This window comes from Paenibacillus sp. Z3-2 (genome assembly GCF_054161325.1).
This window is the reverse complement of sequence record NZ_CP096397.1, coordinates 3,459,239-3,516,909: the sequence shown is the minus strand read 5'-3', so window position 1 is coordinate 3,516,909 and position 57,671 is coordinate 3,459,239. Positions and strand designations below refer to the sequence as shown.

The window sequence follows — 57,671 nt, the reverse complement described above, 5'->3', positions numbered from 1 at the left end:
GATTCGCACCAACCACCGACTCTCTGATCCAGGGAGATAACAACTACTGGATTCCCATCATAGCATTGGTTATTTCGTTTTTTTTAAAAGTGATTAGTCTTAATAACTTTTCTTAAAATTTCTGCTAAAAACTGTTGTTCGTTAGAGGTTAGAGAAGAGACTATTTCAATTTCTTTTTGATGAAATTTTGGGTAGAGTGCCTCCATGACTTGCTTTCCTTTTTCAGTTAAAACTACAGACGTTAATCTTCTGTCTTTTGCTTCACTTTTTCGAAAGCACAGTTCTTTGCGCTCAAGTGTTGTGGTGATATTACTTACTGTTGCTTTGGATACACCTAACGACTCAGCAATTTTTCTAGTCTCAATAGCTTCCCAAATCCACAAATCATATAGCATGGAGAAAGCAGTCCATGATAGGCCGTGCTCTGATAATACTTCTTGTTCCATTTTATTCTTAAGTCCTTGAGCAGAGCGATACAAATTGGTCACGGCTGCGATGGCTTCAAGATTTAGTGCACCGATAGGAAGCTTTGTGAAATGGTTAATGGTATCTACCTCTTCAGGAAGCAACTCACCTTTATCATTAAATGAATGGATTGCACTCATCTCCTCACAGAATATATCGTTAGATAGCTAACGTTAGTTATCTAACGATAATACCATAAAAAAATTGCTGCTGCAATCTTCATCAGCAAAGCAACCTGACTTCGATTTGAACGTTTCAACGCTCAATTTTAAGAAATCAATTTCAGTCCTACTGCCGAGCATAGTATCATTGCGATAAACAGTACTCGTAGCCAGTTTTTAGATTCCCCAAAGAAGATCATACCAACTAAAGCTCCTCCAGAAGTACCAATACCTGTCCAAATCGCATACGCTGTGCCCATAGGCAGTTCTCTCATGGCTAAACTAAGAAATACGAAACTTAGGACAATCCCAACAACAAAAATCATATATGCTTTTAAATCCTTGTCACGCTTAATACGATTCATTCCTAGTACGCCTACAATTTCTAAAAGACCAGCGATAATCAAAAATATCCAAGCCATTATTTGCTTACCTCCGTGGACGGTGAAGAACTACCTACCAGTTTTAGGCCAATTACACCACATAATAATAAAACGATGAATAATAATTTCAGAATTTGGACTGGTTCTTCAAAAATAATCATTCCAGTAAATACAGTCCCTACGGTACCAAGACCAGTAAATACTGCGTACACCGTACCAACTGGAAGTTTAGCCGATGCAATAATAACCAAAGTAAATGATATGATCAGTGATAAGACAGTTATGGTCCAATCAATCCAGTTTTCTGAATGCTTAAATCCAATCACCCAAATCACTTCAAACACGACACCAATAATGATAAGTAACCAACTTCGATTCATTTTTTCTGATTCTCCTCTATGATTTAATTCCTCGCCAAAAGACGTACCATGATGCATCCAGCCTTTTTATGGAGCTTTCCATCCCGCTATATAACATCTCAACAAACATCGCATCCAGCACTGCTTCAAAAGCTCTAGTTGCGTGTTTCACAGAAACATCTTTACTGATCTGTCCTGTACTTGCTCCTTTATTGAACACGTCTTCTAACAAATGTGCAATTCGGTTTAGATATTGTCCGCTGTACTCAACAATGGTGTCATGTAGATGTTCTGGTGGAAAAAATGCTATTTTAAAAAAGAATTTTGTATCTGCAACCTCTGTATACCGTTGTTTATAATCGTTTAAAAAACCGTACAGTACATTTTCTAAAGAAAAGTCTTCCTCTCCTGACAAATAATTTTCAACGAATTGTAATTCTTTCTGAGCTGCAAGGAGGAACATTGAAATAAATAAATCATCCTTGCTTTTGAAATAGTGATAAATGGACTGCTTCTTAATTCCCACTTCAGATGAAATATCTGCAAGTGATGTACCTCTATACCCATTTAGTGTGAAACTACGAAGTGCTACTTCCCTTATTCTGTCTTCTGTTATCATCTAACCCCTCCTACCGAACGTTCGTCAGTCTATCATGAATCTACTGTATTGTAAATAACTTTATTTGTTTTAGTTGTCCAATTGGTGATTAGGTAAGTACCAATAACAGTTGAACTTGTTGTACATATTTGGCTCTTCTCGTCCGTAGCTTATCTTCCGCTTTGATTCACCGACGTATATTTTCTCATCAATTTCCTGAAACAAGTGGACATCAAAGATAGATGATATAGAAGCAAATTTTTAGAACTCATGAGAGAAAATGTTTTTTTTGAAAGCATGGGGGGAGTTCAATCAAAAAAAAGCAGCCGTTCTGCTGGAAGGCTGCTTAGTTACAGTTTAAAACTAACGTTTCCCGTTAGTTTAATCAATCGACCTGACCGTTATAATCTTCATCACGCTCTGGATGCTAACCTTTTAGCGAATGTTACGCACAATACGACACCAATGTTTACAACAAAGTTGGGCCATCCAACTGACTCATGTAAAATAAGAGCTGAGAGTAACAAGCCAAAGAATGGCTGGAGAAGTTGTAACTGTCCAACTCCTACTATTCCCCCTTGTGCAAGGCCACGATACCAGAATACGAAGCCAATATACATACTAAAAAGCGATACATATGCAAGACTTATGAATGAAGAAACGCGGATATTCCCCCAAGATTGCGGTATATAAAGAAATGAGAGTAACAACATGACTGGGAGCGATATGGTCAATGCCCAGGAAATGACTTTCCAGCCCCCTAAACTCCTAGAAAGACGTGCGCCTTCCGCATAACCGTAACCACACACAACAATTGATGCCAACATAAGTCCATCCCCTACTGGAGAAGAGGCTTCCCCGCCTAACAAAGCAAACCCTACTACCAAAAAACTCCCTAAAGCTGATAACACCCAAAAAATTGGCCGCGGATGTTCTCCCCCTCGTAATACTCCAAAAATAGCTGTAGAGAGAGGCAATAGACCAACATAGATAATGGCATGAGCGGATGTGACATATTGTAGAGCTAGTCCTGTCAGCATCGGGAACCCCACTACAACACAAAGAGCTACAAGAATGAGTGGGAGAATATCTCTTCGAACAGGAACTTTTTGCTTGAATAAGAGAAGGCATATAGCAGCCAAAATCCCAGCAATTGCTGCACGAGAAACGGTGAGAAATAAAGGATCAAAATCCGTAACGGCTAAACGTGTTGCCGGTAGAGAACCACTGAATATCAGCACACCTAAGAATCCATTGATCCAACCACTTGTTGTTTTTTTCATTCTGTTCTCCTCGAATTGACTGATATTTTGAATTATAATAGGTACAAAACATGGTGTATATTGTGATAATCCTTATCTGTAAGGGTACAGATTATCAGAACAAAGAGAGGTACTGGTATGACAACTAAAAAAGATATCATTAAACAAGATATACGATCGAATATCGTCAATGGGCTTTTAAAACCTGGTCAGCGATTACCTTCTATCCGGAAACAGAGCCAAAAATATGAATGCAGTCTTAACACCATAATCAGTGTGTACCAAGAACTTGAAAAGGAATTTCTGATTTATTCAAGACCTAAGAGTGGTTACTTTGTTGTCGCGCAAGAAGTGCTATTACCCTTAATAGAGAAAAAGCGAATAGATTTTGCTGCTGCAGCACCTGACCCTACATCTGTACCTCAAATGGACCTTCGACAATGTTTAAACAAAGCCATGGAACTATTCGAAGTATCTATTTTTACTTATACCGATCCGCAGGGACTGCTTTCTCTACGTCAAGAAATTGTAAGACTGTTTCACCAGCAACAAGTCTTTACTTCGGAACAGCACTTATTTGTATTCTCTGGAGCTCAACAAGCACTTCATCTTCTGGCTGGGATGCCTTTCCCCAACGGGAAGGCAAACATTTTGGTTGAACAACCAACCTACTGGGGAATGCTCTCTGCCTTAAAGGCACAAAACCAAAACGTAATCGGAATTGAAAGAACGCCTAAGGGAATTGATTGGGCAGCTTTGGAACGCTATTTTCAAAGTAATATGATCAAGTTTTTTTATACCATTCCACGTTTCCATAATCCGTTAGGTACATCATATACAGCCGAAGAAAAGCAGCGACTAGCGGAACTGGCGAAAGCTTATGACGTCTATATCGTGGAGGATGACTATCTAGCTGATTTGGAAACCAACTCAAAAGAAGATCCTATCTGGTCGTATGGTTGTGCCAGCCATGTTATCTACCTTCGGAGTTTTTCCAAAGTCATGCTGCCTGGATTACGACTTGCTGCTGCAACAATACCGCATGCTTTAATACCACTGCTTCGGTTGCACAAGCAAACGGCGGATCTAAGTACCTCTGTACTATCTCAAGGTGTACTTGAGATTTATATCAAGTCCGGAATGTATGACCACCATGCCAAGCAAATGAAAGCCATGTAATCAACGAATGAATCAGTTAAGAGAATCTGTACGAAGTTTACTCCCTGTAGAATATCGCTGTTCAATTGAATTTGCTGGAGGGGTATTCGCGGCAATTGCTGTTCCGGATTTCAATACAAGGGAACTGATTAATCGATTAGCCAGTCGAGGTGTGGATGTCTTCTCCACAGAAGAACAATTCCTTCCTCATTTCCCTAAAAAAAACCTTTTGCGTCTTGGCATCATGCGCACATCGGAACAAGAAATTGAAGAAGGTATTGGAATTATAGCCGAAGAATTAGAACATGCTAAACAGCAAGTAAAAAGTACTACAACACCATTAATTTGGGTTTAAAGCATTCGTACAAAGCTGTTGGTGAAAATCTTTATAAAAGGACTGAATAACTTGGAAAATCTGTTGCAGAGTCTGATCTCTAAAGTAGAACAACTTCCTTTGTCTGAGGGTGGAAATACGAAACTAACCTCCCCGTTAGTTGAACAAAAGCAGCCGATCATATTGATCAGCTGCTTCCTTGGTTTTATGAGCTCTCGTTTTTAAGTTAGTTTAATGATGGTCTGCATAATTTACTCTTGTTTTGAAGCATGGTCATTGCGTCCTTATCTTCAAGTAATATTCTGTAATTTCATTATTTTACTTTTACCTGCCTGTTCCCTACAGCCCAACGAATCGTTTTACTATCCTTCTGAATCGTTACCTCTTTGGTGCTCTGGTTCCAATTCACGGTTGCCCCAAGCTTCTCGGAGATGAAACGGATCGGCACATAGGTACGTCCTGTCTGGATAAATGGCGCTGCGGTAATACGATATGCACTTTCTCCCACATAAGCTGTCGTGCTGCCGATCACTAAGCGCTGTGTCTTACGCTGACGGCTAGGCAACTCATTTCCTGCCAGTTTCACAAATAATTTATATGTTTTCGATCCCTTGCTTAAATCTAAATAGTTATTTTGCAGCGCAAGTGGTTCAATGAATGCACCCGTTTCATAATACGGAAAAAAACTACGTTGTTGAATCGGCTCTAAATCCCAGACTCGTTTGTTGTTCAAATAGAGGTAAGCCAAACTTTGAAGATTTCTCAATGGCTCCAAATCATAGATCTGGTTAGTTGATAAATCCAGAGAAAGTAAGTTAGTTAATTTTAGATAACGGAGCAAGATCTTTGATGTTATTATTCGCAGCATTGAGTCTCCAAAGATTAACCAATCCTGCTAGCGTCTCGCTAGCGCGGAAAGATCATTGAATTGGTTGCTAGATACCGATAAATCTGTCAACTTCGTTAACTTCCTGAGCGGCTTAATATCCTCAATTTGATTGCCACTCAAATCCAAAGTCGTCAAATTTACAGCATCGGATAGAGGTGAAATATCAGCAATTTGATTTCTGCTTAAAGAGAGCTTCGTCACATTGACTGCATACTCCAAACCCTGCAAACTCTTAATTCCTTTACCCGATAAAGGAACGTCGGTCAGTGACTCTAAATCCTCTTTTGTTAGGGATTCATCGTCGTTTTTATTCAATAATGACTTAAGCGCTTTTCAGTGTACACTGGCTCCGTTTGTTGTCCCTCGACACTTAATTCCCTTAAAAACAGAAATGACTCATCGTCTATGATGAAGGCGTAGAAATAATGCACATCTCCTACGTATTTCTCATTACAATAAAATTCGCAATTTCACTCAAAAGAATTGTGTCTTCTTCATTTGCGCCAAGGCTTCTAATGCTAATCCATAATGTTCAAGCAACTTATCTTTAACAACTTCCAATGTGAGTAAAAAGATGGATACGTGTTTTTAAATCTTACAATATCCTTCCCAGCTGTTTTTCCAAGTTCTTCTGTACTACCAGCTGATTTATATTGTTTATTAAAAATCTATATGCTACGATTTAGAACAGATGTTCAGTTTGAATTGAATATATTGAGTACAACTTGTTAAATGAAACAATAACATTTAAGGTATCATCATCTTAATATGGAGTGATAAAATATGAATAAGAAGCAACTACAAACCAACCAAACGAAGAGGCGGATAATTGAAGCATCAAAGGAACTGTTTATTCAAAAGGGTTATTCTGCAACTTCGATCGAGGACATATCTAGAGCAACTGGAAATAGCAAGGGTAATATATATTATCATTTTAAAAGTAAAGAAGGATTATTTCTAGAGATTCTAAAAGATTGGCAATTAGAGTCAGAACATGAATGGGAACAAAAGAAATTTCAATTCCATTCGGTTACTGAGAATTTATATGGACTTGCAGAACACATGGTTATTAGCGAATTAAATCATCCGCTTACTAGTATTTTCAATGAATTTTATAGTTCAGAATCTTACGATAAGGGAGTATTAGAACAGCTTAACGAATCATTAAATTTCCAAATGGAATCAGCAAAAAAAATAATTATTGAAGGTATTGAGTCAAAGGAATTAATTAATGCTGATAGTTCGGATATGGCTAAAATACTAAGTGGCTTACTGTATGGACTCAGTGAAACATGTAGGGAGCTTAACTTAGAAGAAACACTACTTCTGTATAAGAAGGCAATAGATATTTTTCTTTTTGGCACAACCACACTTAAAAAGTAACCTATTACCCCTATATTCTGGCCATTCCCCCTCGTTTCTAGTATCTTCCTTGGTTCAAGCATAATATATTATTTATTTTGGCAATTCACCATTCATCGTATTATAAAAATGACCTTCAAAACCAATAGGACGAAAATAGCATCCTATTGGTTTTGAAGGATTTTTAAGCTTTTCGAAGAGACTAACAATATTTGAAGTCATTAATTGCTTCAATAAATGATCTAATTATAACTTAGACCGAACGTCCAGTATATTAATGTATTCCCATATCCTCGCGAACAACAAACTTAAAAGGTCGTTACTGTTTCAGGAGATAAGTTAGATGAAGCAAAAAAATCAATTTATTTTTTTACCCGTTGCACGGTATCGGAACTATTGAAAATAAAAAGACGTATCTATTTACTACCCAAACAAAAGAATATCAAAATAACAATTGAGAGAACTGAAGTGGTCATCTATGTTCCGGAGGAAATAATAGATAAGAAAGGTGGGAGCGTCAAGATTTTTAGTGCGCATATTTAAACATTAATTAATAGTAAGTTGGATATCAGTTTCACCTCCTCCTTCACAAAAACAATAGAAGTTAATATTTTTCCTCCACTATGGATAAACAATTCTTGGGTTCCATCTAGAAACTTAACCAAGACCAGTGTATCTCCATACACCGTCTCAATTTGATAGTATTCACCTATTCCCTCGAGTTTTTTCTTGTAAGTGTGCATTTAAAAACCCTCCAATTTATACTTTTGTACAATAAAATTATCACCTGAGTGAGTTTGTTGTATTGAAAGCCGATTCAAAGTTACAAATTTATGAAAACTAGATCAATTTAACAAGAAGGATCCGTAAATAATTGTTTTTTTACCGAAAGATTAACTTTTTCAGAGAATTAGCTGATCTTCAAATGAAGCCCAGTATATAAGAAAGAATTTATGAATTGACGTTCTTATTAGCTCATTTATTGCATTTAAATCTTCAACCTAATAAGGAACTCCTAACATTATTGCAGCAACCCCTCTTGCTTCTTTCTCGGAAAATTCAAATAAAAATGTTGCAGCTTTTTTAACAGGATCAATCTTGTACAGTTCAACAGTCCCATCATTTAGATGTGTGATAATCAATTTCGCACCAGCGGATGTAAGGAAAGTGAATTTCACTCCTATATTCGGCAAATGAGTTTTATTTGTATCCATTTGTTACTCACCTCTTAATTTATTAGACTGAATGTTCATTCTGTATTATGAAATTGAAATACGTAACTACTTCTGAAGTTGGTTTCCTGAACCTACAACGTGCAATGTGCGTTTGTTTTTTATAATACTGAACATTCGTTCTATATAAAATATCATATTTTACTCCACCACTCAACTATTATTATCGACTTGATTGTCAAACCAAGTGCGAGAGTTCCTCTGTGAATGATTCGTGAGCAGTTCTCAACCCAACCGCTTCTACTGGTTATGCCCTCCGTATTTTCTAAAAGGAATTTCATATTTTCAACACTCCTACATTGCTCCTAATAGGAGACAAAGAGGTAATATATCCAGCTAATAAGGCAATAGCAAACGCGAAAAGCTTAATTCCCAATCTTGAGGTCCATATAATCGCCGGTGCAAGCCATGCACTGACTATGGAACATGCGGATATTGTGAACGAATTAACGCATCATTTTCTACAGAAATGAAACATAGTCAATTAAACTTGCCGTTACAGACAGTGCGCTGAACCGTATCGTGTATGACGTAACATCCAAAACACCTGCAACAATAAAAGATCCCCAAACACTCTCTTTTATCTGCGTTGTTCCCAAATAGAAGGGAGTATTTTTTATAACTAAAAATAAGAGTACATTGATCTTTGTATACTTCGACTGAATAGATGAGAAAAAATAATTGTAATCATGCTAGGTGCTCCCGAGGCTGAACAAGTACCATATTTACATATCAAACGAACTCTGTTTTCATCAATTTGTAGGTTGCTTCAGCTACGGCGTTGTTATAAGGACAGCCTATTATACTCAAAGACCGATTAATGTTAAACGCCTCTAATAACTCATCCATCGTCTGGTTAATAAATTCACCTCCACGATCCGTATGAAACCACTGAATTTCGCTTAAGTCGCCTTCTACCTTAGCAAAGGCCCCAATAAAGACGCTATACTTTTGGTCCCCAATATTGATCATCGTTTTATCAAAAAAACGACCAGTAGCCGTATGAAAAGCTGTTGCAATAGAAATTATCTTCATCATAGTAAATTGCCGTTAATTGATTATCCCTTGTTTTGATTGTCAGTGATGCATGTACACCGTTCTTTACCAAATAATAAATCCAATCAACTCCACCCTGTATCTTGTCTATGTATTCATGTGGTTTCTCAGTTAAACGTAAGATATACAACTGATCACCTTTGTAAACTGATACACCAGCTTAATCAGTATTCTTCGCCTTACCATATGTTCATGATACACCTCTTCGCTCTACCTATAGACAAGTGATAGGGCCCTCCTTTTGGGACGGCCCTATCGCTTTATTCTACTATCAGGACCATCGTAACTTTTTCTACCCGGCAATGTTATAGGACCATTCAGTTCATCTTCAGTTACATAGAGAAATATTTTTCCAAGCGTTGGCTGGAACCCAGGTAAAATATGCGTCTCTGTAGATCAAGCAAAGAAATTACTAACTGTGGTTGATCTAGCAAATAATAAACTAGAGGGTGCGAGTTCCGCTCGATAAAAATAGATTGAAGATGGCCCTCTTTTGCGGGTAAAAGCCCTAGTTGCACCTTTTAATCCAGATGATCCAGTACAATGATACATACAAACCGATAACTCATTGTATTTTTAGGGTTACAGTAACTGTAGTTGAAGTGGATTGTTGTAAGGTCCACATTATTCGATCAATCTAGAAAAAAAACAAAAAAGCCGGGAATACCGGGTTTCTCTTCAGTCATTCCCCAAAACTTGTTCGAGGGAACAAAGTATGGCGATCAAAATATTGTGTTGATTTAGGTACATCCATAACTGATTTATTTTTATCTGTTCCCCTCAAAGTTAAACTTCCATTTCTCAACTTTAACATTGTAATCATCTTCTGCAGTGACTCGTTGAACTATTCGGACAGTGATGCTTGTATCGTTACGATCTATAGGCCCTAGTCGGTGCCTGGCATAAGTAACCGGTGGTAGGTTTCGTCGAGTGTATAAAAAAGTTATTGTTTGTACTGTTTAATTAGGTGAAAGATCTGAAAATTTTTATTCTTTCGATATTCTATTTACCCACCAGAATATCAGGCTAATTCCCGTAATTAAAACAACGCTAAAACCGATTATTATTAACATCGAAACGCTCCTATAATATGTTATGGTCTAATAAGTGCTATTTCTTCATTGGAACACTGTGTTTTGGAAGCCGAGGCTTCATAGCAGATTACTGTAAAGTACACAGAATATAAAGACATTTATCAATACATACTGAATATTCAGTTTGTTATGACTCGCGTCGGCGACAGATGGTTTTAATAGAAACTGATGCATCTGGGGACTCATGTGACTTGAAGATTTTATTCACGGAACTATATTTCACCGGGAGACACGGAAATTGACGGATTGTGCCGGAACTGTTTTTTTGTCCACTCCGCATAGGAGGAATGTGTTTCAAGAAGTTCATGGTGACGTCCCGTGCCGGTAATCTGTCCGAATTCAAGAACAACGATCTGATCGGCGTTCGTTATTGTCGAGAGCCGGTGTGCAATAACCACCGTCGTGCAATCACTCATCAAATGCTGCAATGCCTTCTGAACTTCATGTTCAGAATCGCTGTCCAGGCTGGCAGTCGCTTCGTCCAGCAACAAAATGTCTGGATTGCGAAGCAGAGCACGGGCTATGGCAATACGCTGCTTTTGGCCGCCCGACAGCCGAATCCCTCTTTCGCCGACCTCTGTATCGTATCCTTTCGGTAACGAACTGATGAAGTGATGGGCATAGGCCAATTTGCTTGCTTCAATCATTTCTTCTTCCGTTACAGGATCCGTTCGGCCGTAGACAATGTTGTCCCGGATCGTTCCATGAACGAGAGGGCTTTCCTGAGAGACGTAACCGATCTTACTCCGAAAAGATACGATATCGAAGTCATCGATCGGTTGGTTGCCGTAAGTAATCAATCCTTTGGAGGGTGGGTAAAACCGTTCAATTAACGAGAAAACAGTCGTCTTACCGCTCCCACTCGGGCCGACAAGCGCAGTGACCTGTCCGGCACGCAGAGATAGTTCGATTTGCTTAAGTATCGGCTGTTCATAAGAATAAGCGAAACTCACATCGCGAAACACGAGGTCGTGCTTGTCGTCAGGCATTGTGAGACCTTTCGCTTCTTGTTCGACTTCCGCTTCGAGAATAGGCTTCAACCTATCGGCTGCTCCTGACACCTTCTGCAGATGAGAATAGAAAGTAGCAAATGTGTTAATTGGAAGTATAACTTGGAACATAAGTAATACAAATGAAACGAGAACGCCCGTGCTTAATGCACCAGAAGAAACGCGCATGCCTCCGTAAGCCACGACAGCAGTGAGAAGCACGACCATGATCATAGACATAAGCGGGGAAAGAACCGCATAAATCTTCGATTCCTTCATACTGAGCCGGAAAAGATTATCCACTTTTTCGAATCCGCTTGTTTCCTCGCGCTTTTCGGCATTCGAATACTTCACCAATCGGATTTCCCCAATAACCTGAGTTAGAACGGAGGCAAACTGTGCCAATTGGTCATACATTTTCATGGAAATGTCATACATTTTGCTTCCGATCGGCATAATGATGGCCGCACCGAGCGGGGCGGCAAGCAGAACCACTAGGGTTAATCGCCAATCCAACCACAACAGAATAGCCAGTGCACCGATGACCGTTAACAAGTTGGAGAAAAAAGAGATCAAATGTTCGGTAATCAGTGTCCGGATCTCGTCGGTATCGTTGCTAATCCGGCTCATCACATCCGCTGACCGATACCGATCAAAGAAATGGATCGGCAAAGATAGTGTCTTACTCCACAGCCGTTTTCGCAGCATTGTAACCGTTCGATTTCCAGCGTAAGCCAACATGTAGTAAGATACACCCGAAGTCAGGGCTTCCATGAGGAAAATACCTATCAAAAGGGCGATCAGCCCTCCTTTAACTCCTCCAGTGGTAAATTGATCAATGAAGTTTCCCGTCATGACCGGCCAAACTAGACCGGTTAGCGAAGAAACAATGCTCAGCAGCGCGGCTGTGCCCAGCATCTTTTTTGGCATACCGGTCGCGCTCAGCAGCCTGTATAAATAGCGAATCGTCGATTTGTTCACACGACCGACGGTTTCTTTTTCAAATTGAACTTCCATTAAATTAATTCCTCCAAGAATCTATTTGCTTATTTAACGAATTTCATACCATGGAGCAAAATATGGATAGCTTTGCGATAGAGTGTTAAAGTTGCTCCGGGGCAATACCTCGACATATTGCCTAATCCCTCGAATAAGGCTTCCAAAATGATGGCCAGCATATGCGAGTCGTCCGGCGCCAATTCTCCCTTTTCCATGGACTTCTCCAGTATACTTCGGCTGAACGCAATATGATTGGTGACATGAGCCTCAATCATTCTTTTTACTTCGCTGTTGTTCCATTCATCGTCAAAAAACTCCTCCGCTGACTTTGTCACGGGGTGAATCAAATCGCTATCGAGCAGACGCTCAGCCAGGGCATACAAAGTATCTTCAATATTTGTATACTGGTTCGCTTTTTCTTCCCATTGCAAATTGAATTCCTGGTTCAATTCCTCCAACAAGTATATTAACAGGCCTTCTTTATTGGTGAAATGATAATAAAGATTGCCTTTGCTTCCTCCTGCAAGCCTCACGATGTCTTCAATCGTTGTGCCCTTATAACCCTTTTGAGCAAAGAGAACCCTTGCCGCTTCGGCAAACCTCTTTTTGGACTCTTCGCTCTGAATCTGCTTTTTTGTCACTTGGACAACTCCTTTGTTATCTCCCCTGTACCAAATCTTTTATGAACAAAGTATTTTTTATAGTAAAAATAGATCGTAAGCAGCACGATACCTTCCGACAGAGGAACAGCGATCCATACTCCATGAATCCCAAAGAACGGTGGCAGTACGACAAGGAAAATCAGCATCAGGATAATCTCCCTGGCTGCCGTAGCCCAAATTGCCATCTTGACATGATTGATCGATTGTAAGTAAGTCATCATCACGAAGTTAATGCCTACAAACAAGTATGCGATCGAAAAGACTTTAAGCCCGTTTACGGCAAGATCCGTTACTTCCTGCGGGAAGTCACCGAAAATGCTGACGATTGGCGCTGCCCAAAGCTGAGTAATGAGCAGCAGTCCGACTCCGATCCCCAAAGCGGTCTTGGTGGCAATCCGTACCGTATGGCGTTTTCGCTCTTCCTGCTTTGCCCCGTGATAATAACTGATTATAGGCTGAATAGCTGAACCCAGTCCCAGAAAAGCCATCAGCATTACACCGTGCAGATAACTTAATGTGGAAAAGGCCGCGACTCCCGTTGTGCCGACCAATCCTTCCAATACGACGTTATGAGCTACCGTAAATACAGACATGCCCACTTCGGCAATAAAGCTCGGGAAGCCGATAAGGAAAATGATCCAAAGCATTTTTTTATTCCACTTGAATTTCTGGAATCTCAGATTCGTATCTTTTTTAAAGAAATGTGCGGAGAGAACCAGCAGTCCCACAAAAGCGGCAGCCATCGTTCCGATCGCTACTCCCTGTACCCCCATATCCAGTACATACAGGGCAATAGAGTTGAACAAAACATTGGACAGGGCAAAAGTGACCTGAGCGGCCATGGCAAGATTCGGATTTCCGTCGTTCCGGACAAAAACGCTAAGTGCACTCTCAACAGTGAAAATAAATCCGAATAGCAGCATGATCTGCAGATAAGCAAAGGCGTGTGGATAAGTCTCCTGGTTGGCTCCAAGCGAATAGACCAAAGGCTCCTTAAATATATAGGCTACAACTCCAATGATAAGGGTCGCTATAAAAAAAGACAGCCAACGACTGGGAAAAGACCTGCTTTGCCTTCGAATAATTTTTTTCACCTATCGCCTGGGAATAGATGGTTGCTCCACCGATCCCAATCCATAAGGACATCGCAGCAAACAGGGTATACGCCGGACCTGCAATTCCAACCCCCGCCAATGCGACAGCTCCCAGTTTATTGCCTACCATGATGCCATCGATGATAAAGTTGGCTCCCATTATAAGCATTCCTAGCAGGGAAGGAATCAAGTATTTCAGAAAAGCACGACCTACGGACAAGTTCTCCAGTGGGTTTACAGAATGGGTTTCTCTCATGACAATTTTCCAATCTCCTTTAAGTGACTTGATTTTTTATTTTTATACAGAATGAACGTTCAGTATAAATGATAGCAGATTATTTTTCTTTTTGCTATATGTATGTCTAATGATTTGAGTATTGAAACAAGAAGGCGTTTACTCGACACTTGAATGGGCCCTCAATTTCTTATAACCTGCTGTGACTTGAGTGTATAGATCACAATAATCCTGACGGGTGTTATCGACTAAAGTAAATAATGAAATTTCTAAATAAATACAGCTTCCTTCCTTTACTCTCCCCTTCTCAAAAATCTCTCATAAAGGCAACGATGTCAATAATATCACTCCTATAGTCAGGAGTATTAACTCTACCGTAACGTATCCTTCCCGGAAATTGTTGTCATGGTTTAACCAAAATGACATGATGAGAGGACCAGTCACTGCTCCAATACCCAGAAACAATGCAACCAGCTCATATGCGTGGCTTTATAATCCAAACCTACATAGTTACCTAATGCTGCATCCATTGAACCTACAGCTAAGCCCAGATGGATAGCTAGAAGAAATACAAAATGAAATTTTCTGGGATGGAGAATCCAAGTAAAGCAATTGCTGTAATTGCCGTGAAGAATGAAACGATTAACGAAATATAACGGGCATTTCAGTTGTAGCACCAATATCGTGTGGGAAGTTCTCTAAATTATTCATTAAAAATCCAATACATCTCCCCTCCTTTATAACTTAGATAGAACACGCTTTCCAACTGTTCTCCTCGATTATGTACCTCACTTATGATCCATGTACGGCTTAATTCCATAGCTTCTATATTTTCATTCTGTATAACACCATTTTGTATTAATGGCAATGAGAATTGGCCTTTATCTGGAGTCTTTAAGACGGATAATGTCCCCTCAGGTTCGAGTATTGCGCAATAAACATCCCGAAGATCCCAGATATCCTTCTGGCGCAATTGAGCCATCAGCTCATCCAAATTTAAACTTTGTTCAATCATATTTTTTTTTAGCAGCTCACTATCCTTAATTATGTAAACAGGTTTTCCCTCAATAACATGTCTGACTTTCTGATTTTTAAGTTTTACATAGGAGATAATCAGCTGCAGTAGGGTTAAAATAAATAAGGGCAATATTAATACCCAGATTGGCGTATGTTCTTGGTCAATAATCCTTACTGCCAAATCCGCTACCATCACTGAGACTATAACTTCTAATACTCCTAGTTCCCCTACCTCCTTTTTCCCTGTTATTCGAAAGAAAAGTAAAACTACTACTAACGCACATATTACCCGAATAGTTAGTTCGTAAATATTTTCCATTTTTTACCCTCCGTTTAACGTTTTGTATCTATCCTAGGCTATGCCTTTTATCAATCAGTCCTAATAACAGTTAATATTAAGCCACATTCCAATTAATAAAACTGAACGTTCAGTCTGTATTTTGTTTTATTTGATTTTGTGTACGTTGAATACCCGTTGTCCCCTATGAGCAGTGTTTTCTCGTAATTACGTTACCGGCACCTCGCTCGCTAGTTAAAAAATCCCGGCATCATTTAAAAAAGGGCCGTAGAAAGCACATGAACTGTGACCCGTAAGATGGACACTTTGAAAAAAGTGCCCTCTTACGGGTCTTTTGTGTTTTAATCAGATTATAAAAGTTTGTGGGGATGTAGATTATGGGGAAAATCAGACGGGTTTTTACGGAGAAAGAGATCAAGGTACTGGAGTCGAATCCATCCATTCTTCGCGTATCAGAGAAGAATATCACGTATTCCCCTGCCTTTAAGATTGCGGCTGTACAAGCCAATCAGGCGGGGCATACACCTATGGAAATCTTCGTACAGGCAGGATTTAACGTTGAACTGATCGGACAGGAGACGCCAAAAAGATGTCTGGAGCGTTGGAGGAAAACCTATACTTCTTCAGGTGAAGCTGGGCTGCTGGAAGAGCGTAGGGGGAAGGGAAGCTCAGGAAGACCGGTTAGTCGTGAGCTATCGGCTGAGGAAAAGCTCCGTCTTGCCGAGGCACGTATCAAGCTTTTGGAAGCCGAGAATGAACTCTTAAAAAAGCTAGAAGCGCTCGAAAGGCACAAAGGCAACAATGAATTACTAGCGTCTTCCGAGCGCTTTCAGCTCATCAATCAGGTCGTTCGTAAACATCGACTGAGACGCGTGACTCGCTATCTTTGTAAGCTTGCTGAAGTAAGCACAAGCGGGTATTATCGCTGGTGTGCGGCGGAAGAACACCGCCAGCTTCGAGAGGCTGCCGATGAACGAGACTTTTTACTTCTGAAGTCGCACTTTGATGCACTTAGAGGGAAGGCTGGCGCGCTGGTCATAAAAATGAGGTTAGAACGGCTTCATGGAATCGTTATGAATCACAAGAAAATTCGGCGTTTGATGCGGAAATTCAGACTCGTTGCTGTAATTCGTCAAGCGAATCCCTATCGTAAAATGGCTAAAGCGACGCAAGAGCACCGCACCTGCCCGAACCTCCTGAAGCGTCGGTTTGACCGGGGAGAGCCTGAAATGGTATTGCTAACCGACATTACTTATATGCATTATGGAAATGGCCAACGGGCTTATTTGTCCTGTGTAAAAGATGGTGCAACAAAAGAAATCTTAGCCCACTACCTGTCCTCTTCTTTGGAATTGTCTCTTGTTCAACGAACACTGAAGCGACTGCTTAACCGTTTAGATGGGGAAGTACATCCGGAGGCTATCTTTCACTCTGATCAGGGTTTCCATTACACACATCCTGAAGTTCGTTCCAGGATTGCTAAAGCTGGGTTCAAACAATCGATGTCACGAAAAGGAAACTGTTGGGATAATGCTTCAATGGAGACGTTCTTCGGGCATATGAAGGATGAATTAGAGTTCAAGGATTGCTCGTCCCTACAAGACCTTCGAGTTCGTGTCAACGAATACATCACTTATTACAATACCGAACGGTTCCAATGGACATTAAAAAAGATGACTCCTGATGAATACAGAAGTCATCTCATTGCTGCTTAATGAATAGGGACCCTTTTTAAAAGGATCCACAAATGGGGTCACAGTTCAACATTGCAGATTGCGGTATCATTTAAAGTATTCGTGTAGAGTTTACACTAAAGAGGAAATAATCATACATATTAAGCAAGCCATTCAGGTTTTAAGGCTTTAACTTTCGCCTTACAAGGGAAAGTTTTTTCTAAATTAGCTACTTAAAGGGGACTATGTTCTTGGGCCCTAACATACCTTGCATGTAAAGTCGAGGTAACTCTTAACCAGTGCTACCACCTTGTTTCGTGAACTGATCAAATCCGTGGATAGTTAGCAGAATGCTTGATATTGGCGTAAGTGCTATTCTACTACCTGATATTGTTCACAGCTATCAGATGAAAAGCCACCCCCTATTTACCTGGGATAGTTGTTGTTAATTATTCCTCCACATCTAACATTGGATTTAACCCAGCTAGTACGTCATCCCTTTATCTGCCATTTAATGCTTATGACGAATTCTTACGAGTATTAGAGTTATTGTTCTCAAATTCATGCATAAGTTGAAATTTGCGCTCAGATAAGGCGTGAGATATTCGATTATCTTTGATAGATTGGTCAACAAATTCATTACACATATTGTTATTTTTTAATGCTTTACGAATATACTGACGAGTAACACCCAAATACTGTGATACTTCTGTCAATGTAAGATTCATAGAAGAATCATAGTTCTGTAAAAACCTTAATACTCTAAGTTCTTTTTCTAATTGATATTTGTTCATTAGTACCTAGAACCTCCATGCTAAATTTGTATACCTGGCTCATGTTCTAATAAAAGTATTTACGATCCTAGTGACGAAAATAAAATCCAGAATTTTTTCAATCAATTCTTACTGGTATAATTCGCTTAGATATCAATTTTACTTTCAAGGAGAACCCAGTTAAATTACACTTCATAAATTTGATCCCTGGGTACCCTTTTGGATTAACTTATAATGCAAGATTAATTTAGTGCAGTATATTGAGAATCGTACTGTATTAAAAACTTGATACAAATTACGTCTCTTTAGAAATAACCTAACTACCCTTTCCTATCTTTGGAAATTGCGCGAAGGATGATAACCCCCCCGCAAACACCAAGCCATAAAATAATCAACACAGTTGCCAATTTTTTTTCTTCCTCATCATATGTTGCTGATTCTATGTTTTCATTCTCTGATTGAAGCATTGTATAAGGAGCACTTGTTTCAATCGCATGAGTGACTTTAGTTTTTACTCCTATATCCTCTGTTGTAGTTAAAATAAGTAACACAATGAATAATTCAATTAACCTCATACATACCTCCATTAATGTTTAGGTAGAACCAAGCATACTGAACGTTCGTTCTCCATTATGTTAACATAGATCTTTTCACTGTTCAAATTCAGGATGTAGCGATTTGTGGCTTTGATGTTGATGGTAACTTTATATGGTTGCCGATTTCTCCTGGTACTCCGGTAGTTCCGGTAGGTCCAGCTCGCCGGTTGCACCAGTAACACCAGTTGCACCATTAATACTGTCGGAATTTCAGTAATTCTGACGATACGAACCGGTGGACAGCTAAGATTGGATAGAATAAATTTTTTCCTCATACAGATACTTGTACCAACTCTTCTTCTACACCATTTACTAAACATATAAATTCATAACCATCTAGATCTGCAAAATATTCTCTGGTTACCACTTCGTTCGGCTGTATAGTGATTACCTCTTGAACATATAAAGTCCGGGTATCACTTAAATCATATGCTTGGATTTCAATAGTGAGGCTACTCATGATGCTTTGATTGTCTATTTTGATAGTGATCCGTTGTGTAACTCTTTCATTTGTAACTAGGGACATCTTAATTTCAATTGGCCTCGTTGCCCACCGAACATAATTTAAGTTCACACCTTTTAAGTTGTTTTATTAATGTATATATCTGCCCAATATAGTGTGAAAAATATAGGTTAGTGCCGATAACAGTTGTAATTGTTGTACTGATTTGGCTCTTCTTGTCTGTAGCTTATCTTCCGCTTTGATTCACCGACGTGTATTTTCTCATCAATTTCCTGAAACAAGTGGACATCGAAGATGGATGATATAGCAGCAAAATTGTTTTTAGAACTCATGAGAGAAAATGTTTTTTTGAAAGCCAATCTAGAAAAAAGCAACCGTTCCTGTTGGAAGGCTGCTTAGTTCCATAACAATGTGAACAATTTTCATGTATTATGGTACTTTATTGAAGATTTTAGTGCACTTCATCAATCTTTAGATACACATCTAATCGGTAATCGGACCATGTTCTCCATTCCGGCAATCGGTACAAGTTCTTGTCCTTGGCTCAGGACAAGAACTTGTACCGATAAAACAAAAAAGCCGCTATAATAGCGACTTTAATGGGAATATGTTCTTGTCCCTCGACACTTGATCTAATAACTGCCGGATCTCTGTTCCTACCTGTGCATCTGTGCGCCCTGACAGTTTCAACTCTGCCGCCTTCTCCCGCAAGTCCCTTGCCCGTTGCCAATAACCCCGAATCTCGTCCATAAGCTCTTCATAGTCTGCTTCCGCCTGGGCAATCGAGCGCACCGTTTCCGTTTCCTCTACTACTTCCGTTACTACCTGTTCACGTTTTGCCATTGTTTGTTCATCTCCTTAGTGTTTTCTGCATGCAAAAAAGGCTCACTCCATCTTCAACAAGTGGAATAAGCCTTCTAAGTGGGGTCAAGTTTATGTAATCAAGTTTGTAAAGTGTGTTCGTTGTAATGTGTACAGTGTACGACCCTTCTGGCAAGAAGTAAACCCAGCAAATTTCACATTCGTCTTAATCTGCTGACATAGATGCTATCAAGTACGATTTCTTTCCTAATGGTGATCGTGTGTACCATCACTTGTGGTACTGTTCCCCGTAATTATTTACACACAAAAGCCTCATTGCTATCACCTTCATCGACCTATATTCAGGTATTGCTTTTTTCGTTTCACTGCAATAAGGAGGAAGGTTAAGAGACCGTGAATTGCCAATATCGCGATCAGACATTGAATGAGAAATTCGATGTCTGGAAGGAAAAGACCAACCGTCCTCCAGGAAACACCCATACTATATGTGAATAATGGAATCAGTCCGACAGCGAAAATGACGGATAAGATTCCCGTAGAAACCCATAACTTTTTATTTATCCTGGTTCTACGTTTTAAACGGATTAAACTAATAAAAGATATAATAGCCAACAATAATACAACACCAAGCGTAATCCATTGCGTACTAACGTCTAATTGTGCCAAACCCGGATTTTTCCCGTTCATAATGGACCGAATTCCCTCCATTATACTTAAATACGAAACAGCTTCCAATTCATGGTATTTATTCGTCAAAAGAACGGCGCCCAGATCTTGTCCGGGTATAAAGAATATTTCCGATTTATATTCAGGCGTTGCACCCGTATGGTAAGGATAGTTATTGCCCGTTCTTGGGAAATGCCATCCCAAACCATATCGTTTACCATTTTGTGGTGGAGTTTGTAATTGTTTTAGACTTTGTTCTGTTAATAATTCTCCGCCGTTTAACATGAATTTTATAAATTTGGTAAGGTCACTGGCGGTTGAAGTCATATAACCATAAGGCGCTCCCGATTGATCATACAACCCATCGCCTTTAACAGGTTTGCCGACCCATGAATGAAAGCCGGGCACAAATCCTTTGTCTACCGCACTTTTGTAATTGGCAGTAGTGTTGTTCATGCCAAGAGGAGAGAAAATATGAGTATCCATAAATGCTGAGAATGACTGGTTGGACACCGCTTCAATAATAGCTCCTAGGAGCAAATAGTTGGCTGAATTATATTCATATGCCTCACCCGGAACACGGCTTAACTTTACCCCACTCAGTTCTGTAACGGCTTGAGTTATACCTTTCTCCTTATCACGACCTTGCTGATCTGTCACTTTCATTCCATCATAAGCGCTAATCCCGCTTGTTTGTTCTAATAGATGACGAACAGTTATCGATTTTGTTCCATCTGTTTGATACTTAAACCACGGGATGTAAGCTTCTATCGGTTCATCTAGCTTTATTTTTCCATCTTCTACTAACGTCATTATAGCAAGAGATGTCAAAGGCTTACTTACTGAACCTATAAGAAAAGTCGTGTCTTCCGCTACTGCTGACCCGTCACTCATTGTCCCCCAGCTATCTTGAAAGATGGTCTGACCATTATGTACGACTGTTAACGAAGCCCCAGGAATATGATATTCTTCCAGCGCTTCTTTCATAAATGTTTCGATTTGTTGAGCCGTATCTCGATCTTGAGCGGCTAGAGAAAGGGAAGGGGCGACGAGTAGAAAGATGAATAAACTGATTACTAATTTTTTCATATGATCACCTTGCGTGTTAGTTTAGTTGTATATTCAAGTAAACATATAAACATTTATTCAGAATGAGACTTGCTTAAATAAAGCTCAAGGAGCTCGATCAAAAATCTATACGAGTGGTCAATATCAAATTCATCGTCGACAATTTTCTGAAGCGCTAGCCCGTCGAAGCAAGCCAATAGTATACTGGCAAGCGCAGAAGCATTATGGGAATCGCCTAATAAGTGCTGCAACGGTGTGGAAAGACTATCTCTCCCATTCTTGAGAATAGATGCTACTTGCTGTTCAAGATGCCCACTTTCGTTTTTTATCCCCAAAGAATAAATTTCATATCTCCAACGATACCAGTCGGGATTTTTCTCTACTCTGGATTTGATTTCAAGCAAAAGTCCCTCGTGGCTTACAGAGTCTTCCGGCTGTCTGTCATATTGCCTTTGGTAAAGCTTTTGGACTTCATCTTGTACGGAAAGCAACAGTTCTTCTTTATTTTTAAAATAATAATGAACAAGTCCCGATGTCATATCGGCTTCGTTTGCGATATCTTTTATCGAAGAGTTAACATATCCTTTTTTTACAAATACTTTGTAAGCCGCCGCGATTAATCGTTTCCTTTTATCCTGTGTGCTCATATAATCCCACCTTTTTGGTTGGTTGACCAACAAAATTATACTAATCTTATAGAATAAAGTCAATAAATGCACGGTTGGATTGCTTCACATAAGCCTATCTATATATGTTCTATCTAACACAATTTCTTTCCTTATCCTGTGTACCATCACTTGTGATACGGTTCACTGTGATTAATCCTCAACTAACCTGCCCGTTAGTTGAATGGTTTTTTCAACTTTGCCTACGAAGACTGGTTAAATCAACTTTATTAGTTCAAGTTCAGCCTTAGCGTGCATTGAGTTTCTTTATAAGTCTCATGCATTAGCCGTTGAATTAATCAATGAGTTCCTTGTACTCTCCTATAAAGATTTAACAAGTGCAAGTCTATGAAACCCAGAGGTATAATAGTTCATATCGACACGTTCCCTTTGAAACTTCATTCGTTCATAGAATACGAGCGCTGCTTGATTTTTTTCATGATCAAGCGTATACAGCATGACATCACTACATCCGTATTCAGTTATTTTTGTACAAATCTTTGAAATTAGTGTACGTGCAACTCCTTGTCGAAGGTGAGATTTGCACGAACAACGCCAACGATTTCATACCGGTTAACTGTAGGCTGAAGAATGTAGCCAGCATGACCTATGATAGCATCCGCTTCGTCAACCATGACATAATAAGCATTATTACGCTCATCCGACATGTTTAAATATGAACCCCAGCGCTCAGGATACTGCTCCCGAATAAACGACGGGAACTGAAAATCATGATCCTTCATCATTTTCAGCACTGCTGGCTGATCCTGCGCTTGAAAAAGGCGAATAGTCATCTTCTTGTCCTCCTACCGCAAAGTATGCATGTAGACATCTTTTATATTACCAGCTTCATAATATGGATACTCCAGTTTCTGCTGAACTTGAAGAACAATCTCCGTACTCGTCAACATTTCAACCAAGTAAAGTCCCACGTCAATGGAAGCCGTAACCCCCGCACCGGTTACCGTATTACCATCACGCACTACACGCGCTGAAATTACTTCTGCACAATAAGGAGCCAGTAAATCATAAGCTGATGAGTCTTTTTTCCATTCAGGAAACCTGCTGCGCCCAGTAGCAAAGTCCCTGTACAAATAGAAATCTTATACGGTACGTTCTCTGCCGTTCGGACCCAGCCCATGAAATCCTCATCAAATCGAAGCGTTCTAGTTGATAATCCACCGGGAAAAAACACTAGATCAAAATCACCTAGATCAGGTAACACTTCGTTGGATTTCATTCTCAGCCCCCGATCATCTGTTATTTCATTCTTGTTTGCACAGAATGTCCATGATACGTTTTCCTTCGCTTTCAGAATCGCTAGCCATGTCACTGCTTCATAGAATCCAGCTAAGTCCATGCTTGTCATTCCATCGAATAACACAAACGCCATTTTCATTGCCGCCACCATTCCTTTCATTCCCTGAATAATAAATAAAGTGTTTGATCAAAAGATCAAACACTTTGCCCAGGCGTACGGCATATAAAATATGTGCTTCCTCGTGGTTCACTCCACGTTTACGCCAGTCACACATACCAGTTATTTAACAGTAAGTATACATGACATCTTTTTCATTTGTAAATATATGAAATTTATACATACTTTCACTTTTCTCTGTTTTTGATATCGAGCTTAATTCCTATCTTAGAACATTTATTTCAAGACAATCTGCTTTCACTTCTTACGGCAATTCAAACATTCTGCAATTAAGAAAATCATATTTATTTTCCTCCATTTTATTAAACTAACCTGCCCGTTAGCCTAATGAAATTCTAAACGACACGGGTATCATGTTCTTAACCTTTTTAACATCCAACGGTGTTCTTCCTTAGATCAAAAAATAACTGGTTACAGATACAAAAAATCATTATTTAAGTGAACACTTATATAAACCTACTTTTATATCCGTCACATGAACCCCATCCTGAAACTATTCATATAACTTCTTAATCGGAAATGACACAATGTTCTTGTCCCGCGACACGATCCGCCAAGTAACTTTCAAATACGCTTCAGGCAATGTAACCACACCGCCATCTTTCTCAGTAAATCTAAATTGCTACCAAAACATCCTTAGTTACAGCTTCCACCACTTCCGGAGCGATCTTTTCCACATCTAGCAGCTATACGATATTAAGTCTAGGCTTGTATCATCTCTAAGGTGTTGTATAAATTCTTCGAACATGTGAATTGTTTGTTGGTTAAAAGAAAAGACCTCCAGTGAAGGAGGTCTCTAAATTTTGCGAGATCAAAAAGAATGATCTGCATTGTACAAATAATTATGAATACCGTCTTGTACTTTGTTGTTATGCCTCATTTCAAAATAGATCAGACTCAGTAAGACAGTAATCAGCACCAGTAGAACAGACATAATTTTTTGGAAATTAGTCATTACCAATTATACCCTACGTTAAATGTATTATCTAAATCAAACATGTGTTGAACGGCACTGTGCCATTCTGTGACATGAGTCACTTGTAACCCTTTATAAGGATATGCAGAAGCTGCCTTCCAACTAGTGCCGAGTTGAAAGTTATCTGTTGACTGAAGATTCTGTAAGAATTCTGGTGTAATTACCCATATTGCCGTATCTGTGCTTGTATTTTCTGTGAGATCGATGTTTGGATTACCATCATAGCTAAAGCTCCACTCTAGTGCCCATGGGTACGTAAATATAACTTCATATGGGCCACTGCCCTGGTCACCAGGGCAGCATCGTAGAAATCATCTTTTAAGTACATGACGTCGTGTGTGACAGTTAACTTCTTGGCATCGGTAGCGCCACTTAGTTTTTTGATCCGTATAATATCTTTGATTGCAAAATAATCAAATTTTGTATCTGATTCATTCTTTTCTTTGTATAGCAGCCATTGAGTAGTCATTTTTCCGTACTATCTACTCCATAGAGGCCACCTACAGTCCTAATATCAGCTGTGTTACTTTTTACGATAGTTGACATAGGAGTAATCTGATTTGCTCTTTCTTCGTGATTAGTTATTTGGTTCAATATAATAGATGCATCCGTAGGTATCTCGTTTCCGTTCTCATCCATGTTTTTGTAGTTAAGCATCAGCATTTTATAATTCTTGTCCTCCAGGGTATAACCTATAATCTCCTGTTCGGTTGTCTCTTTTAGCTTACCTTCATTTTGTTGATCAACATCATTGATAAAGAGCGATCGCACTTCCCCTTCTTCAGTATTCGTGACTGTAAACTCTAGGGGTTGATTTAAAAGCTCTTCATATTTCCCAGGAGTGAGTCCTCCATATAAGTAAACTTTTTTTCCACTTTGCAGTGCCTTCTGTAAAAACGCTCTCAACTCTGGGTTGCTTTCAACTTCTTTTACATCATAGGCGAAAGAACTGTAGTCATAAAGGTTAGGTAAATCAGAGCTAGGTTTCTCGATTAAAATAATCGACCTTGCTATTGTTTGGTTGACTTCTTCTGCAGTAGCGAAAAATAATCCTTCTTGTTGTACAGCAGGTGTCGCATACAATGACGTACTACTCACTGTAAACAGTAAAGATGCAGCCAAACTTAATCCGAATAACTTGATATTTCGCCTTTTTAAAACCTAGCAGCCGTGTTTAACCCTCATCTTGTCAATTGTCACATAAAAATGTGAATATTTTCATGTATTATGGCACCTTATTGAAGCTTTAAGTGCATGTGATCAACGTTTAGATGTCCATCTAATCGGTAATCGGACTATGTTCTTGTCCCTCGACACCGTCCGTCCGCATTTTTATGTTGCCAGTTAGTTGAACAAAAGCAGCCAATCATATTGATCAGCTGCTTTCTTTGTTTTTTAACTCTATCGTTTCACGTTAGTTTAATGAGCTAATAATAAATCGTTAAGAACCATTACGAACCGATTTGTTGTATAAGCGTAAATCTTTTATTTTCCCTGTAAAATTCTAGCTATATTGAAATTTTCAAATTCTTCTTTAGCCAAAGATGATGTTGAACGCTAAATATTGTTCAGAGTTAATTAAATGATCGACGAGCTCGCGTTTGGAGAGCTTCTTATAACGCCTTCTAACGCGATCGATATCTCTATCTGGATGATGATTATTTTGATTCTTGACAGTATCTTTATTAGTAATTCAAAAGGCTGTTCATTACAGACAAAGTACATAACAGCGATTAGTCAACAATGAGGGTTCTACGCGTCCGCATTATTCCATAATGTTCCCAATCTTTTCAACGTAAACACTCAATGCTTTCCTTTGGATACTTAAAATGTGACAATACTGTTTACCATTTTTTAAGAAGGCTTACGATTTTCTCAGCACGCCGTCTTATTGCGCTAAATCAAATCTCTTGACAGTTTTAATTAGATAGTCCAAGTTGACCTATTTGTTCCTGGAGAAGCTCGGTAAATTTCAGAGCTGTTTGTCCCCTAAATTTCTCCTTGTGATAAATTAGACCAACTTGCCGAATAAATGGAGCTTCGGCAATACTTAATGTTCTTATTCCAGGCCTCTTCCACTGCTTAATCAAGGTTTCCGAAAGGATAGATCCCCCGACTCCTGCTTCAATAAGGTTAATAATTGATTCAATAGAATCGGTTTCGATGGCAGGTCGTAAATGAATATTCCTGAGACGGCAGATTGCATCAATTTGCTGCCGACACTGATAATTCTCAGGGAACAAAACTAGAGATAGGTCCTTAAGATCCTTCAGGCTCACTTCGGATTTCCCCGCTAGGGGATGGTCAACATTGACCGTTAAATAAAGCTTATCGTTGTAAAGCGGTTGGGAAACGATTCGTTCATCATGAACCGGAGTAATAGTAAGGGCCATGTCTATCTCGTTATGAAGCAAGCGTTCCGCAACATTGTCCGCGGTAATGATTCTAACCTGAACTTCTGAATAAGCATCATGAAAATCTGGCAGCAGCCGGCAAACAAGCGAATTTAATTCGCCCGGCAAAACCCCCATGGTAAGACTCCCTCTTTTGATCTCTTGCAACTCCCTAATTTCTTCCCGCACACTTTCAAGGCTGTGAAATAAGGTATTGCAATGTTTCAGCAAAATAAATCCTGCCTCAGTAATTGCCGTCTTCTTGCCTATCCGATCGAATAAAGGTAAACCCAATTCGTCCTCAAGTGCTTTTACCTGGTGGCTAAGTGTAGGCTGCGTAACACCCAACTTCTCAGATGCTCTTGTAAAATGCAGCTCGTGACAAACTGCCATGAAATATTCCAATTGCCGGATTTCCACTATGTACCTCCATGTTCTGAATTATTTATTGATTCATACGTTTTAATGTATGATTTAAACTCATAGTCAGCTTATATTATAGTTAATTATAGATAATTTTAGATAAACAAAACAATCCCCGACCGCCGTCCGATGGGGATTGTTTTGTGAGTAGCTTTTAAAAATTCGTTTTACTAAAAAATTTTATTCGTGCCATGGCGAATGAAGTACACAATCGCAAAAATCGGTGCGTTTGAACCCCGGGAGTAACCGGGCGCATACATCTGCCTTAATATTACCAAAGGTCGTTTCCGGTTTATGAGCAAACCCTTCAAGAAATGCGGGTAAAATTTTGTTCTTGAATCCATCACGCGGATAAGCCGATGTTACCTCGTTTCGCATCTCTTCAGTAAATGCATCAAAATTTTCTCCCATCACGTCATAGCCAACGCCAGAGTAAATCAAGGCGACTTCCGGTTCTTTATACTGGGCTACTCCAATGGTGGTATGCAATGCGATGGCATCCCATACGAGCCGTGCAGATTCTTCAGGTACTCCATAACTTCGTAAAAAACTACGTGCTGCGTTAGCTCCGTCCACCTCAAAACGTTTATCAGGACTGCTGAAGTACTTGGTAAGTCCTAAGTCGTGGAACAAAGCGCTGATGTACAGCAATTCTGAATCATAATTTACATTATTTCTTTTTCCCATCAGTGCACCAAATAGGTACACCCGGTGGGAATGATTCCATAGTAAGTCGTTTCCATGCTCTCGAAGCAACTCTGCGGCTGCTTTAGCCAGTGCGCTGTCTGGTATTTGAATTTCTGCAACAAATTTTGACATGAACAGAACCTCCTGATAATTAATTCGGGGTGTTACGAAGTTAATTGTAAGTTTTGTGTATTCATTGATCAATATTATTGTTTCTATTGTTACCATAAATATTAGACATGATTTTATTTATAGAGACTTATATGGAGCCGAGGGCACAAATTGGTTACTTTTGTACCTTTCATTAGACAATTGAGGCTACTAATTCTACTGTGTTCCTCTACAATTTTTCCAAGATATCTATTGATTGTGCACAATTTCAGTCCATTTCTGCTAACAAAGTAAATCCGAGTCTATCTCCAGCCAAGCATTGAAGAAATTTTCACTAAATTGGATTATTATTTTTTCCATAATCCCAAAAAGAATCTTTGTATCAATACATTGTTGAGTTTTCATTTGAAAACTTACAATTTGTTCGGAGAAATACTCTAGATAACCTTCAATCAGTAAAGGTGCTTCCTTAGACGTGTGAATTTTCCCATTCTCATCATAGAAATGTTCTTTCTTGAGAAGAGCTTTCTGTTTCGCTGTTACCCGTTTTTCCATATACTTTAGACCATCAAAGAACTGATTCCCTACTTTAAGTTCTGTTTTAAATGGGCGGTATAACAGATTCATCTATCCATTACATTACATTCTTTCAAGCATATGAATATAGTACGACTTTGTTTTTACAGGAGGAAAATGAAAATGGCCATATATGAATTACTTAATTATAACCGTGCAGCATTAACGAAACCCATTATACCAGTTGGTACAGATCCAACTTTATTTTTGGAATTTGGACTTTATGTTCCACAAGCATCGAATTTTGTTGAACTGATAGCCACTTTCTGCTGGAATGCCACTTTAGAAGGAAACATTAACTCACCAAGAATATTTATTGAGATTACGCAAGACGATGTCCCGATCGATTTAAATATTGCACAAGATTCTTCGACCGGTTTTGACGATACTTTGACGCTTAACGTAACTACATTCCAACAGATACTGACTGATGTACCGACAGGGCATCATGTTTACAAACTTTATGCCCGTAATTTACAACCGGCAGAAGGAAGTATTATTGCCGTCAATCTGGTAAACCTTTCTGGCAAAGTGATTGGCCCTACTACCTCTTGAAAAAGGCTGGGCATCTGTCATATGAATCGCACTTATGGAGCCTTGAGTTAAATTCAATACAGTTCCCCTAAGATTCCCTATGTACTTTCGGTACAATTATGTATCTACTCGCTCATAAAAGAAGGAATTACTATGGAAGAATTATCAAACGTTCACATATGTCTCGACTGTTTTTTGTGTTTCTGCATTTGTTTTCGTTACCCAAGGGCCGAGCAATTCTTCTCCAAACATGAACGTAGCAAAGTTTTCAGCTAATCCTTCACTTACAATGAGCTCGTCCAAACGAACGTTGTGATCCCACTGAATAAATTGATATCGCACATTATGGTTGCATTCGTGTGCCTGCGCAGCCTTCATTCGAGGAACCGTCTACTCATTTGGCAAGAGTGTACCCCAGAGAAACCCGAGTCCGCTGAACAACTAGAAAACTTAGGCTACATCTGAGGCAACTCAATGGTAACTTTTCCTCCGCCTGACGTTGGATCGTTGGCAACATGGAGCTCCCCACCATGCAAGGAAGTTATAAAGCTAGCAATGTACAGCCCCATGCCGTAATGTCCCTTCGCTCTGCGTGCCGAATCACCCATATAGAACTGCACGGTCGCCAGCTTGAGTGCTTCCGTTGAGAATCCTGGGCCTTTATCTAGAACGCAGAACCGTATACGCTCTTGCGTATAATTAATGAGCAAGGAGAGCTCGCTATGCCTAGGCACTTGGTCTACGGCGTTGGAGATGATATTCATTAGCGCTCTTTCCAACAGCTCGGGATCGACCTGCATCGTATCGGGGAGATCATGAGCTATGACATGTGGAGTAAGCTCCTTTACGACAGCCAGTGCCTGCATCTGTCCTTCGATTTTTCGTATGAATCCCCTTAGATCAACAGTCGCGAGTTGAAGCGAGGTTGAGCTCTCTGTTTTCGTCATTTCAATTAACGACTTGATATAGGCTTCCATCTGTCTTGCACTCTCGGTAATGTAGTCCGTATACTCCTTCTGCTCTTCCGTTAAGCTCGTTTCAGTAAGAAGCTCGACATTACCACGAACAATAGTCAGCGGCGTCTTAACATCGTGAGCTAGTGCAGAGATCTGATCCCGACGACTACGTTCCAGCTTCCATTGCCTCTCCAGCGACTGCTTCAAGGCATGCTTCATCTGGTCCATGGAATGAAGCACACGGTCAATTTCAGCGATCCCGCTGTATTGAACAGTAAAATCCAAATTTTGCTGCTGAAGAAGTTGAGTTGTTTCCTGTAGCCCGTTCATTTTGCGCGCCAGCTTGCGTCCAAAGGAGGAAGCAAGCAAGGCTGACCCACCGAGGAACGCGACGCAGAAAACAACAAAAAAGAAAAACTCAGCACTAGGCACAAGACTGCGAAGTAAGGGATTGCTGAACTGAGCGGTTAAGGAATACCGAAGAATATAGACCTCTTGTTGATGAATGGTTTTCATATAGTTATATGGGGGAGTGTATGAAGAATTTTGATCCTCTAGCAGCCCCCAAGCAAAATGTGCCTGTTTATCCGACAGGTTATGCTCTAGCAGCCCACCATCTAATGTATACTTCGCATATTTGTAAAGCGCATAAGACGAGTCCTTTTCAGGCTGTTGGCCTGCTGCGATTGCAGAGCTAGTTTCTATCGCCTGCTTCTCCGCATAATTAGCGGGTAAGATTATGCCGCTATACATGCTTCCAACAAAAAGTAAGGCCAGAACTAGAGTAAGTCCTATTGTGCCCGCACAGAAAACGGCCAAATATCGGAGAAACAATGTACGGAGCTTCGTTTGCTTGCGTCCAGATATTCGGGAATTTATTTCCATCGGTATCCAATCCCCCATACGGTTTCTACTGGAGCGAACTCTATTCGTGTCAGCTTGGCGCGGATATTTTTAATATGCTCCACAATGGTAGCGGCATCACTCTCGCCGTCGTAGCCAAAGACAGCTTCGTAGATCTGTTCCTTGGAGAAAACTTGTCCTCGGTTCAACGCCAGAAATTCACAAATCGCATACTCGCTTTTGGTGAAAGGGATGATCGTATCCCGTACCGTAATTTCTTTGCCGGATAGGTTGAAATTCACCTCGCCAATACAGAGTACATTACGTTTCTCGCGATTTTCTCGACGAAGATGAGCATGAATTCGCGATCGTAATTCTCCTGAGCCGAACGGCTTAATGATATAGTCATCCGCACCTTCACCAAGCCCTGCCATCACATCATTTTCCATGGATTTGGCGGTCAGGAACAGAATGGGGCAATCTACCTTACTGCGAATCATGCGGCAGAGGGTAAACCCATCCAGCTCCGGCATCATCACGTCCAACAGGATGAGGTCATAAGCACCCAATTGAAGATTCGGCACCTCAGTAGAATTTGTGTAGGTTGTCACGACATGTCCGTCCCTTTGCAATATATTTCGAAGCAACGCGACAACAGCAGGCTCATCATCGACAGCCAGTATATTCGCCATGACACTCACTTCCTTTATAATTGTCCTATTCTAACGATGTTCTTCCTTCCCATCGTCTAAACCAACCTCCTAATAATATCATGATTGCTGCAGTCCCACCTATACAACACAGGATTCCCGGCTGAATAAGCAGCTCGGACGGATACGCCGCTCCCCCTGAGAGCTCAATCTGCATCCAGCTCGTGATGAATCTCGCAGCCCATGCGCTCGGAATGTAAATCCAATTCTGATCGCCGAGCCCTGTCAATAATAGAGCAGCTGCTAGGCTTTCTATAATCCCCAGACCAATGGAGGCGCCTTTGCCGAATCTTAAGCTGATGCAGACATGTAGAGCATAGAGGAAGACACTGCTTCCAAATAGGATACAAGCAGCCTTCACATAAAAAGCAAGCTTGTAGGGAGATTGATCCAACCCATTTAGAAAGCCTGCCCCAAATCCAACCACAGCCAACAACGCACTGCCAAATCCTAAGACGAGAAGCAGCGTCAGCTTGCTGGCAATGGGGATAAGCCGGCTCGGCTGGGCCAGCATCTGCTGGTAATTCCCGGCCGATGCCTCTTGATCAGCTGCGATGGCGCAGACAATACCGATCATCGTTGGAAAGGCGATGGCAATGACCTGCAAATATCCGCTCACCTTGGAAACAGGTGTATACGGGGTATAGGCGAAATAGGCTAGGAATATGCCCAGCCCAGCAAGTGGAACAAGCAGGTGGATAAGCAGCAGCGGCTGCCTTCTAAGCTTCATCAGGTCTGACTTTAGGCTGCGATAGTAAGCGACCATATTATTTCTCCTCCCGGTTGCGGAAAGGCAGCATCGTTAGCGCGGATAGCAGGATAAATAGAGCAAGCGTGATTAGCACACCTGGAACAATGACCCCTCTATCCAAAAGTGCATCGTTAACTGGCACCGGCAATCCATTAGGGAGTACCCCTATTACGGCGCACATAAGACGAGCAGGAATGGCATAAGGAACTGCCCACCAAAGTGATGTTTCGCTAAATAAAATCATGCAGGCGACATTCCCTAACACATTTACAATGAGCGCCGCGAACATGCCGATCCGATCTACAAGAAACAGACAAAGCGGAATCTGCCATAGAAAAGTCAGAAACAGCAGCAGGCTGGCAGTGGCGCTTTCTTGTATATTTATCCTGCCAGGAAAAACAAAGCCGCTTAAGGTAATGGCCGTAAACAGTACGATTGTCGAGGCTAACAGCATCAATGAGCCAGCACCGATCTTACCAAGCCAGACCCGCCCTAGATTAATGGGAAGACCGAGTAAGGCACGGTATTTTAGTTTTCTCCCGTCCTTTTGAACCAGTCCAGCACACATCAACGTTAGTGCCCCGGGCAGAAGCATTGCATACCACCAGTTATAGCTGGCGATTTGCAGGAATGGTCCTGCCATCAACGCCGTGCATAGCAGCAAGGTTAGAAGAGGAGCCAGCCAGATCAACTTATTCGCAAAGGTTCGTTTGGTTTTTAAGATTTCAGCACGAATGTACACTTGCATCCTAGTTCTCTCCCTTCCGATACGCTCGAGCAATCTGCATAAATAAGGTTTCAAGACTCTCTCCTGGCGTGATTGCATCTTGGTAGGCGAGAACGCCCCCCGCTATAATGCCAATGTGATCTGCTATTAGTTCTACCTCGGACAAAATATGGCTGGACAATATAACGGTGATTCCTTGCTCTGGAAAGGAGCGAATCAGCTCCCGCTGCTCTTGAATACCGATCGGATCGAGGCCGTTGGTCGGCTCATCAAGAATGAGCAGATTCGGATTATGGAGAAGGGCAATCGCGATGCCAAGCCGCTGCTTCATCCCCATGGAAAATTGGCCGGAAAGCTTCTTTCCTGTATTCGTCAAATCGACCAGCTGCAGCACCTCGTCAATACGAGCTTCTGGCAGTCCGAGCAGCGTCGCCCGTACCTTCAGGTTTTCCCTTGCCGTCAGATTTTCGTACAGAGGCGGTGACTCAATCAAGGCGCCAATATGGGCTAGGTCATTGCGCGTCCATGGCTTGCCTTGAAATAGAATTTCGCCTGAGGTAGGCCGCAACATGCCAGTCAGCATTTTAAGCGTTGTCGATTTCCCTGCTCCGTTCGGACCGAGCAGCCCATAGACAGAATGCTCTTGAATAGATAAGGAAACGTTGTTTACCGCCTGCTGGCCTTTAAAACTTTTACATAGATCTCGTGTCTGTATAATCATGTTTTTCATCGATACCTTCATCCTTTACTTTCGTTGTTGTGCTTATCTTAAAAGCGAATTCTAAGAAATTTATAAGGATTACCGAGCCGTCGATGATTTTCTAGTAATTCATTGACACGTCGTTAATAAAAAGCACCGGATACGATCTGGAATCCGATGTATACGGTGCTGTATATGCACCTAGCAAAATAGTTCGTAGTAAGTAGAAGATTATGATAGCAATCTAATTTTCTATATCGTATGATTCTTCACATACATTAAGATTTTACAATAATAAGCTTCATAATATGTATCTTATTACACTTTAGGGAAATAAGGTGTACTGCGGATTTATAATTTCCGTACGGGAGTTTTTTCGGAATGGAGTGACTATGAAAAAAATATTGTCTTTATCATTGCATCACTTATACTGTTCACCGGATTCGCAACACCAAGTTATGCAGTATCATATTCGCAATCCGATTCAATACAAACATTGCTGGATGATGCAAGCCGTATATCAGGTGTACCGGGAATATCAATCTCAATACTTGCGAACAATGAAGTGCTCTTCTTTTCTTCTGGGTACGCAGATCGTGAAAAGGGACTGTCGGCAAGTGAAAATACTCTATATGAGTTGGCTTCGGTAAGCAAAGCTTTTACCGGCATGGGTATTCTGCTGATGGAAGAACAAGGACTTCTGTCAATGTCAGACTCTATCCAGAAATATTTGCCTTGGATTACGTTAAAGTATCAGGGGAAACACGTTGATATGCAAAGTATTACACTCAATAACTTTTTACACCATACTAGCGGCTTAACAAATGGCAGTTACAGTCAAGTTCTATCCTGGTGAGCAGTATCATTACGGAACCGTTAATTACGACGTATTAGGTCTGGTTATTGAGATTGTGTCGCGACAAAGCTATGAAGACTTTATGAGGGAACAGGTATTTCAGCCGTTGGGTCTTCACCAGACGAATGTTTATAAAGAAGATGCTCAAGCCACCGGACAGTTGGGGGACTGCACCCCTTTTGTGAGACAGGGATCAAAACACCTTGCAAGTTTAAGCAACGAGTCTTCGGAAATTTATCGGAGACTGGTTATTTAGTTCGCTTGAATTCGAATTAAGTTATAGTAGTTGATGTACTCTCGAGCGGTCTGTTCAACGATGGCCGTCGTTGTGCACCTAAGATCTTCGAGGTAAAACGTTTCAGACTTTAGTGTGGAATGAAACGACTCCATGGGGGCATTATCAGCGGGCGTTCCTTTACGGGACATGCTCATGGAAATGCTTTTTTCCTTAACTACAGTCTGATAAACTTGAGAAGTATACACGCTACCTTGGTCGCTGTGGAGCAGCATATTTGTCCGCTCTGATAGTTGGTCCAGCGTATCCAAAACCAAGGATGTGTCCTGCTTGTCCGCTATACTGTAAGCGACAATCTCCCCATTGTACAGATCCAAAATACTTGAAAGGTTACTGCCGCGTCTAACTCCCTTTTGTCTACGGCCGGAATAAATACGTAGGCTCCCTCCGAAACGAATCGTTGTGCCGTCGTAAGTCCGATCCCGCTTGTTCCTCTAGCCAGCTATCTCTCGTGCCTTGCCATGTTTCATAAATGATCAAGTCATCCGTCTGATCCAGATCGTCCGAAACTATGGCACTAATGAATGCCTTCTCGGATGAGCGTTCTTTATTCTTCTTTCTAACTTCTTATTTGATGGAACCATAAGTACTTGGAAATGACTTTTGACCCTCTTGTTTACCTGCTGAAAAACTGTCGATTGACCTGTTCTATAAATGGAACTATACTTTGTAGCAAAGAAGGTGAGTAGATGAAACAAATAAGCAGTCGCTTTTCGATGGCAGTCCATATTCTCTCGATGATTACGTTGGATCCCATATATAGTACAGGTGATCGAATTGCACGTAGCATCAATAGTAACCCTGTTGTAATTAGAAGGATTATGGCCCAGCTCAAAAAAGCAGGGTATATTGAAACAAAACCAGGAGTTGCGGGGGCCTCCCTTCTGGTATCGCCCGAAAGATTAACCCTGCTGGATATCTTTCAAGCGGTCGAATCTGTGGAAGGAAATCAGCTTTTCAATTTTCACAAGAATGCTGACCCCAATTGCTCTGTAGGTATGAACATTGAATCGATATTATTACCAAAACTCTCTAATGCGCAGAAGGTCATGGAGCATGAACTGGCTTCTGTTACCCTAGCTCAAATTGTGGAGCAAATACGAAAAGAGGCAAATGTAAAATAAAGCTGCTCCTACGGTGTATGGAGTAGCTTTATTTTACATTTTTTAATTTTTCACCAATCAAACAGTAGCTTGCGCGGGCTCTACATATTCAATAAAACTGCCATCGGGATGCTGCACAAAAATGCTTGGACCAATAGGACCACACTGATCCCTTATTATAAGGGTATTTTGTTTTTTTAGTTCTTCCTTCAATTCGTTCATGGAATCCACATACACCACGGCACGGAGTGATTTAGCAGGCTTCATGGAATCGGGACTTCCAGATACAATAACGTAAGGATAGACTGTGGCTAAAGATAAGCCAGCTTCAGGAATGTCCCACGTCCGATCCATAGATCGGTTTAGCAAGAGATTCATAATAAGCAACAGTTGATTCAAGTTGCTCGGTAAAAACGGGGATAAAATGATTTAAGATTTTCATGTTAGCCTCCAATTTTTTGTTTTCTAATTATAACCACAATAGTTATAACTGTTTTAGTTATACAAAAACATTTTGATTCTGTCAATTTATTCGATGAGTATTCTCATGATTTGTATACTTGTCTTGTTTCGTCTACTTGAGATCTGTTTGGTCACTCGACTCCTGGCAATGACATCGTTCTATGACGCCTTAGCTTGGCATCTCTTTTCTACAACACAGAGGGTTTGATAGCTGAGTTTTTCAAACCAAGCCAAAAACACGGGCATGGTTTTCCCCTCTACTTCCTAACTGAAGAAGATTCGACGTTTAGATATACATCTAATCGGTAATAGGAACATGTTCTTGTCCATTCCGGCAAACGGTACAAGTTCTTGTCCTTGGCTCGGGACAAGAACTTGTACCGATAAAATAAAAAAGCCGCTAAAATAGCGACTTCAATGGGAGACGATGTTCTTGCCCCTCGACATTTCTCTTGACTGTTCTTTGAAGCATCTTATGCTCATCACTTGGATTATTCATAATAAGCATTGCAACTTTTTGTTTTTATGGATTAGCGGCTAAAAAATTTCTCTCTTCATAAAAACTTCAACAGATTTTTGAAGTATCTTATATTCAATAGTTTGGACACCGCGTTTAGGGCTTTATTACAGCGGAGTACTTTGCAGCGATTAGCTGGTAATGCGCTCCTTGTAAGTCCATCAATCTTCAATTTTAGAAAACGGCGATTTGATTTTGAAGAATTCTTTATACGTCATTGGTTTTCGGCCAATCAGACGTTCAAGATCCCCAGACGTCTCCGAGAATTCTCCAGTGTTGATTCCACGCACCCAACCTAATAAGAAATCAGTCATAAGAACAGGCAAGCCATTCGCTACCATAGTGTCTATATATTCTTTTTCGCTAATTGCCTCATAAGGGATATTTATCTCATTAATCTCCGAGAGGGCTTCAGCGATGTCTGCAAAAGAGCTTCCCTCGCTGCCACTTAAAGTATATGACTTATTTTCGTGCCCGTTTTGAGTAAGAACGGTTACATTGGCTGCCGCCAAATCGTCCAGAGATGCAGCGGCTACTTTACCGGAACCCGCTGGTACTCGTACGCCGATTTTAAGCGCATCTCCGAAATACGAATGCATGACTTCAAGATACGGTGGATTCCGCAGAATGGTATAGGCTAATCCGGATGCTTTAAGCGTTTGTTCAGCAAATAAGTCTGACATCGATACTTCGGGCACAATAAGATTTGAATTTTCTCTTCGTATGATCGACGTGAAAATCACTTGTTTGACACCAGCCTGTTTTGCAGCTGCGATGACATTGAAATGTTGCGTATTGCGGTCGGTAAATGCTTGCGCGGAAATAAGCATAACTTTTTTAACACCATTGAAAGCCCGCAAAAGTGAGTCATAATCAAAATAGTCCCCCTGTTGAGCTTCTATACCTTCTTTAATAAACTTTTTTATTTTTTCGGATTCCGGATCACGTACCAATACAGCGACCTGATTTGACGGAACTTTTTTAAGAAGAAGCTCTAGTGTCCTGCTGCCGAGATTACCTGTTGCACCAGTAATAAGTATTTTACCCATATGAATAACCCCTTTGTACTTTTATTAATGCTGTAATCTTATAACTAGAAACCAATCGCGACTTCCGAATTGTTCACCAGTTTTATGACCATATGATTGACTGAGAGCCCGCAGGACTTTGTAATTTTGAGCGTAAGGTGGCCGCAAATGCCTATTGCTTTGTCCATGGTTCCTGACTGGACAGGCCGTGTTCCTATTGATGCTAACATTATGATCTTATTCTGTAAGTTGCCATAATATAGAAATGTAAGTTATATTATGGCAAAAAAAAAGGTTATTAACTTACTGTGCCTTTTTTATCATATCATCCATATCATCTTTTATAGTGAAGCTAGCGATAACCTCTTCCTTTGATTAAGTTTGGCAGTAAATCCATCATGGTGAAATATTCAGAGATTATTTGTCACAAATCGAGTTGGAAGCTACAGCAAGGATTGCAAGTTATAATGCTTTAAAAAACTTTCCGTCTTACATTCGTCAGTGTACTCCCCCATTCACCGACTGGTTCAAGCCAGCTAACGATTCTATCATCAATAAGGTTGGTAAGTGCACCTTCATACTCAGCACGATAAGGTTTATTAAGTTCGTGTTGAATCCAACTTTCTCTTGTTCCCTGCCAGATCTCATAGATGACAAGATCATCAGAATGATCAAGATCATCGGAGACGATCGCATTGACAAAGGCAGGTTCACTTTTGAAATTGCTAATCATTGCAAATAGGTTTGCACGGAAAGTTTCTTTCTTACCAGGCTTAATTTTAAAACGTATATTGAGAATTATTTGATTGTTGCTTGTTGATATCACTACACACTCCTTTTATTGATTTTTAATTTTCTTCATGGTCACAAGTCTCATTATGTACTATGTATCACTTTTAAAATAGTACGTACTTTTTAGTTATATAGTAACCAAAAAGTGATAATTGTGATGAAGTAAAGAATAAATTGATTTTTTAAATTACTCTATTCTATATTTAATCTCCGATAATCATCCTTGTTCCATGTCTTATCTGCATAATCCTGACCCCAATCACAAAGTGCTCGCAAAGTGGGTTCAAGTGACATGCCCATCTCTGATATTGCATATTCCACTTTTGGTGGTACCTGATTGAACATTTTTCTTATAATCAAATTATTACTCTCCAACTCCCGCAACGACTGTACTAACATTTTCTGAGAAATTGATGGTATGAGCCTTTTCAATTCACCGGTCCGTTTAGGACCTTTTATTAAGTAATACAGAATAAGAGATCTCCACTTTCCGCCAATGACATCTAAGGTTATTTCCAGATCACAATAAAAAGTTTTCAATTGAGAAACACCATCCCTTATTTAATTCCCATTATTATAGTACATGTGTTGATTAAATCCACCTCCCTTGCCATATATTCTGTCAGTTTTAATCAATGCTATTACATGATCTGATTAAATCAGATATTCTTTAAGACGATTGAACTAACGGGAAATGATTGCTCAAAATGCCTGAGTTATTTATCCTTTTCAAAATTCATATGCGAACAAAAAAAGCTGGACGCGAACCTTAACTAGGTATGGATAAATCTATGCCCGTTGGCTTTATGAAATAAGGTATAATACCGATTAGATATACGACTAATCGGTAATAGGAACATGTTCGTGTCCTATACGTTAATCGGTACAAGTTCTTGTCCTTGGCTCGGGACAAGAACTTGTACCGATAACAAAAAAAGCCGCTAAAATAGCGACTTCAATGGGACCATGTTCTTGTCCCTCGACAAAAATGACAATGTACATTGACACAAAGTTCCCTACCAAAATGACACAAAGAACCCTACTTTCATGCATTTATGCCCTTTGTCTTTAATTAACGGAGCAAATTTGGAACTTGGTAGGCAACTTTATGATGTCATTCTCCAGTCTGGTAGGCAATTTGATTAATTATACATCTCAGATAAAAATAATATCATCATCGAGAGTTTAGTCCTCATTGCAATCTTTTTGGCGACCTCTTCCTTATTCATTGTGATACTACCGAGATAATTATGTTCCAAACTCTTCGATAAGAAAAACTTCAGTTCTTTCAGTATTTTGTCTTTCATTTAGGGTGGCATCAATCCCAATGGTGTCCGCGCACTTCTTGCCAAAAATAATGCGAATTATTGGGGAGAAACATCCGGGGCTGGCATTCGAACTGTTTGAAGGAACCATCGAAGAGATTAAACATGGGCTAGAATCCAGAATAATCGATGTCGGATGGATTATTCCGCCATGCAATGAACTCGAAACGATTCCTTTCTTTCGTGATGAATTATGTCTGGTTCATCGGGATGACCATCCATTGCAAAGTCGTGAAACCATTCATATCACAGATTTAGATAATGAGCCTATGATTGTGTGTCAAGGTGGTTTTGTAACGCCGATTATTGAGATATTCAAAGAATTCGGAACCACTTTGTACGCCAAATATAATGGCCACAACATAAACACGGCGTTGAGTATGATTCAAGAAGGGCTTGGCATCTCAATTGTTTCAAGAACTTCTTTGTCACTATCGTCAATAGCGCCCAATGTGCGCATCCGGACAATTGATCCGCAACCCGTTAGAGAGATTCACCTAGCTGTTCCTTCGTTAAAGGAGTCATCGCACGGGGTGAAACTCTTCCTTCGGACCGCTAGAGAGTTGTATTTATCTGAGAGTCAGATCCACTAGTGTATATTATTTACGTATTATAGACATTCTCAAAACATCCCATCAATCGTACCGCTTCATTTCGATTCCTACACCTGTTTACTATGTACTCAGCTTCAAATCAATGTACATGTAACTTCCCTAAAAAACGATAAAAAACGAAAAACGCCCCTTTTGGGGGCGTCTCTGAAGAGCGAACTCAACTATGAAGTTTAAATTTAACCATCATAATTGGTTACCACCAGAACTTTGTGATAAAGATATCTACCGCTAATTCTTATGTTAATCCTAAATTTTAATACTAGTTCGTTCAATTTGAGATTCCAGAACATTATATAGAGCAAGTTATCCAAGTTTATCTTCATAACAGGATCTACACCTTAAAAAGTGTTTATTGGACAGATGGCTTGGATTCTTCCGGTTCATCTTTTAGATCGGAAACCTTTATCACGGGGTATGTTTGTACCGCACGGTCCAAAGTCTGCTTCTCCATCAGTTTTCCATCCAAGACAACTGCGGAGATGCTTGTCGTGTTTCGAATGTCCTCCAGCGGGTTCTTGTCGAGCAGCACGAGATCGGCGAGCTTTCCTTTTTCTACAGTGCCCAGTTCCTGCTCTCTCTCCAAATATCGCGCCGGATTCAGCGTTGCCGCCTGTAAAGCCTGTAGCGGGGTGAGGCCGCTCTTAACTAGCAACTCCAGCTCATCATGCAGAGAAATACCGTATATAAAGTTAGTCATTTCGAAACTGGAATCACTACCTGCAAGCATAGGCACGCCGGCATCATTCAATTTTTTGACCATGCCTGGCGTTAGGAAATTGATGGCCTCCATTAATTCCGTTTGTTCGGGAGGAGTGGCACGAATCACTTCAGCCCATTGCTTCTGCACGGCCGTCGGTACGTATTTGGACCGCTGATCGATTTCGGTTTTGGCCATATTCAAATAGGTAACAATGGTCGGTACAGGCCAGACTCCCTTTTCTTTGAATTTGCGAAAAAGCTTGCTGGCCTTAACAGAATCATAGGATTCAGACGCCTCGATCTCCGCCAACGAATAACCGAGCAAATCGCTCATGTCGGCATTCTTGAAAATATCGTCTTCAATGCTTGAAGTGGCAATAAACAAACCGTGCAGATGTTCTATGCTCTTGAATCCGAGTTGAATGGCTTCAGTAAGCCGTACCTCAACCGGCAAATGGCCCACTACCGGCAAACCGTACTTTTGGGCTTCATCTATGACCGCCAGAAACAGAGGACGAGGCAACCAGGAGTATACCTTGATATGATCCACTCCATGTGTAACGTTAAGACGTACGGCTTCCCGTGCCTGTTCCTCTGTGTTTAAATAAAACATGTGAGGAGCCTCATCAGCCGGACCTCCATTTAAAGTAGACCCTGCATAGACAAGTCGTGGGGCAGGCATACCGGCACGCATACTTGTTTTCCATATATCGACGTTCTTCAAAGACGCCCCCATCTCTCTTACCCCGGTCACTCCGTTTGCCAGAAAGAGCGGGAAAGCGGCTTTATAGTTATCTTCCACATGGACATGCATATCCCACAAACCGGGAATGACGTATTGGCCTGTAGCATCCCGTACTTGCGCATAATCAGGAATGGCCGTTTGCTTGCTGTTTCCAATGTAACTGATCTTGTTATCCTTTATGATAATTGTTTGATCGTTGCTAAACTTTCCAGATCTTACATCCACGATCGTTGCATGCTCAAGCACCAGCGTCTGCTTAGTCACTGGCTCAATGCTTGCATATCCAGTATCTGTACCCCCCGTTAATGCAATCAATAATGCAAAGATCCCTAACAGGGACTTTCTGAAGCTGCGTATTTCTTTCTTTAAACTCATCCTTATCCTCCTCGTAAAATAAATCATATCAACCGATATAACTTGATTATAGAGTTCAGATCCTGCTTTTTTATTAATTCATTCTTACAAAAAGCTTACACTCTTGCACGAAGCTTAAGGGTTTTGTAAGAATCGAGTAATAAAAATGAAGGCTTTCCCCTTTATAATATAGATAAAATGACCGCAAGAGACTGTACTTAGAGGAGAGCAAAAGTAATGACATTTATTGTACGTAGTATTAACGTCACCAGAGACTATCGCGGCTCAGAGCCCATTTCCAATCTCAGGTTGAATATTCAAACAGGCATAACCCTCGGAGAAATACGTCTTGAACTGCGGAAGGGGGATGGAGTCGTTGCTTAAACTGATCTCGATGGAACTAAAGAAGTACCGTTTCGCCCGTTATATCGGCTATGCCGCCATGGCTAACCTGGCGATCCTTCTGTTCCTGACGATGATAGGTATTACCGATTATGGGGCACAGGATTACGCTTTTGCCACTTACTCGGAGTCGTTCATGCTAATCGATACCTTTGTCAGGGCAACCTTCATGATATTTGCTGGGGCGCTACTCTCAACTATGATTGTTGGGGAATACAGAAACAAAACGCTCGACGTGCTCTTTACATATCCGATCAAACGCCGCAAGTTTATCGCTGCCAAATTGGTCATCATCTTCGTCTTTACGTCCGGAATGATCCTGCTCACCGACGTGCTGATGGGTTCCGTTATGTTTGCCATGGATGGCTTCTATCCCTTCATTGCGGATTCGCTAACGATAGAACAAGCTGGGGTGCTATTGCTCGAGTACACCTTTAGCTCGCTGTCTGCTGCCGCAATGTCCCTAATTCCTTTGTTATTCGGGATGCACAAAAATTCGGTTACGGCCATTATGGTCACCTCCATCCTGCTAACGATCATCGTATGCTCCGGATTTAATGGACCGCTGGTATCCATTAACTCCTTCATTGCGATCCATTTGTCGCTTGGAGCTGCTGGCTTGTTGATTGCCTTACTATCGATGCTTCGTCTGGAGATGAAGGACGTGTAGACAGTAAAACTATCGTAGGTCTGATGGAGTGGTAGTTTATGAGTGTTATGATTTGATGTTTATTTAATATGATATCTCGGAAAAGTTATATGAATTTCATTCGGATCTACAATACATGTCGATAATTGTCGATATAGTATTAATACATATTAATTTATGCACCAAATTGAGGAGTTGAAAACAACATGAAAAACTCCAGCCATTAGTGCCGTTAATTACTCAATAGAGACCACCACTTCTACTTAGATGTTTTCTAATCGGAAATGGGACCATGTTCTAGTCCATTCCGGTAATCGGTACAAGTTCTTGTCTTTTGCTCGGGACAAGAACTTGTACCGATAAAATAAAAAAGCCGCTAAAATAGCGACTTCAATGGGACCATGTTCTAGTCCCTCGACAAAAATTCAATTTTTTCACATACGCAATGCTGCTGGAAGAACTGCTCTCATCAAAATTGTATTTAAAAGCAACACTGGGAAAAGACTGATCCCTCATGTTCTCAATTTCCTGCCAAGATGGTATGCTAATTTCTTTACTCCTCTTCCCTGCAATCTCTAACCAAGCACAAAAGAAATTTTCACTGAACTGCATGACTAGTTTTTCCAGAATCCAGGAAAGTATCCTCGCATCAAGCCTTTGGATAATCTTCATTTGATAACTGACGACCTGATCAGAAAAATACTCCAGAAGATCCCTGATTATTAGTGGTTCAGCCTCAGAAATCAAGGTTGTTCTTAAAGAATTATAGCCATAAAGTGTTCCTCCTTTAAAATAGATTTCCTCCAAAAAACATAAGCATAGGCATAGGGGAAAATTTCAGAAAACTCAACCCTCGATTAGAGAAATAATCCCTCCTGTGTAAGGATTCGGCTGAATGAAATACTTTTATTTCTTCAGGCGAATCCTTAACTAATCGCTTCAGATTGTAATGTTCTGCATGAATGATCCATTTAGACTGCATATTTGATTTCATCAGGCTTGCCTGGTTTGCTTGAAGCCAACGAAGGACATCGGGATTCATTTCATCAGGCGATCTCCATTGGTTCCAACTGGACACATGAAAATTAGTAAAAGCATGTCCACACTTACATTGAAATGCATGTTCTAACTGTTTATTCGACAACAAGAAAGGTATTGCTGACCCACAGCCAGGACAAACATAATTCAATTTAAGATCATGAAATACACTCATCGAAAAGCCTGAACTGATGCAACCAAGAATGAAACCCTCCCTCCATGCACTGCGAACACCAATGTAAGTTTGGATGAAACCAATGCTCGCAGGAACTATATAATTCAGAAAATGGAGCTATCAACGACTGAATATTTTTATCAATGTGCTCTTGCAAGTTGAAATTCATTGTTTGATGAAGTCTTTCGGCGTTAAAACCACTTAACTGTAATAGTTCTCTTTGCTTATCTCAATGTGGTGTTTAATGCTCTTTACATGACTACTGCCAAAGACTTGTAGAATCTCGTTCCGATCTGTGAGGTTTACCAAGGCCAATTTTTCAAATACAGACCATGGCGATTCATATTCATTGATCCATTCTTTCCTCCACACGACATTCATTAATTAATCACCACTACCAGCTAAAATTTCTGACTCAATGTAGCCACTAAGCTTAATGGATTCTAACCAATCTAGAGGTGAAATCCATTCAAGTTGTTCCCCATGAACACCATATATCTTCAGAGCGTTTCAACAGCATACATAAAGTACTCTATAGGGATCTCAAGTTTTGAATGAACACCATGTTCACTGCGAAGGTTTTGAAATTGTTGATAAATTAAAGCAAGTGATACCGAAAAAACGATGCTCATGTGTCATAAAACGTCCAATGATTTGAGACTTACGTTGTCCTAGAAAGAATGTTCTTCTCGTGAGCAACTCTTCTTGACCTACGCAAATCACAGTCATACTTATTTTCGCACGATCCAGTTGTTTGTGGATGTCCATTAACCAAATAAAATGTGATTCTGTTAGGCGATGTGCCTCATCCATAATCAAGACAACCCTTCTTAAGCGAGATAATTCTGCTCTTTCTTTTAGCAAATTGACAATTTGGTTGGCTATAAAGATTGGTATGGGGGCATTCATAAAATGTCGGTGATGTTCCGCTTGCCCTTTTTTGAGTACAGAAAGTAGGTCTCGTCCATTTCCACGATGCCCCGGAACGCTTCAGTTGGTATTTGCTTCAGAGCGGCGAGTATTTTATGCCGCCAATAAAACAAGGTGACATATGTAACTTCACCAAGCAACTCCTTCGCACATTTTCTCAGCGAATAACCCTCAATCATGAATTCAATGAAACTAACCCACACATGGGGACTCCTCGTTCGTTGTAGAGGGGGGTGTTAGGTCATTAAACGTTTGAAGACAGGATTTACAACGGTAACGCTGCCGTTTGACCACTCCAGTTTTAAACGCACGACAGCATAGGTTTGGCAATGCGGACACCAAGTATATAGAGAGATTTTAGAATTTTGGTGTTCGGTGAAAATAATGAATTAGACTGAGTCGATGATTGAATTCGTTTTTTGAATTGAAAAATCGTCAGAACTTGAATTAAACAGAAACAGCGGCGGAGGGTTCCATAGGATAGCTGTGGATTTAATCTTGAGCTTCTTCGAATAACTCTCTGAGCATCCGATCCTTGTTATTCACAAACTCTTTCATAATCATATAATGGTCGGTTTCTTCCAATACTTGGACTTCAATACCATCCGGCTTTAGATTGTAAATAATCGAATCTGGATATGCCATAAGGATTGGGGAATGGGTCGCAATTATAAATTGAGAGTTTTGTAAAACAAGTTCATGGATTCGTGTAAGCATCGCCATTTGGCGAAGAGGAGACAATGCAGCCTCAGGCTCATCCAGAATATATAATCCATTCTCCCCGAACCGATGAATGAAAGTGGAAAAGAACGACTCTCCGTGCGATTGCTCATGCAAGGACTTGCCACCGTACGATTCTATAATAGGGCGAGCAAATGAAGGTTGGCTGTCCAACTCATCGATCGTCGTGGCTAAATTATAATAACTTTCTGCCCGGAAGAAGAAGCCATCCCTCGGGCGTCGCGGACCTCTGATCAATTGTATATATTCATATAAGCTCGAGTGAGTAGCCTGGGTTGAAAAGGAAAAGTTGACTGTCCCACCCTCCGGGTTAAATCCCCATGCGACAGCAATGGACTCCATCAGTGTTGATTTTCCCATCCCATTTTCACCTACGATATAGGTTACCTTGGGGTGGAAATCAAGTGTATTTAGGTTTCGAATGACCGCCAAATCAAAGGGATAACGATTATAGGTGGGTACTTGTTGCCTCTTAAGCTGAATTTGTCGTAAATAGGGATGCTGTATATTAATATAATTCACTCCCTTTTAAGCCTTTGATCATTATCTTACCTTTGTTGGTAAAGCTAACTCATGTCTGTCTCACCCTTTAGTTTACTCCATCAAACAAATAATACATCATACCGAAACTAACCTGCACGTTACTTGATTAAAAGCAGTTCAAATGAACGGCTGCTTTCTTTGGCTTATTGAGCTATCGTTTCCCGTTAGTTTAACGTAAAATTTCTTATTGTGAATAGCTTTTCAGATTTCGGGTTTTTAGGATTCTCGTTGATTAATATCTTTTCTTGTTCTAGATCGCCTAACCTATTTAGCAAAAATTTTCTTGCTTAGTTCCTTAATGGAGGGGTTGTATTCCCCTGAAGTGTCAATATAGAATTTAGGGACGTCGATCTGGGGTTCCTCGTAAGGGCTCGAGTTCAATTTAATTCCTTTTCTGGCCATGTCGACTCCCTTTTCGCCATGGAAGTACTCCCGAAGCGGGTTGTCTAGCCCCCGCCGGACAAATCTGTCGAGCGCGATCTTTTCGTCAACCTTGCATATCAAGAGATAGACCCGCGCCCTTCCCATGAACTGTTCAAGCATAGTCGACCATATACTGTGCTGGAACGCTGCTTCAGCAATCACCGATACATTGTTTGTTATCAGCCACATTAACGTATCAAAGAAGATTTCCGTGGCCGTTATATTGGGCTCCCCTGGAAGCTCGTCATGACTTTTGCCGAAAGTATGCAAATATCCTTCCTTAATCTGATCCCGGTTGATTACTGGCATAAAAATCTCATTACCAAGCTCCTTAGAAAATGTTGTTTTCCCTGCGCCTGGTCTACCAGCGACAACTATTAAATACGGCTTTGTCAAGGGGTTCACTCCTTTTTACGTAATAAAAAGTAAAAATACTATCATAAATATTTTACCAACAAGTATTTATTTATCCAACTTAACTATCTCCCATTTACTCGGCTTATCGTCGGTACGGCGCTTTTAGATACATTTGCATTAAACTGCCCGTTAGCTTTACGAAAAATGGAGCAGCTGCCCATCGGCAAACTGCTCCCTATTGCATTGAACTAACGTTTCCCGTTAGTTGAATCACTCAGCTTTTTGTGTTCCCAATTGGATATCTACAAATGGTACGTATTGGTTTGGTTCAACTTCTTTATATACACGTACAAAATTGACATTAAAGGTTGGATAAGGAGCTAATTCATTCATTGCTAATAGTTTCATTTCGTCAATTTCAGTCTCGCTCAAACCCCAATAGGTTTGCCCCAACGTTAAATGAGGATGATACTTATCCATTTCAAAGTATTGATCTAAAAGTTCTTGTGATGGAGAAATCGCATTTACCAATCTTCTATGTAAATCGATTACATTGCTCGATTCAACACTAAGAAATGTAACAGCACTTCCAAATGACCCAGGTTCTGATAATGATAATTGAAAGCTTTGGATTAAAGAGCATGCTTGTCTTACATTTTCTAACCAAAGAAGATCTACTTTAAGACCACCCTGCGCTTTTACAGTAATGTGAGGCTCCACTACATCGTTAAGACGATTACTGAACCAACGATCACGGAATACCACAATTTTTGCTATATAATCATCTGGAGGGGTTATTCCAATGAAAAATTTCATTTTACAGTCCACATCCTTTAGCAAAATAAATGGATGATAGTCCACTTGTTCTTATCTTCATACTTCTTCGGCTATTTAAACTATCCTGCCCGTTAGTTGAATAAAAGTAGCCAATCACAATGATTGGCTGCATTCTTTGTTTTATTGAGCTAACGTTTCCCGTTAGCTTAGACAGCTGTCTTAAAAGATTAACTCACAATCTTTATGCTCCCATACATCAAATAAGTTTCCATCTAGATCTTCAAAAAGCATTCTTAATCGCAGAAAAAAGAGAACTTTCTTTAAAATCAAGAAAGTTCCCTGCTAGATTATTTTTCAGTGCTCACCTATTTGTAGAACTACGATATTCTCGACCATCGACAAGCTGTGGATGTTCCCCCCAGTTTTCACCCCATATGCGCATTTGCCGAAGCACGGGAATATATTCCTGTCCTTTATTTGTTAGCGAGTACTCAACGGTTACAGGTACGGTAGGAAACACCTGGCGATTGATGACTTTATAGTGTTCCAAATGCCGCAAGACATCCGTTAAAGACTTGATGCTGATGTTATCTAAATTTCTTCGCATTTGATTAAATCGTTGCGGACCCAAACTAAGTAAGGAAAGCACCAAAAAAGACCATTTCCCGCGAACCACCTCCAAAGCTTCACGAATAGAGATGAGGCATAATTCGTCCCCTTTTCGTACATCCATAAAAATCACACCCCTAACTATAATATAGGTAGTCTATTATATTGAGTTATATAAAAAAAATGTGCCTTCTTTAAATAATATAGATGATATTTTAAGATAACAACAGGACTTATTCATGCTATGGTTTAGTTTAAGCGTAAATAGTCTTATAAAGCTTAGAGAGGAGCTTGGGGATATGAGTGATAAAAAGATATTAGTTTTGGGAGCAACCGGACAACAAGGAGGTGCGGCCGTTAGGCATCTAATCGCCGATGGCTGGAAGGTTCGTGCATTTGTTCGCGATTTATCAAGCGATAAGGCCCTGAAACTATCCCAACTGGGAGCCGAGCTTTTTTTAGGTGACATGACTGATCTTGCCTCGCTCGATACCGCTATGCAGGGGATTTATGGTGTATTCAGTGTTCAGGCGTCGAGCTGGAACCCAACTCTCGAAACCAATGCCGATGAGAGACGTATTGGGAAGGCTGTAGCTGACGCTGCCCTAAAGGCGAACATCCAGCACTTCATTTATACATCGGTTGGCGGTGCAGATGCGCAATCCCGATATCGGGATATGCAGAAATGGGATATTGAGCGGTACATTCTTTCACTCGATGTGCCGGCTACCATATTGCGTCCCGCCACCTTCATGGAAAACTTCTCAGACCCGATGACAGCCGGCGTGCAGAACGGAACAATCGCACAAGCCTTCAAGCCAGAAACAGTGATCCCACTCGTAGCTGTGGACGACATCGGTGCTTTCGTCGTTTTAACACTTAATAGCCCAGACAATTATTTGGGTAAAACAATCGAAATTGCTGGCGACGAGTTAACACCCTTGCAGATTGTCGAGGCCATAGGCCATATAACTAACCGAACCATTCCTTACGTTCAAGTTCCGATGGACGCGTTGCGTCAGCATAATGAAATCTTGGCCGGCGTGTTTCAATGGCTAAGCGAAGAAGGCCACGAGGTCGATATTTCTGTTGTACGCAAGGCTTTCCCCAAACTTACGGATTTCAATACCTGGGTGGAAAAGCAAGGAAAAGCGAAGTTTGAGGCATTGTTTCTTACAGAGCTTGCATGAGATTGTTTGTTGACAGGTCTGGCATTTGAAGAGCTCAGTCGTAGCCATCGTCTTAATTGTGGTGATTTCCATCAAGAGGCTGTCCCATAAGTAACCCCGACTTTATGAAGACAATGATCACGGTCGACGGCACTTGGACGGCTCGCTAAGGGTCTCGAACGAAATAAAACAGTCAAGAAGGAGCATGCCTCCTTGGCTGTTCTTCTTACTAGACTTCAATCGATTTAATAAGGCCCTTCAGCTTCTCGGCTGATTTGTGCAACAGCGCCTTCTCGGAATCCGAGATCTCCAGCTTCAGCAAAAAGTACGCATCCCAGTCTCTTCTTCGAGCTATAATTTCAAGTTCTTTATTGTAGTACATTACAAGATCTTCACAGATTTTTTAATGTTCCGGTAAGAATTTTTCTGATTTTGTAATGACAGAGGAAAATAATATTTCTTGAAATCTCTAAGCACTTCCGATGCTTAAACTAACGTATCCCGTTAGCTTAATTAGAATGGATTTTCTCCTTTAAGAAAAGGAATAATTTTATGGTAATTGCATAGCTCTAGCCATAAAAATCTCATCTACTTCACTCACGGACATCCCAAAATGTTTACTAGCTTTCTCAAGTACAATGGGGTCGTGTATTTCAGGAACGTAATTGTTTCCGTAATTCGTTAAGACATCGAACTCCTGCATTATATACTGGTAAAATATGTCTGCATCACTGTTTTGAGTATTACTTGTCTGTACGCTTTCAGTTTTATAATATGCAAAGGAAATTGAGGTAATTCGGTTTTTTCTGTAGAGTGCTACGTAATCATTAAAGCTAAATGGAGATTCATCCTCATAAAAATCATTCAAGTATTTGTAATAATTGATTAAATCTTCGTTTCGGCCAGTGTAACCCTTAGGAATGCTGTACAAGGACTCTAATGCTTTTTTATATTCTCCAGCTTGGTCATAGATATGATACATAGAAAGGTGATACATCATCTGGAGATCCTGACTCGGTGTTTGGATCTTATCAATAAACTCCCTTATTAGTGTATATTGTTCTGAGGCTAAATAGCCGTTCACCTCATCCCAAATTGTCTCGCTCTCGATCGCTACTGTCTGAGAATCACTCGTACTAAAAGCGTATGTATATCCAATCATTTTTCCAAGGGTCTCTTCGGACAAAACAAACTCACCCTCAAGATTTTCGCCTTGCTTACCAATTATGTTTTGAACTGAGTCAGGCTGTATTATAGCTGCTTGAGATGTGATTCGAAGACTATACACTCCAGGTACTAAACCTTTTCCATTATTAGAGAGCCACTCACTTTCTATCATACCGTTATTGACTTGAACTTTTGTCTGAGCAGAATATTCATCTTCACCTGTTACAGATAGAACAAGTTTCGTTTCATTTGGTAAATTAGTGATGCCGGTGAATTTGAGTCGGTTTTCCTTATCAAAAACTTCTGTTACGGTAAGTTCAACATGGAGACTACCACTCCCTTTCCCTGAGCACGCACCGATTACGAGAATTATACTAAGGAAGAGTAGTATAATTCCTGCTTTGATTTTCATATGTTTGATGTATATCCCTCCCAATTTTATTACTCTTTATATCGGAGAGTTAGTCTTGAATGTTGATACCTGTAGAGATTCCAGCTAGTTCGCAAGTATAGTTTGCATAAGAAGAAGAGATAATAGTTTTGCTTATTGAGCAAATTATTACAGTTTCAGCTTGCCCTAAGTGAAAAATCCTACTACTCAGTTGTATTCATCATTAAACTAACCTGCCCGTTAGTTTAATGAAAAGTCGTCCTAATGGAGACTCACGGCAACTTTATTTCGTCCAATTTCGACTCATGGCAAACTTATGCTTCCAATGCACCCATCTACAAACACACATTCCTATTTCGCTTTGAAAAAGTGTAAAAATGCCCGTTTCAGGTCCTTTATGAATGAAAAATCATTAAAAATATCGGTTGGGGGAAGTAACACCTTCAAAATGTACAATTTGAGTTAGGAAGTTTAAATTATGGTTTAAATGAAATCATTAAAGTCAAAGAAGCCAACCACTATTACGATTGACTTCACATGAATTTATAGAGCTATCGTTTCCCGTTAGTTGATTAATAAAAATGTTACTTTATCTATAACTTATCCTCGATTATGATCTAACCCTTGCCCCAAATAAGTCTTTTGAGGTAAATCCATATTGTTGTGTAATTCAGAAATTTCCGAATGAAAAATATCCTGTATTTTAATAGTGAGTATATATCCATTTATAGTGTTAGCAATCATCTCAATCTCAGATAAATTGTATGAATCCATATCCATTTTCGAAATGATCACTTGCTTACCAAGCACTTCTGATAAAGAAAAGATAATTTGTTTCTTTACATCGTCATTTAAATCTTCAAACAGGAGTACAAGGTTTTCAAGGTCATCCTTGTTACCCTTCATTAAACTGGGGAGTGTATATCAATATGTTCAGGGGATGAAGACTTAATAGCATAAATCTCAATGATGTCAACCATTTTAAATTCATAGTTTATGCCTTCTTCTGTTTCAACAAATAAGGAGCCCTCATTTAATTCTTTAGAAACACCACGGAAAAATTCATCTTGATTATTAATTTTAAGTACTACAGAACGTTGTTCTTTAACTGTCATCTCAATAAATTGTCTCTTATTCATCATATTATGAACTGTGTTACCCTCCCTTTTAGAGATTAGTATTCGTTGTTCCTTTTTGTCCTTAGACTAACTTGTGAGTTAGCTATTCCATCAACTATTTCCCTCTAACAGCACCTTTTTAATGTAGTTCTTCGCTTCGGCTAGTGTTATATGTATAAATTTTCTGGAAACATCTAAATCTTCTTTTGTTGTCTCATTGTATGGTTGCTTTTCGCCAATTGAATGAAGCTCCCCGATCAGCTCGTCCCTTAAAGAAGGGAGTCCATTTCGCACCTCAATTATGGAGAAATCGTTGACTGCAGTCTTTATAGCAAATAAACCTAGCCTTCTATATTCAACATAAACTTGACCTTTTATTAAATGCCCCCCTTTCACTAAAAGGTAACTTCCTACTTTATCTTATCAAGAAAATCCACATATTGGAACTACCCTGCCCGTTAGCTTAACGAGGAGAGTTTTGTTTAATCCCCCCTACCCCATTTCAAACTACATTATGATATATAAACATATACAAAAATAATAGCTAAAAAGAATAGATTTATTTGTAAAATTAGGACTATATGATTAATTATTTAATAATAAATAATCATATAGCTCTATTTCATTATGACAAAACATCAGGTAAATTTACATTACACGACAATTCCATATATCGTACGATAATGGCAAACCCGCTGAAAAACGGGGACGCAAAGCTACAGGGGCTAAGGCGAATATTCGCTATGCCAGCCAGTTACCGAATACGACGGGAAACCTCCGTCTATTCTTCAAGAATACCTGATGAGAGGTTATTTGTGCTGTTCAAAAAGTAAATATATGGGTACATCTCCATCACACGTTGTAGAAAAAATACTTAAGGGGGTGGTTGAAGTACAACCGTGGCGTTAGAAAAGAATTTCAAAAAATATTTATATAAGTAACGTTCTCTTATTTATTGAATTGGAGGTAAATGATGTGATGTTTGATTCGAACATAATTGATGACAATTACGATGAAGTTCCCATTCACCATTCCCTCTCGCCTGAGAACATTCGCGATCTGATCGAAGAGAAAGTGCCAGCGATTCGAGTACCGAATTATGTCTCTCCAGGGACAGCCCAGAAAATAATCGATTTCATTCTCGCCCAGGCGTCGCTTGATGCCTATACACACGAGGTCTACACTGATGGCGTGCCGGAGCAGAAATATTATGGGGTCTACCGTGTCGGGACCCCGTTCAACACGACCTACGGCCGCCCGGTCGGCAGCGCCGAACGGGAGACCTACTATCAGGCGGCCCTGCCGGGATTGCGCCGGCTGCGCGATCTTTGTGCACCAAATCTGACGCCCATCGACCGGCTCCGGCTCGATCTTGATGAGGCCTGGATGGATGGCGCCTCGATAGCCGCCTTCGAGGGCCGGAAAATGTTCGCCGGCATGGTGCGCATCATGCCGCCCGACGATTCGCACATTCTCGAAGAGAAGCCGCATGTCGACTGCCTGCCTGCGTCGGTCTGCCCGCTCGACCAGCAGCTCAGCGCGAACATCTATCTGAAGATGCCGCCGGTTGGCGGCACGCTCGAGAGCTGGAACGTCCCAACCCTGTCGTATGCTGACATTGAGCGGCTCCCTGACGGCACCATCGCGCGCACCGACTTGCCGAAGCCGGTCGTCATCCATCCCCAGGAGTGTGAGCTGGTTCTGATCAACACGCGCAAGCCGCATGCGGTCAGCCGCTTCTCCGGTGGCATCCGGATCAGCGTTCAGGCCTTCATCGGATACCAGCCGGGCAAGCCGTTGAGGCTGTGGTGCTGACGCACGAATCGGTCTGCTGCCTGCTCTCCGGCCCAGCGCTTTCGCCCGTCCTCCAGGCCGCGCTCACGCAAGTCACGGTCCGGCTCTGTACCGAACCGGCCTTCGACGACGTCGTGGCCACCCTTGGGGACCGAGCACCAGCGGTCCCGGATGAGTCCGGCTGGTACGAAAACCCCGTCTTCTATGGCTGGGAGCCGAGCTACGCCGACATCATGCGCCTTGCCGCCCCCGCGCACAAACGGCTTGCGGGCCTGTGCAAGGACAAGGCGGCCTTCCGCCGGCTGACGTCCGATCTCATTCCCGCATTCCGTTGTGTTGAGCTGCGTCCCGACGAACTCCACGCGTTCAGGCCATCATGCGACCGTACTTCGGTAGTGCTAAAGCCGAGCATCGGCACCAACTCGATCGGTGTCCGAGTGGTGGCCTCAGCTGACGCCTGGCCGGAGGCCGTCACGCAGTCGCTGGCCGAGATCGCTCAAGCGTCGGCTCGTATCGGCACTGATGTCGTGTCCGACACGCTGTTCCTGGTCGAGGATTATATCGCGGGAACCGAGTTCGCCTGCGACGGTTTCTGGAACCGGGATGGCGAGGCGGTGATCACCGGCATCTACGAGCATCCCTTCGACACGCCGGGCGATGTAGCGGATGTGGTCTATTTCACTTCTCGCCCCATCATGCGAGAACTACTGCCGCCCGCCACCGCGCTGCTGAACCGAATCGGAGCACGCCTCGGCCCTGGGGCACGCCGGTTCGCGTTCCACCTCGAAGCCCGGCAGCGCAGCGACGGCGTGCTGGTGCCGATCGAACTCAATCCCCTGCGTTTCGGGCAGATCGGCTTCTCCGATCTCGCGTTCCATGCCTTTGGCCACAATCCGTACCTGTGCTTCTTCTCGGACACGGGGCCAGACTGGCCCGCCCTTTGTATGGGCGACGACGGTATCTATGCGCTGGCAGTCGGCCTCGCGGAACCGGGCGTAGACCGCATGGCGCAGACTGCGGACTTTCTCGCTGCGGTAGGGCCGGATCGCGTCGGCTATGTCGCGGCGGATCGAGAGGAGTCACCCTTCCTTGGCATCGCCTTTACGCGAGTGCCATCACGGGAGGATATTCCCAGGCTGATGAGCAGCCTGCGGTCTCCTTAGAGCAACGGTAATATTGAAAAGACTCTAAAACGACTATTCGGTACAAGGATAACCTCAATGTCACAAATTTGGGCAGGATGTGTCCACTTAAACTGGAAGCGTTGAACTAATGTATCGGTCGTATTATGAGAGGCTGTCCCAAAAGGTCGTTAGCTAACGACTCTTTTGGGACAGCCTTCTTTTTTAATAAAAAACTGGGTATATTGGGTGAGTTATTGACGATATTTTAGCGTTTTTATGGTAATGCGCTTTTTTATCTTGAAACACGATTCCACTAATGCAACTATCTAGATAACAATCTAATTGGAAATGACACAATGTTCTGGTTCTTTTCGGCATAGGAACCAAGTTCTTGTCCCTAGACAGTCAACCGCTTGATGAAGTCAACGATAGCGGACATTCCTCATTCCGCCTGCTGATATCGTTGTACTTCTCTACAACCGGAATCCATATAGAAGGCTATCTCGCTGCCCCATCTCAACCGTTGCATTAGGCCCACCAACATAGGCGTAATTATCGGCTACTGGCAAGACTTGACCAAAGGCAATCCCTGTACGTCTACAGCAAAATATAGTCGTTCGCAGCAATCGCCTTTAACGTATCAAGCCTTCCATCCTGCTCCGCTGACCGCCAAAAGCTTTCCTTCTCCTTATTCATGCCCGGCATAATCCGTGTAATTGCTCTTCAGCTCTGTTCCAATACCAAGAACGATTTTTCGGACGCAGCGCCCAGGAGGCGATGCAAAGCGAAGCATAGAAGAGCGGAAGAATAGCATGGAATCCACCATCCCCATAATCATGAGCGAATACATGAGATAAGGCCGCACCTATCATTAGAAAAAAGATACCGCTATACCCCCATTCCTTAAGCCGGGGGAAAACTGGTATTACGATCGCAATAACTCCGAGCAATTTCCAAGTCCCGAGAATGCTCGTGATATATAACGGAAATCCAATATCGGTTACTAAATCAACATTGCCGCCATATCGCATCAATTGCCCGATCCCGCTCAATGCAATAGAGAATGCGAGAATGATGGTACGGTCCAATACGCGGCCGTCTTCCCTTCGCCTTTAATGACGAGGTATTGTCCTCACGCTGTGTTCTTCCGGTACCCATGCTTCTGTCATGACGCCGGCATAATCCATGTAATCGCTCTTCAGTTCCGTTCCAACACCGACAACGATAAAGCTGTCTTTCTCCTCAAGAGTTATGTGCTTCCCTCATCACAGCTCCT

At 41.0% G+C, this 57,671-nt stretch carries 53 protein-coding genes, 10 pseudogenes, 2 riboswitches and 1 other annotated feature (1 of these 66 cut by a window edge); of the genes and pseudogenes, 13 read left to right on the top strand and 50 right to left on the bottom strand.

Annotated elements, in window-relative coordinates; all coding sequences use genetic code 11:
• Positions 1–70 (bottom strand) — a binding site (T-box leader) (it extends 142 nt beyond the left edge of the window).
• 13 nt (positions 71–83) lie between these two features.
• From M1D71_RS15715 to M1D71_RS15695, 5 genes are all read right to left on the bottom strand, one after another.
• Entirely contained in the window at positions 84–605 is a 522-nt protein-coding gene (locus M1D71_RS15715; protein ID WP_458122720.1) for a MarR family transcriptional regulator, read from the bottom strand.
• A 128-nt stretch (positions 606–733) separates the two neighbouring features.
• Positions 734–1,048 (bottom strand): DMT family transporter, encoded by a 315-nt coding sequence (locus tag M1D71_RS15710; RefSeq protein ID WP_458122719.1) that lies wholly within the window; start codon positions 1,046–1,048, stop codon positions 734–736.
• Positions 1,048–1,389 carry a DMT family transporter gene (locus M1D71_RS15705; RefSeq protein WP_458122718.1) on the bottom strand — a complete coding sequence of 114 codons (342 nt, stop codon included), beginning with the start codon at positions 1,387–1,389 and terminating at the stop codon, positions 1,048–1,050. The genes M1D71_RS15710 and M1D71_RS15705 overlap by 1 nt, the downstream gene beginning before the upstream one ends.
• Positions 1,390–1,405: 16 nt before the next feature.
• On the bottom strand, positions 1,406–1,987 hold the full coding sequence (locus M1D71_RS15700) for a TetR/AcrR family transcriptional regulator (RefSeq protein ID WP_458122717.1): 582 nt from the start codon (positions 1,985–1,987) through the stop codon (positions 1,406–1,408).
• Positions 1,988–2,379: 392 nt separating this feature from the next.
• On the bottom strand, positions 2,380–3,249 hold the full coding sequence (locus M1D71_RS15695) for a DMT family transporter (RefSeq protein WP_458122716.1): 870 nt from the start codon (positions 3,247–3,249) through the stop codon (positions 2,380–2,382).
• Between the two features lie 117 nt (positions 3,250–3,366).
• On the opposite strand from M1D71_RS15695, the gene M1D71_RS15690 reads away from it, so the two are divergent.
• Together M1D71_RS15690 and M1D71_RS15685 are read left to right on the top strand one after the other, a co-directional pair.
• Positions 3,367–4,407, top strand: a complete 1,041-nt coding sequence (locus M1D71_RS15690; RefSeq protein WP_458122715.1) for an aminotransferase-like domain-containing protein — start codon at positions 3,367–3,369, stop codon at positions 4,405–4,407.
• 7 nt (positions 4,408–4,414) lie between these two features.
• A complete protein-coding gene (locus M1D71_RS15685) occupies positions 4,415–4,741 on the top strand; it encodes a hypothetical protein (protein ID WP_458122714.1) in 327 nt (108 codons plus the stop codon).
• Positions 4,742–5,033: 292 nt separating this feature from the next.
• On the opposite strand, the gene M1D71_RS15680 is transcribed toward M1D71_RS15685, so the two are convergent.
• The gene (locus M1D71_RS15680; RefSeq protein ID WP_458122713.1) at positions 5,034–5,453 is read right to left on the bottom strand and encodes a copper amine oxidase N-terminal domain-containing protein; all 420 of its coding nucleotides are present in this window, start codon (positions 5,451–5,453) and stop codon (positions 5,034–5,036) included.
• A gap of 162 nt (positions 5,454–5,615) precedes the next feature.
• Positions 5,616–5,810 carry a leucine-rich repeat domain-containing protein gene (locus tag M1D71_RS15675; RefSeq protein WP_458127265.1) on the bottom strand — a complete coding sequence of 65 codons (195 nt, stop codon included), beginning with the start codon at positions 5,808–5,810 and terminating at the stop codon, positions 5,616–5,618.
• 582 nt (positions 5,811–6,392) lie between these two features.
• Between M1D71_RS15675 and M1D71_RS15670 the strand changes: the two genes are divergently transcribed.
• Entirely contained in the window at positions 6,393–6,992 is a 600-nt protein-coding gene (locus tag M1D71_RS15670) for a TetR/AcrR family transcriptional regulator (RefSeq protein WP_458122712.1), read from the top strand.
• A gap of 980 nt (positions 6,993–7,972) precedes the next feature.
• Here M1D71_RS15670 and M1D71_RS15665 read toward each other — a convergent pair.
• From M1D71_RS15665 to M1D71_RS15640, 6 genes and pseudogenes are all read right to left on the bottom strand, one after another.
• Positions 7,973–8,185, bottom strand: coding sequence for a hypothetical protein (locus tag M1D71_RS15665; RefSeq protein ID WP_458122711.1), 213 nt, complete (start codon positions 8,183–8,185; stop codon positions 7,973–7,975).
• A 753-nt stretch (positions 8,186–8,938) separates the two neighbouring features.
• Positions 8,939–9,091, bottom strand: a pseudogene (locus M1D71_RS15660) (IS3 family transposase); the annotation flags it as partial.
• A 1,474-nt stretch (positions 9,092–10,565) separates the two neighbouring features.
• Complete coding sequence (locus tag M1D71_RS15655) at positions 10,566–12,359, bottom strand: ABC transporter ATP-binding protein (protein ID WP_458122710.1); 1,794 nt, start codon at positions 12,357–12,359, stop codon at positions 10,566–10,568.
• A gap of 29 nt (positions 12,360–12,388) precedes the next feature.
• Positions 12,389–12,982: a TetR/AcrR family transcriptional regulator gene (locus M1D71_RS15650; protein ID WP_458122709.1), complete on the bottom strand. Its 594-nt coding sequence runs from the start codon at positions 12,980–12,982 to the stop codon at positions 12,389–12,391.
• Positions 12,979–14,353, bottom strand: a pseudogene (locus M1D71_RS15645) (MATE family efflux transporter). The gene M1D71_RS15650 and the pseudogene M1D71_RS15645 overlap by 4 nt, the downstream one beginning before the upstream one ends.
• Before the next feature lie 682 nt (positions 14,354–15,035).
• Complete coding sequence (locus M1D71_RS15640) at positions 15,036–15,668, bottom strand: DUF421 domain-containing protein (RefSeq protein ID WP_458122708.1); 633 nt, start codon at positions 15,666–15,668, stop codon at positions 15,036–15,038.
• A gap of 356 nt (positions 15,669–16,024) precedes the next feature.
• On the opposite strand from M1D71_RS15640, the gene M1D71_RS15635 reads away from it, so the two are divergent.
• Positions 16,025–17,362 (top strand): IS3 family transposase, encoded by a 1,338-nt coding sequence (locus tag M1D71_RS15635; RefSeq protein ID WP_458122707.1) that lies wholly within the window; start codon positions 16,025–16,027, stop codon positions 17,360–17,362.
• 476 nt (positions 17,363–17,838) lie between these two features.
• On the opposite strand, the gene M1D71_RS15630 is transcribed toward M1D71_RS15635, so the two are convergent.
• The 12 genes from M1D71_RS15630 to M1D71_RS15575 all read right to left on the bottom strand — a co-directional run bounded on the left by M1D71_RS15630 (position 17,839) and on the right by M1D71_RS15575 (position 28,956).
• Positions 17,839–18,114 (bottom strand): hypothetical protein, encoded by a 276-nt coding sequence (locus tag M1D71_RS15630; protein ID WP_458122706.1) that lies wholly within the window; start codon positions 18,112–18,114, stop codon positions 17,839–17,841.
• Positions 18,115–18,413: 299 nt separating this feature from the next.
• Complete coding sequence (locus M1D71_RS15625; RefSeq protein WP_458122705.1) at positions 18,414–18,668, bottom strand: hypothetical protein; 255 nt, start codon at positions 18,666–18,668, stop codon at positions 18,414–18,416.
• A 1,066-nt stretch (positions 18,669–19,734) separates the two neighbouring features.
• Entirely contained in the window at positions 19,735–19,995 is a 261-nt protein-coding gene (locus M1D71_RS15620) for a hypothetical protein (protein ID WP_458122704.1), read from the bottom strand.
• Between the two features lie 306 nt (positions 19,996–20,301).
• Positions 20,302–21,729, bottom strand: coding sequence for a serine hydrolase domain-containing protein (locus M1D71_RS15615; protein WP_458122703.1), 1,428 nt, complete (start codon positions 21,727–21,729; stop codon positions 20,302–20,304).
• A 53-nt stretch (positions 21,730–21,782) separates the two neighbouring features.
• Positions 21,783–22,355 (bottom strand): TetR/AcrR family transcriptional regulator, encoded by a 573-nt coding sequence (locus tag M1D71_RS15610; RefSeq protein ID WP_458122702.1) that lies wholly within the window; start codon positions 22,353–22,355, stop codon positions 21,783–21,785.
• 339 nt (positions 22,356–22,694) lie between these two features.
• Positions 22,695–22,859 carry a hypothetical protein gene (locus M1D71_RS15605; RefSeq protein WP_458127264.1) on the bottom strand — a complete coding sequence of 55 codons (165 nt, stop codon included), beginning with the start codon at positions 22,857–22,859 and terminating at the stop codon, positions 22,695–22,697.
• Between the two features lie 20 nt (positions 22,860–22,879).
• Complete coding sequence (locus M1D71_RS15600) at positions 22,880–23,167, bottom strand: hypothetical protein (RefSeq protein ID WP_458122701.1); 288 nt, start codon at positions 23,165–23,167, stop codon at positions 22,880–22,882.
• Between the two features lie 203 nt (positions 23,168–23,370).
• Positions 23,371–23,772 carry a DJ-1/PfpI family protein gene (locus tag M1D71_RS15595; protein ID WP_458122700.1) on the bottom strand — a complete coding sequence of 134 codons (402 nt, stop codon included), beginning with the start codon at positions 23,770–23,772 and terminating at the stop codon, positions 23,371–23,373.
• A gap of 60 nt (positions 23,773–23,832) precedes the next feature.
• Positions 23,833–23,914: riboswitch (ZMP/ZTP riboswitch) on the bottom strand.
• A 1,338-nt stretch (positions 23,915–25,252) separates the two neighbouring features.
• Positions 25,253–25,870, bottom strand: a complete 618-nt coding sequence (locus tag M1D71_RS15590) for a hypothetical protein (RefSeq protein ID WP_458122699.1) — start codon at positions 25,868–25,870, stop codon at positions 25,253–25,255.
• A gap of 836 nt (positions 25,871–26,706) precedes the next feature.
• Positions 26,707–27,600, bottom strand: a complete 894-nt coding sequence (locus M1D71_RS15585) for a LysR family transcriptional regulator (protein ID WP_458122698.1) — start codon at positions 27,598–27,600, stop codon at positions 26,707–26,709.
• Positions 27,601–27,783: 183 nt separating this feature from the next.
• A complete protein-coding gene (locus M1D71_RS15580) occupies positions 27,784–28,422 on the bottom strand; it encodes an HD domain-containing protein (protein WP_458122697.1) in 639 nt (212 codons plus the stop codon).
• Positions 28,423–28,683: 261 nt separating this feature from the next.
• On the bottom strand, positions 28,684–28,956 hold the full coding sequence (locus tag M1D71_RS15575; protein WP_458122696.1) for a hypothetical protein: 273 nt from the start codon (positions 28,954–28,956) through the stop codon (positions 28,684–28,686).
• Between the two features lie 144 nt (positions 28,957–29,100).
• Here M1D71_RS15575 and M1D71_RS15570 point away from each other — a divergent pair, with 144 nt between their 5' ends.
• Positions 29,101–29,532, top strand: coding sequence for a hypothetical protein (locus M1D71_RS15570; RefSeq protein ID WP_458122695.1), 432 nt, complete (start codon positions 29,101–29,103; stop codon positions 29,530–29,532).
• A 180-nt stretch (positions 29,533–29,712) separates the two neighbouring features.
• Here M1D71_RS15570 and M1D71_RS15565 read toward each other — a convergent pair.
• From M1D71_RS15565 to M1D71_RS15540, 6 genes and pseudogenes are all read right to left on the bottom strand, one after another.
• A pseudogene (locus M1D71_RS15565) lies at positions 29,713–29,922 on the bottom strand (DUF2268 domain-containing putative Zn-dependent protease); the annotation flags it as partial.
• Between the two features lie 44 nt (positions 29,923–29,966).
• Positions 29,967–31,352 (bottom strand): sensor histidine kinase, encoded by a 1,386-nt coding sequence (locus M1D71_RS15560; protein WP_458122694.1) that lies wholly within the window; start codon positions 31,350–31,352, stop codon positions 29,967–29,969.
• Positions 31,343–32,002 carry a response regulator transcription factor gene (locus tag M1D71_RS15555; RefSeq protein WP_458122693.1) on the bottom strand — a complete coding sequence of 220 codons (660 nt, stop codon included), beginning with the start codon at positions 32,000–32,002 and terminating at the stop codon, positions 31,343–31,345. Before M1D71_RS15555 ends, M1D71_RS15560 begins: the two co-directional genes overlap by 10 nt.
• Before the next feature lie 25 nt (positions 32,003–32,027).
• Positions 32,028–32,786, bottom strand: coding sequence for a lantibiotic immunity ABC transporter MutG family permease subunit (locus tag M1D71_RS15550; protein ID WP_458122692.1), 759 nt, complete (start codon positions 32,784–32,786; stop codon positions 32,028–32,030).
• Between the two features lies 1 nt (position 32,787).
• Complete coding sequence (locus M1D71_RS15545; RefSeq protein ID WP_458122691.1) at positions 32,788–33,519, bottom strand: lantibiotic immunity ABC transporter MutE/EpiE family permease subunit; 732 nt, start codon at positions 33,517–33,519, stop codon at positions 32,788–32,790.
• A gap of 1 nt (position 33,520) precedes the next feature.
• Complete coding sequence (locus M1D71_RS15540; protein WP_458122690.1) at positions 33,521–34,228, bottom strand: lantibiotic protection ABC transporter ATP-binding protein; 708 nt, start codon at positions 34,226–34,228, stop codon at positions 33,521–33,523.
• A gap of 319 nt (positions 34,229–34,547) precedes the next feature.
• Between M1D71_RS15540 and M1D71_RS15535 the strand changes: the two are divergent.
• Positions 34,548–35,217: pseudogene (locus M1D71_RS15535) on the top strand (serine hydrolase domain-containing protein); the annotation flags it as partial.
• Between the two features lie 48 nt (positions 35,218–35,265).
• Here M1D71_RS15535 and M1D71_RS15530 read toward each other — a convergent pair.
• Positions 35,266–35,678, bottom strand: a pseudogene (locus tag M1D71_RS15530) (DDE-type integrase/transposase/recombinase); the annotation flags it as partial.
• A 2-nt stretch (positions 35,679–35,680) separates the two neighbouring features.
• A pseudogene (locus M1D71_RS15525) lies at positions 35,681–35,791 on the bottom strand (oxidoreductase); the annotation flags it as partial.
• 247 nt (positions 35,792–36,038) lie between these two features.
• Between M1D71_RS15525 and M1D71_RS15520 the strand changes: the two are divergent.
• Complete coding sequence (locus M1D71_RS15520; protein ID WP_458122689.1) at positions 36,039–36,473, top strand: Rrf2 family transcriptional regulator; 435 nt, start codon at positions 36,039–36,041, stop codon at positions 36,471–36,473.
• 57 nt (positions 36,474–36,530) lie between these two features.
• On the opposite strand, the gene M1D71_RS15515 is transcribed toward M1D71_RS15520, so the two are convergent.
• From M1D71_RS15515 to M1D71_RS15500, 4 genes are all read right to left on the bottom strand, one after another.
• Complete coding sequence (locus M1D71_RS15515; RefSeq protein ID WP_458122688.1) at positions 36,531–36,719, bottom strand: hypothetical protein; 189 nt, start codon at positions 36,717–36,719, stop codon at positions 36,531–36,533.
• An 873-nt stretch (positions 36,720–37,592) separates the two neighbouring features.
• Positions 37,593–38,480 (bottom strand): SDR family oxidoreductase, encoded by an 888-nt coding sequence (locus M1D71_RS15510; RefSeq protein ID WP_458122687.1) that lies wholly within the window; start codon positions 38,478–38,480, stop codon positions 37,593–37,595.
• A 451-nt stretch (positions 38,481–38,931) separates the two neighbouring features.
• Positions 38,932–39,285 carry a putative quinol monooxygenase gene (locus M1D71_RS15505; RefSeq protein WP_458122686.1) on the bottom strand — a complete coding sequence of 118 codons (354 nt, stop codon included), beginning with the start codon at positions 39,283–39,285 and terminating at the stop codon, positions 38,932–38,934.
• A 158-nt stretch (positions 39,286–39,443) separates the two neighbouring features.
• Positions 39,444–39,791, bottom strand: a complete 348-nt coding sequence (locus M1D71_RS15500) for a winged helix-turn-helix transcriptional regulator (protein ID WP_458122685.1) — start codon at positions 39,789–39,791, stop codon at positions 39,444–39,446.
• Between the two features lie 805 nt (positions 39,792–40,596).
• Between M1D71_RS15500 and M1D71_RS15495 the strand changes: the two genes are divergently transcribed.
• Positions 40,597–41,169: a LysR family transcriptional regulator substrate-binding protein gene (locus tag M1D71_RS15495; RefSeq protein ID WP_458122684.1), complete on the top strand. Its 573-nt coding sequence runs from the start codon at positions 40,597–40,599 to the stop codon at positions 41,167–41,169.
• A 370-nt stretch (positions 41,170–41,539) separates the two neighbouring features.
• On the opposite strand, the gene M1D71_RS15490 is transcribed toward M1D71_RS15495, so the two are convergent.
• The gene (locus M1D71_RS15490) at positions 41,540–43,009 is read right to left on the bottom strand and encodes an amidohydrolase family protein (RefSeq protein ID WP_458122683.1); all 1,470 of its coding nucleotides are present in this window, start codon (positions 43,007–43,009) and stop codon (positions 41,540–41,542) included.
• A gap of 216 nt (positions 43,010–43,225) precedes the next feature.
• Between M1D71_RS15490 and M1D71_RS15485 the strand changes: the two genes are divergently transcribed.
• Positions 43,226–43,372: a hypothetical protein gene (locus M1D71_RS15485; RefSeq protein WP_458122682.1), complete on the top strand. Its 147-nt coding sequence runs from the start codon at positions 43,226–43,228 to the stop codon at positions 43,370–43,372.
• Complete coding sequence (locus M1D71_RS15480; protein WP_458122681.1) at positions 43,365–44,060, top strand: ABC transporter permease; 696 nt, start codon at positions 43,365–43,367, stop codon at positions 44,058–44,060. Before M1D71_RS15485 ends, M1D71_RS15480 begins: the two co-directional genes overlap by 8 nt.
• Before the next feature lie 2,106 nt (positions 44,061–46,166).
• Here the strand turns inward: M1D71_RS15480 and M1D71_RS15475 are convergent.
• The 5 genes and pseudogenes from M1D71_RS15475 to M1D71_RS15455 all read right to left on the bottom strand — a co-directional run.
• A pseudogene (locus tag M1D71_RS15475) lies at positions 46,167–46,473 on the bottom strand (IS1595 family transposase); the annotation flags it as partial.
• A gap of 201 nt (positions 46,474–46,674) precedes the next feature.
• A complete protein-coding gene (locus M1D71_RS15470) occupies positions 46,675–47,445 on the bottom strand; it encodes an AAA family ATPase (RefSeq protein ID WP_458122680.1) in 771 nt (256 codons plus the stop codon).
• Between the two features lie 285 nt (positions 47,446–47,730).
• Positions 47,731–48,285: an AAA family ATPase gene (locus M1D71_RS15465; protein ID WP_458122679.1), complete on the bottom strand. Its 555-nt coding sequence runs from the start codon at positions 48,283–48,285 to the stop codon at positions 47,731–47,733.
• Positions 48,286–48,516: 231 nt separating this feature from the next.
• The gene (locus M1D71_RS15460; protein ID WP_458122678.1) at positions 48,517–49,062 is read right to left on the bottom strand and encodes a 2'-5' RNA ligase family protein; all 546 of its coding nucleotides are present in this window, start codon (positions 49,060–49,062) and stop codon (positions 48,517–48,519) included.
• Positions 49,063–49,384: 322 nt separating this feature from the next.
• A complete protein-coding gene (locus tag M1D71_RS15455) occupies positions 49,385–49,756 on the bottom strand; it encodes a winged helix-turn-helix transcriptional regulator (RefSeq protein WP_458122677.1) in 372 nt (123 codons plus the stop codon).
• A gap of 175 nt (positions 49,757–49,931) precedes the next feature.
• Between M1D71_RS15455 and M1D71_RS15450 the strand changes: the two genes are divergently transcribed.
• Complete coding sequence (locus tag M1D71_RS15450) at positions 49,932–50,822, top strand: NmrA/HSCARG family protein (RefSeq protein ID WP_458122676.1); 891 nt, start codon at positions 49,932–49,934, stop codon at positions 50,820–50,822.
• 208 nt (positions 50,823–51,030) lie between these two features.
• Here M1D71_RS15450 and M1D71_RS15445 read toward each other — a convergent pair whose 3' ends face one another.
• From M1D71_RS15445 to M1D71_RS15430, 4 genes are all read right to left on the bottom strand, one after another.
• Entirely contained in the window at positions 51,031–51,183 is a 153-nt protein-coding gene (locus M1D71_RS15445; protein ID WP_458122675.1) for a hypothetical protein, read from the bottom strand.
• 168 nt (positions 51,184–51,351) lie between these two features.
• A complete protein-coding gene (locus tag M1D71_RS15440; protein WP_458122674.1) occupies positions 51,352–52,380 on the bottom strand; it encodes a hypothetical protein in 1,029 nt (342 codons plus the stop codon).
• Positions 52,381–53,264: 884 nt separating this feature from the next.
• A complete protein-coding gene (locus M1D71_RS15435) occupies positions 53,265–53,474 on the bottom strand; it encodes a hypothetical protein (RefSeq protein WP_458122673.1) in 210 nt (69 codons plus the stop codon).
• A 114-nt stretch (positions 53,475–53,588) separates the two neighbouring features.
• Positions 53,589–53,873: a hypothetical protein gene (locus M1D71_RS15430; RefSeq protein WP_458122672.1), complete on the bottom strand. Its 285-nt coding sequence runs from the start codon at positions 53,871–53,873 to the stop codon at positions 53,589–53,591.
• Between the two features lie 279 nt (positions 53,874–54,152).
• Positions 54,153–54,239: riboswitch (cyclic di-GMP riboswitch) on the top strand.
• Between the two features lie 216 nt (positions 54,240–54,455).
• On the opposite strand from M1D71_RS15430, the gene M1D71_RS15425 reads away from it, so the two are divergent.
• Together M1D71_RS15425 and M1D71_RS15420 are read left to right on the top strand one after the other, a co-directional pair.
• Positions 54,456–55,292, top strand: a complete 837-nt coding sequence (locus M1D71_RS15425) for a hypothetical protein (protein WP_458122671.1) — start codon at positions 54,456–54,458, stop codon at positions 55,290–55,292.
• The gene (locus M1D71_RS15420; RefSeq protein ID WP_458122670.1) at positions 55,286–56,434 is read left to right on the top strand and encodes an ATP-grasp domain-containing protein; all 1,149 of its coding nucleotides are present in this window, start codon (positions 55,286–55,288) and stop codon (positions 56,432–56,434) included. The genes M1D71_RS15425 and M1D71_RS15420 overlap by 7 nt, the downstream gene beginning before the upstream one ends.
• A gap of 434 nt (positions 56,435–56,868) precedes the next feature.
• On the opposite strand, the pseudogene M1D71_RS15415 reads toward M1D71_RS15420, so the two are convergent.
• From M1D71_RS15415 to M1D71_RS15405, 3 pseudogenes are all read right to left on the bottom strand, one after another.
• A pseudogene (locus M1D71_RS15415) lies at positions 56,869–57,188 on the bottom strand (hypothetical protein).
• Positions 57,142–57,512, bottom strand: a pseudogene (locus tag M1D71_RS15410) (DoxX family protein); the annotation flags it as partial. The pseudogenes M1D71_RS15415 and M1D71_RS15410, both read right to left, overlap by 47 nt.
• Before the next feature lie 43 nt (positions 57,513–57,555).
• A pseudogene (locus M1D71_RS15405) lies at positions 57,556–57,648 on the bottom strand (transcriptional regulator); the annotation flags it as partial.
• Positions 57,649–57,671: the final 23 nt, after the last annotated feature.

What these genes read in the sequence shown, in the direction of transcription:
- M1D71_RS15710 (WP_458122719.1), bottom strand. Translation starts at nt 1,048, where the DNA reads ATGGCTTGGATATTTTTGATTATCGCTGGTCTTTTAGAAATTGTAGGC.
- M1D71_RS15630 (WP_458122706.1), bottom strand. Translation starts at nt 18,114, where the DNA reads ATGAACAAATATCAATTAGAAAAAGAACTTAGAGTATTAAGGTTTTTA.
- M1D71_RS15705 (WP_458122718.1), bottom strand. Translation starts at nt 1,389, where the DNA reads ATGAATCGAAGTTGGTTACTTATCATTATTGGTGTCGTGTTTGAAGTG.
- M1D71_RS15435 (WP_458122673.1), bottom strand. Translation starts at nt 53,474, where the DNA reads ATGACAGTTAAAGAACAACGTTCTGTAGTACTTAAAATTAATAATCAA.
- M1D71_RS15555 (WP_458122693.1), bottom strand. Translation starts at nt 32,002, where the DNA reads ATGGCGAATATACTGGCTGTCGATGATGAGCCTGCTGTTGTCGCGTTG.
- M1D71_RS15560 (WP_458122694.1), bottom strand. Translation starts at nt 31,352, where the DNA reads ATGGAAATAAATTCCCGAATATCTGGACGCAAGCAAACGAAGCTCCGT.
- M1D71_RS15485 (WP_458122682.1), top strand. Translation starts at nt 43,226, where the DNA reads ATGACATTTATTGTACGTAGTATTAACGTCACCAGAGACTATCGCGGC.
- M1D71_RS15575 (WP_458122696.1), bottom strand. Translation starts at nt 28,956, where the DNA reads ATGGAAAAACGGGTAACAGCGAAACAGAAAGCTCTTCTCAAGAAAGAA.
- M1D71_RS15540 (WP_458122690.1), bottom strand. Translation starts at nt 34,228, where the DNA reads ATGAAAAACATGATTATACAGACACGAGATCTATGTAAAAGTTTTAAA.
- M1D71_RS15545 (WP_458122691.1), bottom strand. Translation starts at nt 33,519, where the DNA reads ATGCAAGTGTACATTCGTGCTGAAATCTTAAAAACCAAACGAACCTTT.
- M1D71_RS15665 (WP_458122711.1), bottom strand. Translation starts at nt 8,185, where the DNA reads ATGGATACAAATAAAACTCATTTGCCGAATATAGGAGTGAAATTCACT.
- M1D71_RS15715 (WP_458122720.1), bottom strand. Translation starts at nt 605, where the DNA reads ATGAGTGCAATCCATTCATTTAATGATAAAGGTGAGTTGCTTCCTGAA.
- M1D71_RS15570 (WP_458122695.1), top strand. Translation starts at nt 29,101, where the DNA reads ATGGCCATATATGAATTACTTAATTATAACCGTGCAGCATTAACGAAA.
- M1D71_RS15670 (WP_458122712.1), top strand. Translation starts at nt 6,393, where the DNA reads ATGAATAAGAAGCAACTACAAACCAACCAAACGAAGAGGCGGATAATT.
- M1D71_RS15460 (WP_458122678.1), bottom strand. Translation starts at nt 49,062, where the DNA reads ATGAAATTTTTCATTGGAATAACCCCTCCAGATGATTATATAGCAAAA.
- M1D71_RS15515 (WP_458122688.1), bottom strand. Translation starts at nt 36,719, where the DNA reads ATGAAGCCTGCTAAATCACTCCGTGCCGTGGTGTATGTGGATTCCATG.
- M1D71_RS15455 (WP_458122677.1), bottom strand. Translation starts at nt 49,756, where the DNA reads ATGGATGTACGAAAAGGGGACGAATTATGCCTCATCTCTATTCGTGAA.
- M1D71_RS15450 (WP_458122676.1), top strand. Translation starts at nt 49,932, where the DNA reads ATGAGTGATAAAAAGATATTAGTTTTGGGAGCAACCGGACAACAAGGA.
- M1D71_RS15595 (WP_458122700.1), bottom strand. Translation starts at nt 23,772, where the DNA reads ATGAAAATGGCGTTTGTGTTATTCGATGGAATGACAAGCATGGACTTA.
- M1D71_RS15510 (WP_458122687.1), bottom strand. Translation starts at nt 38,480, where the DNA reads ATGGGTAAAATACTTATTACTGGTGCAACAGGTAATCTCGGCAGCAGG.
- M1D71_RS15635 (WP_458122707.1), top strand. Translation starts at nt 16,025, where the DNA reads ATGGGGAAAATCAGACGGGTTTTTACGGAGAAAGAGATCAAGGTACTG.
- M1D71_RS15640 (WP_458122708.1), bottom strand. Translation starts at nt 15,668, where the DNA reads ATGGAAAATATTTACGAACTAACTATTCGGGTAATATGTGCGTTAGTA.
- M1D71_RS15610 (WP_458122702.1), bottom strand. Translation starts at nt 22,355, where the DNA reads ATGAGCACACAGGATAAAAGGAAACGATTAATCGCGGCGGCTTACAAA.
- M1D71_RS15625 (WP_458122705.1), bottom strand. Translation starts at nt 18,668, where the DNA reads ATGAGGTTAATTGAATTATTCATTGTGTTACTTATTTTAACTACAACA.
- M1D71_RS15685 (WP_458122714.1), top strand. Translation starts at nt 4,415, where the DNA reads ATGAATCAGTTAAGAGAATCTGTACGAAGTTTACTCCCTGTAGAATAT.
- M1D71_RS15615 (WP_458122703.1), bottom strand. Translation starts at nt 21,729, where the DNA reads ATGAAAAAATTAGTAATCAGTTTATTCATCTTTCTACTCGTCGCCCCT.
- M1D71_RS15440 (WP_458122674.1), bottom strand. Translation starts at nt 52,380, where the DNA reads ATGAAAATCAAAGCAGGAATTATACTACTCTTCCTTAGTATAATTCTC.
- M1D71_RS15445 (WP_458122675.1), bottom strand. Translation starts at nt 51,183, where the DNA reads ATGTACTACAATAAAGAACTTGAAATTATAGCTCGAAGAAGAGACTGG.
- M1D71_RS15600 (WP_458122701.1), bottom strand. Translation starts at nt 23,167, where the DNA reads ATGACTATTCGCCTTTTTCAAGCGCAGGATCAGCCAGCAGTGCTGAAA.
- M1D71_RS15550 (WP_458122692.1), bottom strand. Translation starts at nt 32,786, where the DNA reads ATGGTCGCTTACTATCGCAGCCTAAAGTCAGACCTGATGAAGCTTAGA.
- M1D71_RS15580 (WP_458122697.1), bottom strand. Translation starts at nt 28,422, where the DNA reads ATGTCAAAATTTGTTGCAGAAATTCAAATACCAGACAGCGCACTGGCT.
- M1D71_RS15520 (WP_458122689.1), top strand. Translation starts at nt 36,039, where the DNA reads ATGAAACAAATAAGCAGTCGCTTTTCGATGGCAGTCCATATTCTCTCG.
- M1D71_RS15425 (WP_458122671.1), top strand. Translation starts at nt 54,456, where the DNA reads ATGTTTGATTCGAACATAATTGATGACAATTACGATGAAGTTCCCATT.
- M1D71_RS15695 (WP_458122716.1), bottom strand. Translation starts at nt 3,249, where the DNA reads ATGAAAAAAACAACAAGTGGTTGGATCAATGGATTCTTAGGTGTGCTG.
- M1D71_RS15700 (WP_458122717.1), bottom strand. Translation starts at nt 1,987, where the DNA reads ATGATAACAGAAGACAGAATAAGGGAAGTAGCACTTCGTAGTTTCACA.
- M1D71_RS15655 (WP_458122710.1), bottom strand. Translation starts at nt 12,359, where the DNA reads ATGGAAGTTCAATTTGAAAAAGAAACCGTCGGTCGTGTGAACAAATCG.
- M1D71_RS15620 (WP_458122704.1), bottom strand. Translation starts at nt 19,995, where the DNA reads ATGGCAAAACGTGAACAGGTAGTAACGGAAGTAGTAGAGGAAACGGAA.
- M1D71_RS15490 (WP_458122683.1), bottom strand. Translation starts at nt 43,009, where the DNA reads ATGAGTTTAAAGAAAGAAATACGCAGCTTCAGAAAGTCCCTGTTAGGG.
- M1D71_RS15690 (WP_458122715.1), top strand. Translation starts at nt 3,367, where the DNA reads ATGACAACTAAAAAAGATATCATTAAACAAGATATACGATCGAATATC.